We start from the raw sequence: 57,280 nt of genomic DNA, 5'->3' as shown, positions 1-57,280 counted from the left end.
GGTTTAACGGATGCTGAACGGGTTTACCCGGAACGCTGTTCAACCTCCAATCAAGGTTTCTTGAGACCTTTAAAGCGCTGCACCCTCAAAAATGTGTGCAATGGTATACAAAAATTGCCGCACCCTGCGTCTTGGACCTTGAACCGCGCGCTTGGGTGATGCAGATAGCCACCAGCGAATCCCAAAATCCACGTCATTTGAGAGGGAGGCCATTAGATGCCCATCAAAGTCGGACAGGATACCGCCAAGACACGCCGCAGCCTGAGCGTGAATGGCAAATCCATTTCCTATTACTCGATCCCTGCGGCTCAAGAAGCCGGTCTGGGCGATTTCTCGAAACTGCCAGCCGCGCTGAAAGTGGTGCTGGAAAACATGCTGCGGTTCGAGGACGACGGCTTCTCAGTGTCGGTCGACGACATCAAAGCCTTTGCCGAATGGGGCGCAAGCGGTGGCAAGAACCCCCGCGAGATTGCGTACCGCCCTGCCCGCGTGCTGATGCAGGACTTCACTGGTGTTCCGGCGGTGGTCGATCTGGCCGCAATGCGCGACGGGATCAAGGGTCTGGGCGGCGACGCGCAGAAGATCAACCCGCTGAATCCTGTTGATCTGGTCATCGACCACTCGGTCATGATCGACGAGTTCGGCAATCCGCGCGCGTTCCAAATGAACGTTGACCGCGAATACGAGCGTAACATGGAACGCTATCAGTTCCTGAAATGGGGCCAGAACGCCTTCAACAACTTCCGCGTTGTACCGCCGGGAACCGGTATCTGCCACCAGGTGAACCTGGAATATCTGGCCCAGACCGTCTGGACGGACACCGATCAGAACGGCGACGAAGTGGCGTATCCCGACACTCTGGTCGGCACCGACAGCCACACCACGATGGTCAATGGCATGGCCGTTCTTGGCTGGGGCGTTGGCGGTATCGAGGCCGAGGCCGCGATGCTGGGTCAGCCGATCTCAATGCTGATCCCCGAAGTCATCGGCTTTGAACTGACCGGAGAGCTGGTCGAAGGCACCACTGGCACCGACTTGGTTCTGAAAGTCGTTGAAATGCTGCGTGAAAAAGGCGTTGTCGGCAAATTCGTCGAGTTCTACGGCGAAGGTCTGGACCGTCTGCCGCTTGCAGACCGTGCAACCATTGCGAACATGGCGCCGGAATACGGCGCGACCTGCGGCTTCTTCCCGATCGACGGTGAAACCCTGCGCTATCTGCGCAACACCGGTCGCGACGAAGACCGGATTGCGCTGGTTGAAGCCTATGCCAAGGAAAACGGTTTCTGGCGCGACGAAGACTACGCACCGATCTACACCGACACCCTGAGCCTTGACATGGGCACCATCGTTCCCGCGATCTCGGGTCCGAAACGTCCGCAGGACTATGTCGCCCTGACAGGCGCCAAGGCCGCTTTCACCAAAGAAATGGAAGAGACCTTCAAGCGTCCGATGGGTAAGGAAATCGCCGTCAAGGGCGAAGATTACACCATGGAATCGGGCAAGGTCGTGATCGCGTCGATCACATCGTGCACGAACACCTCGAACCCGTATGTGATGATCGGCGCGGGTCTAGTGGCACGCAAGGCGGCCGCTCTGGGCCTGAACCGCAAGCCTTGGGTGAAAACCTCGCTGGCTCCGGGTTCTCAAGTCGTGTCCGCTTATCTTGAGGCCGCTGGCCTTCAGGAAGATCTGGACAAGGTTGGCTTCAACCTCGTTGGCTACGGATGCACCACCTGTATCGGCAACTCTGGCCCGATCCAGAAAGAACTGTCCGAGGCGATTGCCGAAGGTGACCTTGTTGCCACGTCGGTCCTGTCGGGCAACCGTAACTTTGAAGGTCGCATCTCGCCTGACGTGCGCGCCAACTACCTGGCCTCTCCGCCGCTGGTCGTGGTCTATGCGCTGGCCGGCACCATGGATATCGACCTGACATCCGAGCCGATCGGTCAAGACCAAGACGGCAACGATGTCTTCATGAAAGACATCTGGCCGACTCAGCAGGAGGTTGCGGAACTGGTTGAACAGACCGTCACCCGCGAAGCGTTCCAGTCGAAATACGCCGACGTCTTCAAGGGCGACGAAAAGTGGCAGGGTGTTGAGACGACCGACGCCGAGACCTATGACTGGCCTGCGACCTCCACCTATATCCAGAACCCGCCCTACTTCCAGGGCATGGGCACCGAACCCGGCACCATCACCAATATCGAAGGCGCTAAAGTTCTGGCCATTCTGGGCGATATGGTCACGACCGACCACATCTCGCCTGCAGGGTCCTTCGCAACCACCACGCCCGCTGGTAAATACCTGATTGATCGTCAGGTGCAGCCGCGCGAGTTCAACTCGTATGGCTCTCGCCGTGGCAACCACGAGATCATGATGCGCGGCACCTTTGCCAATATCCGCATCAAGAACGAGATTCTGGACGGCGTCGAAGGCGGTTATACCAAAGGCCCAGACGGTGCTGAAACCTCGATCTACGAAGCCTCGATGGCCTATCAGGAACAGGGCACGCCGCTGGTCGTCTTTGGCGGTGAGCAGTACGGTGCCGGGTCCTCGCGTGACTGGGCTGCCAAAGGTACCGCGCTGCTGGGTGTCAAAGCAGTGATCGCAGAAAGCTTTGAGCGTATTCACCGCTCGAACCTGGTTGGCATGGGCGTTATCCCGTTCGAGTTCACCGGCGGCGACACCCGCAAATCGCTGGGCCTGAAGGGTGACGAAACTGTCTCGATCCACGGTTTGGATACTATCCAACCGTTGCAGGAAGTGCCCTGCACGATCGTCTATGGTGACGGGTCCGAGAAAACCATCACCCTGAAGTGCCGTATCGATACCGCGCCCGAGATCGAATACATCGAGAACGGCGGCGTTCTGCACTACGTGCTGCGGAATCTCGCCAAAGCGAGCTAAGTTCTTGCAAGAACGTTTAAGGGGCGCTCACTCGAGCGCCCCTTTTTCTTTGCGCCCTGTTCAGCGCGTCCTCAGATCGGAAGACTTCGAGGCAACGAGTTAATTGCCAGCGGCCTTTTCAAGCGCCGGGCGGATGGTGCTTTCTATCGCGCGCTGTGTAATCGGCCCCGCAAAGCGCAAGATGATCGTGCCCTGCCCGTCAATCACATATGTCTCTGGCACTCCGTAGACACCCCAATCCAGCCCCATGCGGCCCTGCTCATCGCGTCCGATACCGGCGTAGGGATCGCCCAGTTCGGCCAGAAATGCTTCGGCGTTTGCAAGCTTATCTTTGTAATTGATCCCGTAGACCGGAATACCTTCATCCGAAAGCACCTGCAGATTGGGGTGCTCAACACGGCACGGCGCGCACCAACTGGCCCAATAGTTGACCAGTTTGACCTCGCCATCTCTAAGGGTGGCATCGTCGAAATTCGGCTTGCCAGAGAAATCCGTCACGACGACCGGAGGGGCTGGCTGCCCTTCCCGCGCAGAAGGCAGCGCGTCGGGGTCGTCTCGAAACATGCCGATCCCTGCGAGTACGGCAAATCCCGCAAAAATCAACGGCGGAGCGATCATCAACGGTGAAATCTTAGCCATTACGCGACATCCTGCCTTCTACCTTGTCAATCTCAGCCCGAACTTTGCGACCGCGCATAACGCTTAGAACGATCAGCACAGCCAGCAGGCCGATAGACACTACATAAGACCACAATACAGTGTCCGCATATTTTCCAAGATCAGGCATCATCCACCCACCCTTTCCCGTGCCAGCAGCGCCTTGACCCGACGGGCGCGAATTTCAGTTCCGGTTCGGTAAAGAACCAGCGCGATGAACAGGAGTACGAACCCGATGATGCAAACGAGCAGCGGATAGAAGTAGATATTGCTCACCTTTTCTTCTGTGTCTGATCCGGTAATGGCAGCGGCACGCATAACCGAAGCCCCTTGATGCAGCCCTTGGTTCCAGAAATTCACCGCATAACGGCTGAGGATCGCAAAGACTGAGCCAACCAGACAAAGGACCGATGTCAGATCGGCAGCCGTATCGGGGTCTTCAATCGCCTCCCACAGGGCGACGTAGCCCAGATAGAACAGGAACAGGATCAGGAACGAGGTCAAGCGCGGGTCCCAGGCCCACCATGTGCCCCACATTGGCTGTCCCCAGATTGCTCCGGTCGCCAGCGCGATCAATGTCATGACGATTCCGACCGGAGCCGCAGCACGCGCGGCAAGGGCGCTAACGTGGTGACGGCGCACGAGCCAGACCAGCGAAGCCGCCAGCATCATGAGCCAACAGTTGATCGCCATCAGCGCAGCCGGAACATGCAGATAGATAATCTTGACGGTCGAGCCCTGCTTGTAATCATCCGGCGTAAAGAAAAAGCCCCAGATCAAACCGATCACGATGCACGCAATAGAGATGACCCAGAAGAACGGAAGCACCCGTTCGCTGGTTGCGAGGAACTTGCGCGGGTTTGCATATTCCCACAGAGCGTTGGTTTTGGCTGCGAAAGACATGGGCCTTATCTAGTCCGAGTCGGTTTCGTTCTCAATTGACCTCAGTCAATCTTTGAACCGGTCACCGAAGGTTGATACGCAAAACGGCAGCGCTGGCAAAGGGCAACAGCGCGATTGTGGCGGCGGTGATACCGGCCAGCATAAGCAGCGGGGTTTGGGTCTCCATCCCGGTTGCGCCACGGCGGGCGACCTCGGCCCCAAAGATCAGCGTGGGTACATAGAGCGGCAGCACCAGCAGTGAAAGAAGAAGACCACCGCGTTTCAGGCCAACGGTAAGGGCTGCGCCAAATGTTCCGATGACGCTCATGGCCGGGGTTCCGATCAGCAAAGAAACAACGAGCCAGAAATATCCCAGCATCGGCAGGTTCAACAGAACCCCCAAAAACGGAGCGGCCAGAACCAACGGTAGACCGGTCGTCAACCAATGGGCCAAAGCCTTGATCGTCACGACCGCCTCCAGCGGCAGGGGCGCGGTGGCCAGCAGGTCGAGCGAGCCGTCCTCCCAGTCCAGCGCCAGCAAACGGTCCAAAGACAAAAGGCAGGCCAGCAGCGCCCCCAGCCACAGAATACCGGGGGCGATGGTCGACAGCAGCGATGATTGCGGACCGACCGCAAAGGGCACCAGAACCGTGACAATCAAAAAGAACGCAAGGCCAAGACCAAAACCGCCGCCTGCGCGGAAAGCCAGTTTCAGGTCACGCAGCAGCAGGGCTATCACAGAAAGCCTCCGTCGAAGTCGTCAATGGGTGTCGGTTTGGCCTTGTTGGGGGCGACATCCAGAACCTCTCCGTCCAGCCCAAGGTCAATATGGGTGGCAATCAGGGCAGAGCCACCCTGCCCGAGATGCGCCCGGACAGCATCCGCGAACATCTGAACCGCGTCACGATCCAGCGAAACGGTTGGTTCGTCCAGCATCCAGATCGGGCGACCTGTGACCAGCATACGAGCCAGCCCCAGCCTTCGTTTTTGACCTGCGGACAAATTGCCTGCGTGCCGATCAGACAGCTCAACCAGTGCAAAAGCGTCCAAAGCAGGCTGAATGTCATGTGTACCAAATACGGACGCCCAGAATACAAGGTTTTCAACCACCGTCAGAGTTGGCTTCAAACCGTCGGAATGAGAGGCATAGGCTATCTGGTCCTCGGCCCCTTGGATTTGCCCGGCAAGCGGAGGCTGCAGCCCCGCAAGCGTTCTCAACAATGTGGTTTTACCAATCCCGTTCGGACCACGCAGGATCAGCGCCTTACCGGGGTGCAGCACAAAGCTGAGCCCTTCGAGCACAGGTACCCCGCCTCGGGCGATGGCCAGTTCGGTTACAGTCAGTGTCATGTCTTTCGCTTAACGGATTGCACGAAAGGACAAAAGACAGGATTTGCCGCAGAGCTTGAATAGGGTTTGTGTTGACACTGGCAGAAGTGAGGGGCCAGCCCCGCCGCCATTGGCGCTTGAACCAATGGCGCACCAATGCCGGCTCCCAGGGATATTTTTAGCCAGATGAAGATGGATCCCTTAGACAGGAATTAGGGCAAGCGCAATGCGGCGCCCCTCGGACAGCAGTACATTGTAGGTACGGCACGCAGCGGGAGAGCTCATGATCTCAACCCCAATGCCAGCGCTTTCCAGTTCGGTTCTGAGATCGGCGGGAATATGGGCAAGTTCGGCCCCGGTTCCGATGAACAGGACATCTATGTGATCGGCCAGCGTCAGCAATGCGGCTTCGTCCGCATAACCATTCCAAACCGTCGTCCCCTGAGGACTTGTCAGAACCGCCCCTTCGTGGACTTCTCCACCAATTCGGAAGAACCCCGGACCATATCCGTCGACGGGTACTGCGTTGTTATACGTGATCTCATTCAGGCGCATGGATGCGTTCTAGCCCCAAAGTGGCAGCCCCGACAAGGCCGCCAGCGCGATCGCTACATATGCTGCGGTTCGGTACAGTTTTTCACGCTCGGGACGGAATAGCCACCCGCCCAGCCAGTTGCCGACCAGATTCGGCACCGCCAGCGCGAAACCCAGCACCGCCGACGCGACAGTGACCCGCCCCATTGCGGACAAAAAACCCAGAATGAGAAAGTCAAACACCAGCAGGAACAGCAAGATGGTAGCGCGAATGACTTCGACCGGTAGCGGACGCGACATGTAGAACAGAATCACAGCCGGGCCCGGCAATCCCGCGACCCCCCCCAAAAAACCCGCAGCTCCGCCAATACCCGCGACCATTGTTCGCCGGACAGGACCATTGTAGCGCAGCCCGAGGATCAAAATGACCAACATCAGGATCGCCAGCAGGCTAACCGCATAGCGAAAAACCTCGGGCTCGACCTGCGTCAATACCCACAACCCAATCGGCAGCATGATCGCGCAGCCAATGACCAGCCGGAAAAGGTCGCCCCGGTCGACAGCGCCCCACGCGCGGCGCACGTTTGGCAGAGGTCCGAAGATATCCATTATAGTCAGGCCGATGAGCGCCCCGAACGGACCAAGGTAGGGTGTCGCGATTGGTAGAAAGATCAGCGCGGTTCCAAAGCCGGAAAAGCCGCGGACAATGCCGCCCAGGAATGCGGCGAAAACGATGACGGCCAGCCCCGTCGGGGACTGGCCGAAAACATCAGGCATCGACGTTGGCAAATTGGTTGCCTGCCGTGTTCGACGGCTTGGACCAGTCGCGTTTAACGCCCAGCCACAGCAGGATGGTCGAGGCGACAAAGACCGAGGAATAGGTTCCCACGATCACGCCCCAGATCATCGCGAAGACAAAGCCGCGAATGACGTCTCCGCCCAGTACATATAGCGAGATCAGCGCCAGCAGGGTCGTAACCGAGGTCATAACCGTCCGGCTCAGCGTTTCGTTGATCGAGATGTTCAGAACCTCTTTCAGCTCTTTCTTTTTGTACTTCCGCAGGTTCTCGCGCACGCGGTCAAAGACGACCACGGTGTCGTTCAGCGAATAACCCACGATGGTCAGAAGTGCGGCGATGATGGCCAGATCGAACCGAATTTGCAGTTCCGAGAAAATGCCGATGGTCAGGATCACGTCATGAACCAGTGCGGCCACGGCGCCCAATGCGAACTGCCACTCGAAGCGCAGCCAGATGTAGACAAGCACGGCTCCGATAGCGAGGACAACGGCGATCACGGCGGTCTGGATGAGTTCGCCCGAGACTTTGGGGCCGACGGATTCGACGGATACAAAAACGATGTCCGGTGCGGCACCTTTCAGCGCCGCCTCCACTGCCGCGACGGTTGCAGCCGATACAGCCTCGGCATCGGCCTGCGCCTGAATGCGGATCATGGCGACATTTTCGTCTTCACCGAAGGTCGGGTCAAAAATTTCGGTGATCGTGACGTCGCCCAGCTCCAGTGGCGCGATAGCGTCGCGATAGGCACCCACGTCGATTTCCTGCGCCGACTGCGTCCGGATCGTAGTCCCACCTCGGAAGTCGATGCCGAAGTTCAGCCCTTGCAGCATGAAGGACGTGAACGCGATCACCATCATCAGGCCAGAGATGCCCAGCCAGACCTTCCAGCGGCTGAAGAAATCGAACGAGGTGTTTTGCGGGACAAGTTTCAGTCTCATGATCAAACCTCGATCGTTTTCGGGCGGCGGCGTTCAAACCACATCACGATCATCAGGCGCGTCACGAAGATCGCGGTGAAGACCGAGGTGAGGATACCCAGACCCAGAGTGATGGCAAAGCCGCGCACCGGCCCGCTGCCCATGGCAAACAGGATCACGGCGGTGATGAAGGTGGTCACGTTTGCGTCCAGAATGGCAGACAGCGCCTTTTCGTAGCCCAGCTCAATCGCGCGCGCTGGACCACGGGCGGATTTCAGTTCCTCGCGGATACGTTCAAAGATCAGCACATTGGCATCAACCGCCATACCGACCGTTAGAACGATGCCCGCGATACCGGGCAAGGTCAGCGTCGCCCCGATCAGTGACAGCAGGCCAAACAACAGCCCAACGTTCAGGATCAGCGCGATATTGGCAAAAACGCCGAACAGACCATAGCTGAGCGCCATAAAGACCAGCACGGCGACAAATGCCACTATTGTTGCCACTTTTCCGGCGTCTATGCTGTCTTGGCCCAGTTCAGGGCCAATGGTGCGTTCTTCCAGAAACTCCAACCCGGCAGGCAGGGCACCCGCGCGCAGCAGAACGGCCAGGTTGGTGCTTTCCTCAACGGTGAAATTGCCGGTGATAATGCCCGATCCACCCGGAATATGGCTTTGGATCACGGGGGCCGAGATCACCTCATCATCCAGAACGATGGCAAACGGCGCGCCGATGTTTTCCAGCGTGTAGTCGCCGAATTTGCGGGCCCCGGACGTGTTGAATCGGAAGTTCACTGCTGGGCGACCGTTCTGGTCGAACGCAGGCTGCGCATCCACCAGTTCTTCGCCCGTCACGACGGGCGCTGCATCAAGTGTGTAATACACGCCGTCTTCGTCGATGGATGGGACGACTTTCTCACCCACACCAGCGACGGCATCAGGATTGGTGCCGCGACTGACAACCGGGTTAAAGGTCAGTTGCGCGGTTGTGCCGATAATCTCTTTCAACTCACCCGCACTGCCGATGCCCGGAACCTGAATCAGAATCCGGTCCGTACCCTGCCGTTGAATCGTTGGCTCTCGGGTGCCGACCTCGTCAATCCGGCGGCGAATGATCTCAAGCGACTGACGTACTGTGCGGTCGTCCGAGGCAAGCCGTTCGGCCTCGGACAGTTGCACGATGATCGTGTCACCCTCGGCCCGCGCCTCGATATCGGTGGCGCCTACTCCGGTCAGAGTTTGCACCTGACGGGCCAGCCCACGCACGACTTCCAGCGCGCGGGGCATACCTTCGGGCTGGCTGATGCGCACGCGAATCTCATCCGGAGCCGAATCTTGGCGACGGATAGTGCCGATGGTGCCCCGCTCATCACGCAAAGCGTCGCGGATTTCCGGCCACATCGCATCCATGCGGGATTCGTAGACATCGCTGACCTGCACTTCGGCCAGCAGATGCGCGCCCCCGCGCAGATCGAGGCCAAGATTGACCAGAGAAGATGGCAACCAATTCGGCCATTGCCCCGCCTCGGCCTGCATCTCGGGGGTATTTAACCCAAGCTCGATCGCGGCCTTGGCGTCGTTGGATTGCTCGACTCGCGTGTAAAACGCATTCGGCAGGGCCATCAGCAGACCGATCACACAGACCGCCCAGATCAGAACCCGCTTCCAGGTATCAATTTGCAGCATTACCCTGCCTTTTCAAGGAATTGTCGTGCGAAGTTACTTCGCTGGCTCGGTCTTGTTCAGAACCTGCGCAATGGTCGATTTGACCACACGGACCTTGACGCCTTCAGCGATCTCGACCTCGATCTCGTTGTCGCCTTCCTTGACCTTCGACACCTTGCCGATCAGACCACCCTGAGTGACCACCTGATCGCCCCGGCGCACAGCCTCGACCATGGCCTGATGTTCCTTCATCTTCTTCTGCTGCGGACGGATCAGCAGGAAATACATGATCGCGAAGATCAGGATCAGCGGGAGAAACTGGGCGATTGCGCCACCTTCCATGGGATATTCCTTTTGGTTTGGTCTTGCGGAAGCGCTCCGCAAATTTGGCGAGAACCTATTCTTTGAACTGTCTGTTTGCAAGGAATGGTGGCGCAGGTTTTTTCGGGGATTGGCTCAAAATGATCACAGTTTCAGGCCGAAGTTGCGTTTGACTTCTAGGAACACCGCCTTGGATGGATATAGTTGAGCGGCGGGAGGGCAAATGGCGCAATTATTTCATATTGTTGGCATGGTTAGCCGGGTGATGATCGCGGCCTTGTGGCTGGCTCTGCTGGTGCCATCTGCATCGGCACAGGAAACCGAGACCGAGGTTGAAACCACCGAACAGCAACCCGACACCTTCAAGGCACCGGTGATTGTCGATGGCGACACCTTGTTTTTCCTTCGAGGCTCCACCGCCTTGCCCGCGCAAGAGCGTGCAGAATCTGTCCAAGACAACATTATCCAAGCGGCTGAAACATCTGAAAGCCTCAGCATCACGATCACCTATGAGGAAACCGATCTGGGAACGAGTATTCTGGTGGACGGTGTCGCCGTTTCAATAGTCACGGTTGCCGACGCCGAACTCGAGCAGATGGAGCTGGATGTTCTCAGCTTTCTTCACGGTGAAGCGATAGAAGAAGCAATAGTCGCCTACCGGGCCAACCGAACCGAACAGGCACGCGTGTCCGGTGCGATCGAGGCGGTGGCGTGGACGGCTGGCTTTGGCCTGTTTGTCGCGACGATACTTTGGATACACCGCAGGATCAGGCGTCGCACCATCAAATTTGTCAAGCGCCACTTGAAGGATGTTGAGACCGCCACCGCCAAAAGCGTTCAGGCAGAGGCGATCGCGGCCTTGGTGCGGTATGGGCTGAGTTTCATCCTGTTGGTTATCTTCTTTCTGGGGTTCTACTACTACCTGTCTTTCGTCCTGCTGGCCTTTGCAGAAACCCGCTATTTCGCGCAGCTATTGCTAACCTACCTGACCGAACCGGTTCTGCTGATCTTCAAGGGAATCATCAGCTACATCCCCAACCTGATCATGCTTGCTCTGATCACCTGGGTTACGATGTACATCATCAAGGGCATGCGTGTTTTCTTCGACGCGGTCGAGGCGGGTACGTTCGACATGGGCGATTTCGAGCGTCACTGGGTAAACCCAACTTTCAACATCGCCCGTGTCGTCGTCATCCTGATCGCGCTTGTGTTTGCCGTGCCCTACATCCCCGGATCGGACTCAGCCGCGTTTCAGGGACTGACTATTCTGGTTGGTGCAATGCTGTCGCTGGGCGCGAACTCGGTCGTTTCCAACATGCTGGCCGGACTTTTCGTGATCTATCGCCGCTCAACCTCGATCGGGGACCGCATCCAGATCGGCGATCACATCGGTGACGTGGTGCAGATCAAGCTGATGGAAACGCATCTCAAGTCGATCAAAAACGAACTGATCTCGATCCCCAATGCGCAGCTTATGAATTCGGACGTGGTGAACTTCTCGAAGAAAACCGATGGCAGCGGGTTACTTTTGCACACCACAGTCGGCATCGGATACGAGGAACCGCCTGAAAAGGTCGAAGCCATGCTGATCGAAGCCGCGCGCCGCACCAAGGGGATCAAGGCCAAGCCAGAGCCCTTTGTTTTGTGGACCGCTTTGGCCGATTACGCGATCAATTATCAGATCAACGGATACTCGACACGCGGCAGCATTATCCCGAAGATCCGCTCGGACCTGCATCGTAATATCGTGGCCGTGTTCAATGAGAATAACGTGCAGATCATGACGCCCTCTTACATGGCCGACCCGCCCGAGCCGAAAATCCCGTCCGCGGAATGGGATGGCCATCTGGCGCATGAAACGCACGAGGGCGATGTTTAGTCGTATCCGGTGCTACACCCTGCCATTCAGATGGTGCATAAGCGGTTTCAGTGATTCACGCATTCAAGGACCTGAACCATGCACGACATCCGCGCCATTCGCGAAAACCCAGCCGCCTTCGACGCCGCCCTTGCGCGCCGTGGGGACGCGCCGGTGTCGTCAGATCTGTTGAGGCTGGACGAAAGTCGCCGCGCCAAGATTTTGGCAGCCGAGACTGCTCAGGCCGAACAGAACAAAGCGTCCAAAGAGGTGGGTGCCGCCAAGGGGCGCGGCGACGAGGCAGAGTTTGAACGCCTGCGCGCGCTTGTGGCTGAGAAAAAGGCCGAGATCGCCCGGATGCAGACCGAAGCCAAGGACCTTGACGCGCTGCTGACCGACCAGTTGATCCGCATCCCCAACCTGCCCGCCGAGGACGTGCCCGAAGGCGCGGACGAGAACGACAATGTCGAGGTCAACCGCTGGGGCACTCCGCGCGAATTGGACTTTGCGCCGAAAGAGCATTTTGAGATCGAGGCCGTGCAGCACGGCATGGACTTTGAGACCGCCGCAAAGCTCTCTGGCTCGCGCTTTGTCCTGCTGTCCGGCGGTGTTGCGCGCATCCACCGGGCGCTGGCGCAGTTTATGCTGGACACGCATATCAACGAAAATGAGCTGACCGAGGTGAACGGCCCGGTTCTGGTTCTGTCCGAGATGATGCAGGGCACGGGGCAACTGCCGAAATTCGGCGAGGACAGCTATCAGACCCGCGAAGGGTGGTGGTTGATCCCAACGTCCGAGGTCTCGCTGACCAATATCGTCAACGACACGATGATTGAGGAAAGCTACCTGCCCCGCCGTTATACCGCGCATTCGCTGTGCTTCCGCTCCGAGGCCGGTTCCGCAGGCAAGGACACGCGCGGGATGCTGCGCCAGCACCAGTTTGAAAAAGTTGAGATGGTCTCAGTCACGCATCCGGACAATTCCGACGACGAACAGAAGCACATGTTGCGCTGCGCCGAGGGGATTTTGGAGAAGCTGGGCGTGCCCTATCGCACCGTGATCCTGTGTACCGGAGACATGGGCTTTGGCGCGCGCCGCACCTATGACATCGAGGCATGGCTGCCCGGTCAGAATACCTACCGTGAGATCAGCTCGGTCTCGACCTGCGGCGACTTTCAGGCCCGCCGCATGAATGCGCGCTTCCGGCCCGAGGCCGGCGGCAAGCCGGAATATGTCCACACGCTGAACGGCTCGGGCCTGGCGGTGGGACGCTGCCTGATCGCGGTGCTGGAAAACGGACAGAACGCCGACGGCACCGTCACCCTACCCGAGGTGCTGGCCCCCTATCTGGGCGGCAAGCTGACGCTGCAATTGGACGGCACACTGGCATAGGAAAACCGGCGCACCAAAGCCGCCGGTTTCATAAGGATCAAAGGCGAGGAAGGCTTACTTCTTCGCCTTTTTCTTATCCTTCTTCTTCTCGCTCTTTTTGGCGTCCTTCTTCTTGTCGCCCTTTTTCTTATCGTCCTTCTTGGACTTCTTATCCTTCTTCGCCTTGGCCTTTACCTTGTCCTTGGCTTTCGAGAACACGGCCTCCATTTCGGCGCGCTTCTTGGCAGCTTTCTCAGCCTTGGCTTTGGCCTTAGCTTTTTTCTTGGCCTTTGCTTCGGCGGCTGCTTTTTCCTCGGCTGCTTTGCGGGCCGCTTCCTCGGCTCGTTTTTCGGCCGCTGCGGCAGCCACTGTTTTTCGTGCTGCAGGCTTGCGTGCTGCTGGCTTTTTGGCCGCAGGCTTTTTCGCTGGGGCGCGGCGTGAAGTGGGCTTTGCGGCGGGTTTCCCGCCAGTCGCCTCTTTCGCGGCAGCGATCAGAACTGGCGCGCGGGCCGCGCCTATTCGGGGGACTTTGACCAGAGCGTCGGGGGTTGCCTTGGCGAGGGCTTCAGCCGTTTTGAACCCATTGGCAATCAACAATTGGCCAAGCGCGTCGCCTACGCCTTTAACGTCGGTCACTGCGGTCATTCTTTGTCCTTTCTGTTTCTCCCCGCCCACATGTAAATACACAAGATATACATTCTGCAAGGCAGGGTGTTTCGTGGATACCCGCCCGGGCGTCAGTTGCTATGGGCGAGACCGGTAGACCGATCCTTTTTAGGAAACGGAACAAGGCGCTTTGCGTCTTCATCCCACAATTTCAGGTTCAGGGCCGCAACCGCCTCGGGAAATTTGATTCGCCGAGGTGTGTATTCCGGTGGAAGGTTATAGTGGCACGCGCGCAGCCGATAAGATGGGATACGGGCGTTGAAGTGGTGAATATCGTGCAACGTGATGCAGGCAACGGCATTGTCAAACCACCAGCCGAAGTCCAGCGCTGACGATCCTTGCAACGCGGCCAGTTTAGGGTCCAAATCAGGGCGGCGGTCCCAGTATGTGTCCTCGAAATTATGCTGCAGGTAGACGAGAAATACGCCCAGCATCCCGCCCAACAAGGAAAAGACAAGCCAGACCAGAATTCCCGTCGTCCCTGCAATCAGGTAAAGCAGCCCAAGAAACACAACAATCGACAGGTTGTGCAACAGAACCCCTGCGACACCGAACCGGACCGTATTCTTGGGCCAGCGGTACCGGATGAAATAGGTAAACAACGCGCCCACCGGGACAAGGATGAAAGGGTTGCGGTAAAGACGATAGAACAGGCGTGCCTTCCAATCGGCTTCGTTCCATTCGCGTACCGTCATCGTATGAATCTCGCCGGTCTCACGATGCTCAAGGTTACCGATGCCAGAGTGATGAAGGTTGTGGTTTTGCTTCATCACTTCAAACGGCGCGAAAGTGAATGGAGACAACCCATGCCCCGCCCATTCATTCTGTTGACGCGTCTCAAACAGGGAATGGTGCCCACAATCATGTTGCAGCACATATAGCCGCACAGCAGAGAACGCGAAAACGACCCCGGCCGGGATCATGACATACCAGCGATCCACGTAGACAATCGCCAAAGCCAGCGACGAAAAATAAACTGCAAATGTTCCGAAATAGCTGAGTGCGGCCAGTCGATTGTCCTGCACGGCGTATTGTCTTGTGTATTCCCTCAGATCCATCAAGTCGGCTCCCCACGATGGCCCGGTCCAATATGGGTTCAAAACGAAGCGCGGAAAATTCCGCAAACGAAAAAAGCGCACGAAAACAAATGCACGCTTGCGAATGCTAACGCGCAGTCATGGGCCTGTCACGCCCCTGAGCCAAAAATGCTGAAAATTGGCGCGGTTACGCGCGGCCCTTGAGATGTTTGGCCAGCGCACCCGCGTTTTTCTTGCGGCGTCCCTTGTAGGGGTTCTTGTCGCCCTGCCCGCGCAACGTCAGGCGGATGGGCGTGCCGGGCATGTCGAAATCCTCGCGCAGCCCGTTGACCAGATACCGGTTATAGCTTTCTGGCATCTTGTCAGGGTGCGAGCACATGACGACAAATCCCGGCGGGCGGGTCTTGGCCTGAGTCATATAACGCAGCTTAATCCGGCGACCCTGCGGCGCTGGCGGCGGGTGCTGTTCCAGCATCGCGGTCAGCCAACGGTTCAGCGCAGCGGTTGGCACGCGGCGATTCCACACGTCATGAGCGCGCAAGATGGCGGCGCGCAGACGCTCCAAGCCCCGGCCCGTTTTAGCGGACACGGTGATCAGGGGCGCACCCCGTAACTGCGGCAACAGACGCTCGAAGGATTCTTTCAGATCGCGCAGTTTCTCCTGCTTGTCCTCTTCGATGTCCCATTTGTTCACGGCGACGACCACCGCGCGGCCCTCGCGCTCTGCCAGATCCGCAATCCGCAGGTCTTGCTGTTCAAACGGAATAGCCGCGTCCAACAGGACCACCACGACCTCGGCAAATTTCACAGCGCGCAGCCCATCAGAGACCGAGAGCTTTTCCAGCTTTTCCTGCACCTTGGCCTTTTTGCGCATCCCGGCGGTGTCAAAAATACGCATCGGGGTGCTGTTGCCGTCCGGGTCGGCCCAGTCGATCCGAAGGCTGATCGCGTCACGGGTGATCCCGGCCTCGGGGCCGGTCAGCAGGCGATCTTCGCCGATGATCTTGTTGATCAGCGTGGATTTACCAGCATTCGGACGGCCCACAACGGCGACCTGCAACGGTTTGGCAGCGGTGATCAGCGGCGTTTCGCCCTCACCATCCTCATCCAGCTCAATATCCGTTTCCGGTGCGTCATCCTGCGCCTTTTCAGCCGCAGCGTCGGCCAGCGGCATCAACTGAGCATACAGGTCCGTCATCCCCTCGCCGTGCTCACCGGACAGACGAACCGGTTCGCCAAGCCCAAGATTGTAGGCTTCGAGCACACCTGCATCCGCCGCGCTGCCTTCAGCCTTGTTCGCCGCTAGGATAACGTGCTTGGACCGCTTACGCAGGATTTCGGCAAACATCTCATCCGTCGGCGTCAGCCCCACCCGCGCGTCAATCATGAACAGGCAGACATCAGCCATGTCCACTGCGCGTTCGGTCAGGCGGCGCATCCGACCTTGCAGGCTGTCGTCGGTTGCATCCTCAAGCCCCGCCGTGTCGATCACGGTAAAACGCAGATCACCCAAGCGCCCTTCGCCTTCGCGCAGGTCACGCGTCACGCCGGGTTGGTCGTCGACCAAAGCCAGACGTTTACCCACAAGGCGGTTGAACAGGGTGGATTTGCCCACGTTGGGGCGCCCCACGATGGCGAGGGTCAGCGACATGATACTCAACTTTCAAAACTCAGACGCGCCCTTTAGCGCATCTTGTCGTCAACGGAAAGCGTGTAGATCACCTTTGGCGGACACGACATAAAGCGTCTGCCCGGCGACAACCGGTGCCGTGGTCGCACCGCCGGGGACTTCGACCCGGTGCACAAGCGTACCGTCAACCGGACTGAAGAACCGAAGGTATCCATCGTTGGATGCAACTACAAGACGCCCCCCGGCCATGATCGGCCCGTAATGCGCCACGATCGGCCCACGGCGGTTTGGCTTGTCTTTCACAAAGCCCGGCAAATCCTGCGCCCAGACAACGGCACCGGTAGCGGCATCCAGACGAATAAGCTGACTGCGGTCACTGACTTGAAAGAGGCTGTTTCCAGCAGGCCAGACCGTATCGACCGCACCTTCATCCGCGGTCCACTTACGCTCACCCGAACCCGAGTCAAAGGCGACCGTCCGCCCCGAGTGGTTTCCGATGTAAATCGTGTCACCTGACACCATCGGGCCACCCGTCACGTCGACAATCTGAGCTGCCGCGCGCCCGCGGCGTCCGCCGGCCACCGACGCATTCCAGCGGCTGATACCACCCCTGCGGAACGTCGCGGAAATATCACCCGACCCGAAAGCAAAAACGGCAAGATCGGACGCAACCACAGGCGCTGGTGCGCCAAGTACGTTTCCGACGCTTGGGGTGCCCTGAACTTGCCAGGCGATGCGTCCGTCCTTGGCATCAATAGCCCAACCGGTTTCATCCCCGGCCACCAAGTAAAGCAACCCGTCATTGACCAAAGGCGCACCGCTACCTGTTGCGTTCAGACGCTTTTGCCACCGGATGACTCCGCTTTTTGCGTCTAACGCCGTCAGCCGACCAAACCCCGATGAGACATAGAGAACGCCATTTGCATACGCCATGCCACCGCCGGTCGCGTCCGAGTCGCCATCACTGGCTGGAATAAGACCTGTACTCCAGACTTTCTGCCCCTGCGGAGAAACTGCGGATACTGTCGCCCCGGAATCGAGCGTGTAAATCAACCCGCCGGCTACGACGGGTTCCGCGGTTATCCGTTGCTTGCGCGAGTCACCCTTGCCGATCGGGGTCGACCAGACCCGTTGAGGCGTCGCACGCAACTGAGCGTTCGTTGTCCGAAAAGCGGCAGTTCCCGGATTTTGGGGCCAGCTTGCGTTTGCCTTCTGTGCGGGAACGCTGATGGGCTTCGACCCGCGCGTTGCCACAGTTTCAGTATCGGCGGCGGGGCGAATATCTTCGCGCGCTCCGGGCAGGATAACCTCTGGTTCCTCACATGCGGCCAGAACAGTTAGGGAAACGGCCGCAACCGACAATCCTACTCGGGTAAAAAGACTTGTTACCATGGTTATCCGAACTCGCCTGCCATCATTCTTTCCGCCATGGATCAACCCTGCCGGGCTACCAGCGGTTCGGGTTCACCGCCCAGAGCCACAATCAACTGCGCGGCACGCTGCTGAAGATCAACGCCAATCTCTGCATCTTGGCGCATCGCCTGCAACCTTTCGATCGCCGCATCGACATTCCCTTCGGACACGTCGATCAGGGCCAGTTGTTCCTCGGCCAGTAACCGAAGCGGAGCACCAGGAGCCGCCAATGCTTCAAACTGTTGCCGACGGTCCGCAGCAGGCAGAGTGTCGCTTTGCAGCAAAAGCGCCTTGAACGCCGCGATAGCCCGATAGATTTCCGGCAAATCGCCCTGAACGGCTATGGTGTTCAGGCTTTCAACGGCCTCTGACGTCGAACCGGTTTCGGATTGCGATGCCGACAGAAGCATGTCCACGATCGCGTCCCCACCGGCAGAGCTTGCCGGAACATTGGCCAGACCGCTCGCGCGTTCAGCCGAGTCGTTCTGAGCCAGAGCTGCAAGAATCGCATCCCCAAGATCCTCGGCCTGCGAAGTGGCCCTTGCTTTGCGGATCTCGTTGAAGGCGGCACCGCCGACGATCAGAACGACCGCCAGAACGCCGACCCACCCCCAACGACGCAACAGCAGGAACAGGCGGTCACGGCGCACCTCTTCGGTCACCTCATCAATGAAACTGTCGACGTCGCTCATCCCTGCGCTCCGGGCTAAATCATTTACATATGGCGCCATGTCATACCCCGGCGTCCCTGCCAAGCCAAGGGTCCGATTTCGCGCATTTTCAGCGGCCTGAAGGCTTCTTGCTTAAAAAAGTGAACCGAACTATTCAGTTTAGCGTGGAAAAGATACATAATCGGACCCACATTTAAGGACGTGCGCCAGGAAATACTCGGCGAAGAATTCTGGGAGAGATTCTGTATGCGTTTGATTTCAATAGTAAACGCGCTTCTGGTGGTTGTTGCCCTGTTCCTGCTGGTTTTTGAACGCGATACGCTATTCGCGTTTGCAGGTCGTGCCGAGGCCGAAGCAAGCCCCACTTCGGGGGATGAGGCGGGGGCCGAAACAACCACGGATCAACCTGCCATCGGCGTGGTGGCTATCCGCTCAGTCGCGCGCGAGATTGACAGCGCGGTTCTGCTGCGCGGTCAGACGAAGGCCAACCGTCAAGTTGAAGTTCTGGCCGAAACAACGTCTACCGTTATCTCGGAGCCCAAGCGCAAAGGCACATTCGTCGAAGCCGGGGATTTGCTGTGCGAACTGGACCCCGGAACCCGACCGGCCAGCCTGGCAGAAGCCGAGGCAGGCAAACTCGAAGCCGAAAGCCGCATCCCCGAGGCAGAAGCCCGGCTTGAAGAAGCACATGCGCTGGTCGCTGAGGCGCAAATCAACCTGACGGCGGCCCAAAGGTTGTCAGAGACAGGGTTCGGTTCAGAAACCCGCAGGATTTCCAGCCAGGCAGCCATGCGCAGCGCCGAAGCAGGCGTGAAAACCGCCGAGGCCGGGCTGGAGGCGACGCGCGCTGGGATCGAAGCGGCGGCGGCCGAGGTTGCCGCAGCCGAGCGCGAAATCGACCGGCAGACAATCGAAGCTCCGTTCAAGGGGTTGCTGGAAAGCGATACAGCCGAACTCGGCAGCCTGATGCAGCCCGGCTCGCTTTGCGCGACAGTCATCCAGCTCGACCCGATCAAACTGGTGGGATTCGTGCCCGAAGCCGAGGTGAACCGCGTCATCGTCGGGTCAGAGGCGACAGCCCAACTGGTAACCGGCCTGCAGGTCGCAGGGCGCGTCACTTTCCTGAGCAGGTCCGCCGATGAGACGACTCGGACCTTCGAGGTCGAAATCACGGTGCCCAACCCGGAACTTGCCATTCGCGATGGCCAGACAGCGGATATCCGCATTTCCGCCGAAGGAGCCAAGGCACATCTGCTACCGCAATCGGCATTGACCCTCGACAAAAAAGGGCAAGTCGGAGTGCGAACCGTTGGCCTTGGCAAAGTCGTTGATTTCATGCCCATCCGCCTGCTGCGCGACACATCCCAGGGCGTCTGGGTCGGCGGTTTGCCAGAGACTGTGGACATTATCGTCATCGGACAAGAGTTCGTGACCAGCGGCGTGACCGTTGAACCCACATATCGGGAAGCTGCAAAATGACCGGAATTGTCAGTTGGGCCGCTGGCCGGGCCCGAATGGTTCTGGCCTTCATCGCGATCTCGCTCGTCGTTGGCGGGTTCGCATATGTTGGCTTACCCAAAGAGGGCGAGCCTGACATCGAAATTCCCGCCCTGTTCGTCTCGGTGCAGTTCCCCGGCATCTCGGCCGAGGACTCGGAAAACCTGCTGGTCAAGCCGATGGAAACCGAGCTGGCCGATCTGGACGGCCTCAAGGAAATGACATCGACGGCTGCAGAAGGCTATGCCGGGGTTGCGCTAGAGTTCGATTTCGGCTGGGACAAGACCGCGATCATGGCCGATGTACGTGACGCGATGAACAGCGCACAGGCTGATTTCCCTGAGGGCGCGGAACAATACACTCTGACCGAGATCAACTTCTCCGAATTCCCGATCGTGATCGTCAACCTGACCGGAGCCGTGCCGGAACGCACAATGGCCCGTGTTGCCAAAGAATTGCAGGACGAGTTGGAGGCAATGGATTCGGTTTTGGAAGCGGGCATCGCCGGCAACCGGGACGAACTGCTTGAGGTAATCATCGACCCGCTGCGGCTTGAGGCTTACAACGTCACGGCCTCTGAACTGATCAACGTGGTTCAGAACAACAATCAGCTTATCGCGGCGGGTGAAGTCGAAACCGAGCAGGGTACATTCTCGGTCAAGATTCCTTCGTCTTTCAAGACTGCGCAGGACGTCTATGACCTGCCCGTCAAGGTCAACGGCGACCGCGTGGTCACGATGGGAGAGCTTGCCCAGATCAACTACACGTTTGAAGACCGCGAGGGCACAGCGCGCTTTAACGGAGAGCCGACGATCGCTTTGCAGGTGGTCAAGCGCAAGGGCTACAACCTGATCGACACGGTTGAAGATGTCAAAACGACCATCGCCGCAGCACAGGCCAAATGGCCACCAGAGATGCAGGCGGCGATTGAGGTGGGCACGTCGAACGACCAAAGCCGTATAGTCGGCTCGATGGTCAGTCAGCTTGAAGGTTCGGTACTTACGGCCATCGCGCTGGTCATGATCGTTGTTCTGGCCTCATTGGGAACCCGCGCCGCATTGCTGGTGGGTTTCGCGATCCCGACATCCTTCCTGCTGTGCTTTGCTTTCCTCGCCGTCATGGGCGTAAGTATCTCGAATATCGTGATGTTCGGCCTGATCCTTGCCGTTGGTATGCTGGTCGACGGGGCCATCGTCGTTGTTGAATACGCCGACAAGCGCATCAAGGAAGGTGTGGGGCCGATGCACGCCTATGTCGAGGCTGCGCAGCGGATGTTCTGGCCCATTGTTTCTTCCACAGCCACGACGCTTTGCGCCTTTCTTCCCATGCTGTTCTGGCCCGGAGTGCCGGGCGAGTTCATGGGTATGCTGCCGGTCACGTTGATCTTTGTGCTGTCGGCGTCCCTGATCGTGGCGCTTATCTACCTGCCGGTCATGGGCGGTGTTTCGGGACGTCTGAGCCGTATCTTCGACCGGACTTCCAACTGGCTAAGGGCGCGGACACCATGGTGGGCGCGCGCGGCTATGGTGCCGCCTTCGCTATACATGATTTTTCTTGGCGCTATGCAAGTGCTGAACCCGGCCTACCTGCTTCCGGCAGACGCGCCTGGCGGGCTGATCTTTGGTGCGCTGCTGTTTATCCTCGGAGCCTTTGCCGGTTCCGTCACGCTGAGCGCAGCCAAAATCGAACGTGCGCCAGCACAGCATGTGCACACGGCGCGCGAACATTCGCCTTTTGGCCATTTCATCAAGTTCCTCGTCGGCAATCCGATTATGCCCATCGTTTCGATCTTCGCAGTTGGTTTTGCGGTGGCGACGGTCATGTCCGCCTACGGCAACAACAATCGGGGCGTCGAGTTCTTCGTCGAGAACGAACCGGAACAGGCGACTGCCTATGTTCGGGCACGCGGCAACATCTCTCTGGCCGAAAAAGACGCAATGGTGCTGGCGGCAGAAGAAATTATCAGCGCCCACCCTGCCGTGATCAACGTGTTCTCGTTCGCTGGTGAAGGCGGACTGACGCAGAACAACGGGGGCGCTCAGGCACCCGCAGACACTGTTGGCCGCGTGCAGTTTGAGATCATTCCCTGGGAGGATCGGCCGAATGTGTCCGAGCCCATTCTCGGAGGCGTGCTGGATCGCCAAACCATTGCGCCCGACTACGACGGGGACTTTGTTCTGGATCAGATCAATGCCGAGCTCGCGAATATTCCCGGCATCATCGTTGAAATTCTACCCCTCGAACAAGGTCCGGCGTCTGCCAAGCCGGTGCATTTGCGCATCAAAGGTGACGGCTGGGATGAACTGACCACGGCGACTCTGGTCGCCCGCGAAGTGTTCGACGAAACACCCGGCCTGACCAAGATCGAGGACACCCTGCCCCTCCCCGGCATTGACTGGCAAATAGATGTGGATGTCGCCAAGGCAGGCCGCTTTGGGGCCGATGTCGCGACCGTGGGCGCGATGGTCCAACTGGTCACACGTGGACTGCTACTGGGCGAGATGCGCCCGGAAACGGTGGATGAAGAAATCGAAATCCGCGTCCGCCTGCCTGACGAGGACCGTGTCCTGTCCACCCTCGACACGCTAAAGGTTCGCACTCCGGACGGGCTGGTGCCGCTGTCCAACTTTGTGACGCGTGAGCCTGTCGCGAAACTTGCCCAAATCGACCGCGTCAATCAACAGCGCTACTATGACGTTAAGGCTGACGTCGAACCGGGTCTGAGCAAAGTCATTACGGAAGCGTCAGATGGAACGGAAACGCGGCTAGCCATCGTCAAAGAGGTTGCCGAAGGCGCAACACCTACCGGAATGACAATCACCGGGCAGAACGGTGCCGAGTATGAGTTTGTCTCGACAGCCGAAGGCACCAATGCCGAAGGCGTGCGGACACAGGTTGCTTCTGGCGAGGCGCGCATTGCGCCGATCAACCCGAACGAACGTATCGCGGTCCTGACCGAGTGGCTCGACACTGATCCTTTTGGCAACGCCATAAGCTGGGAATGGACAGGGGATCAGGAAGACCAAGAGGAATCCGGCGCGTTTCTCATGAACGCCTTCGCAGGTGCGCTGGGGTTGATGTTCGTCATCCTGCTGGCTCAGTTCAATTCGTTCTACAATTCGGTACTGGTCCTTCTGGCGGTTGTCCTGTCGACCACCGGTGTCCTGATCGGGATGATGGTGATGCAGCAGCCATTTTCGATCATCATGACCGGAACCGGTATCGTCGCCTTGGCGGGTATCGTGGTGAACAACAATATCGTTCTAATTGACACCTATCAGGAATACAGCCGCTATATGCCCCGGATCGAGGCGATTGTGCGCACGGCCGAGGCACGCATCCGACCAGTTCTTTTGACCACCCTGACAACGATGGCGGGTCTGACGCCGATGATGTTCGGCTTGTCGCTGGACTTTATCAACGGCGGCTATTCCATCAACAGCCCGACCGCGTTGTGGTGGAAGCAATTGGCCACGGCCGTTGTCTTTGGACTGGGGATCGCCACTGTTCTGACGTTGATCGTGACGCCGTCTTTCCTCGCACTGCGCGTGTGGGTCACCACCTATGCGATTTGGCTGGGTAAACTGCTTGCACGCGCCACGGCCGGTCGATCCAGCCAGGTTGCTCAGGACATGGCGATCGGCAAGGCCGCGCGTCAGGCTCAGGCCACCGAGGTCGTCTGGACCGAAGATCCGGCACCGGCAGAGCAGGACATCGAACAGAAACCGGACCAACCGCCGGGTTCGCCCTTAAAAGCCGCTGAATAACAAAAAAGGGGTCGGTCAAACCGGCCCCTTTTTTCATTTCAGGCGCGAAATATCACCCGACAACCCTTAGTGCCTTATGCAGCTTTCGTGTCCGATTGCTGACGGTTCCACAACTGCGCATACCGCCCGCTTCGTTGCAGAAGATCGTGATGGGTGCCCTGTTCGATGATCTCACCGCGTTCGAGAACCACAATGCGATCGGCCTCGGCAATGGTGCTCAGGCGGTGCGCGATGGTCAACACAGTCCGCCCCTCTCCGGCCCGTGACAGAGCGTCCTTGATGTCCTGTTCGGTATCCGTATCCAGCGCCGAAGTCGCTTCGTCCAGCAAAAGGATCGGAGGGTTTTTCAGCAGCGTGCGCGCGATTCCGACCCGCTGTTTCTCACCGCCCGACAGTTTAAGGCCACGCTCACCAACCTTGGTGTCATAGCCTTCGGGAAGGGTAACTATGAAATCGTGTATTTGTGCGGCCTTGGCGGCTGCTTCCACGTCCTCTTGCGTTGCATTCTCACGGCCGTAGGCGATGTTATAGCGGATCGTGTCGTTAAACAGGACCGTGTCCTGAGGCACGACACCAATGGCCGCGTGCAAACTTGTCTGAGACACGTCGCGCACGTCCTGCCCGTCTATTTTCAGCGAGCCGCCGGTCACGTCATAGAACCGAAACAAGAGACGCCCGATGGTGGACTTGCCCGAGCCAGTCGCGCCAACAATAGCGACCGTCTGACCCGCCGGAACGGTCAGCGAGATACCCTTCAGAATTTCCCTGTCTGCATCATACCCAAAGCGAACATCTTCTAGCGTTATCTCACCACCTGAAACGGAAAGGTCCGGCGCATTGGGTTTGTCCGTGACCTCGGCCGGTTGCTCCAGCAGATCGAACATCTGGCCCATATCTACCAGAGCTTGCCGGATTTCCCTGTAGACCGTCCCCAGGAAGTTCAGCGGTACAGTGATCTGTATCATGTATGCATTTACCATGACGAAATCACCGACGGTCAGCGTGCTCGACTGCACCCCGATCGCGGCCAGAACCATCACTCCGATCAGTCCGCACGTGATCAGGAAAGACTGTCCAAAATTCAGGAAGGCCAGCGAATACGCAGTCTTAAGCGCCGCCCCCGCATAGGCTTTCATCGAAACGTCATACCGTTCAGCTTCGCGGGATTCTGCGTTGAAATACTTGACAGTTTCAAAGTTCAACAGGCTGTCGATGGCGCGTTGATTGGCTTCGGTATCCTGGTCATTCATCTCACGCCGCAGCTTTACGCGCCATTCGGTCACCGCAAAGGTAAACCAGATATACAGCGCAATGGTGACCACCACGACGACCAGATACCAAACGTCGAACAGCCACATCAGGATAATCGCGACCAGAAGAAGTTCGAGGATCAGCGGACCGATCGAGAACAAAAGAAAGCGCAGCAGGAACTCGACACCCTTTACGCCCCGCTCGATGATCCGGCTAAGCCCCCCTGTTCGGCGCGTCACATGATACCGCATCGACAGACGGTGAATGTGCTGAAACGTCTCAAGTGCAAGCGCTCGCAATGCGCGTTGACCCACAGGCGCAAAGGCTGCATCGCGCAGTTGCTGAAAGCCCACGGTCATCATACGGGCCACGCCATAAGCAACTGTCAGCCCGACCGCGCCAAGCGCCAGCGGTGGCACGCCCTCACCTGCCAGACTGTCAACCGCGCCCTTGTACAAAATCGGTGTATAGACGGCGATCAGCTTGGCCAGCACCAACATTCCCATCGCCAGCACAACGCGGCGTTTCACCCAGGGTTCGTCGCTGGGCCACAGATAGGGTGCCACCTTTCGGATCGTGCGCCAACCGGACCGTCGCTCGTCGTTTTGGGGCATGTCTTCGGAATGCATCGGGGCTGCTCGTCTCATCACGTACCAATACTGCGGTCAGAGAATGGCCTCTGACCCAAGAGGGCCAGAGGTACAGGATTATTCGGGGATGGTGAAGACCTGCCCCGGATAGATCAAATCCGGGTCGCGGATCGCGTCCCGGTTGGCATCAAACAAGCGGACAAAGAGGATGCCGTCGCCATAGCGCTCGCGCGAGATGGCCCAAAGGGTGTCGCCCTCCTGTACGGTAACCGAGCGAATGGTGGGCGCTTCTGACTGAGTTTCGGTTTGCTCGGGCGTCTCAGCCGCGCGCAGGACGTCCAGCGGCTCGCGTTTGAACGGAGTTTCAAGACGGCTGACAACGGTTCCATCCGTGCCGACCTCGTCCAAGCGCAGCGTATAGACGCCGGGGTCCACGCCCTGAAGTTCGCTGCGCCATTTGCCATCATCCGCTGGCGGCAAATCCGCGACGAGGCGATTGTTGAGGTACACACGCACGACCGAACCGCCCGGCACCCGCCCGGTCAACTCAACGTGGCCCTCATCCGAATACCCGATCGTATCCAGCGCAACTTGATCCCCTGCCGCGCCCTGCGTTGCACCTTGAACAAGTTCCACGCCGTCGTCGCCAGACCGGAGGATCGCAACCTGTTGGCCCTGAGCATTTTCGTCAGTGCCCGCTGTTTCAGCCTCGGCCGTCTGTTCCGCCTGTCCTTCGTTGGGCTGCGTGTTTGCATCCGTGGTTTCCGTAGACGTGCCGTTTTCCGCTTGGGATGACTCCGACTGGGCAAGATCCGATTGCAGGCTCTCACTTTCAGACGTCTCGGCGGGCTGAGCTTCCACCTGCGGTTCAGGCAAGGCGGCAATAAGATAATCATCCGAGCGTACTGCGGCGCTCGTCCCATCCGCTTCTAGGGCTAGGCCACGCGCGGCATTGGAAAACGGAATGGTCACAAATTCTGCAAACTGGCCGCTGGCGTCCACGGTAAAGCTGTGTACCTGCTCGCCGTCCAGTAAAACGCGGACCTCGGCACCCGGCTCGGCATTGCCAGAGAGGACTGCGTTTCCGTCTGGTTCTACGAAAATCTGGTCTAGGGAAGGCTGTGCTGCTTCGACGTCTACCTCTGCTGTCTCGGTCGCGTCGGCTGCCTCGGTCGCGTCTGCCGTCTCGGTAGCCTCGCTTGTCTCGGCCTGAGGCTCCGTCTCGGAACCTTGCGGCTGGTCGTCAGTGGGCACCTGCGTGGCTGACTCGGATGGTGAAACTTCAGCACTGCTTGCGGTTTCGCTTTCAGCGCCGCTTTCCGTTGGCTGAACCGCAACATCAGAGCTTGGTGCTTCCTCTTTTGGCTCGGGACCAAAAATGCCGGATGTGTACGCGCCCACTGCCCCGACCAGAACCAGAATTCCGGTGATCACCAGCCAAGTATTCTTGCCCGAGCTTTCGTTTTCCGAATTCGCGTCCATAATTCCCCTTTCACTCCGCCGCGCAAATGGTTTTACAGCAACGCATTCTGCCTGACGGTTGAGCCAATCTATCAATCCCGCTATCAGGGGTCAAAACCCCATATACAACCCCGGAGAAGCCCCCTCATGTCCCAGAAATCCGTCTGTGTGTATTGCGGGTCACGAAATGGCGTAAATTCTGCCTATTCCGATGCCGCCCGCACGTTTGGACAGCTTCTTGCGAACGAAGGCTGGAGGTTGGTCTACGGAGCAGGCGATGTCGGTCTGATGGGAGAGGTCGCCCGCGCCGCGCAATCTGCCGGAGGCGACACGTTCGGCGTCATTCCAGTTCACCTGCTAAAGCGTGAGGTAGGCAAAACCGACCTGACGCATTTCGTGATCACTGAAACGATGCACGAACGCAAAAAGGTGATGATCATGAACGCTGATGCCGTTGTCGTTTTGCCGGGCGGTCCGGGGTCGCTGGACGAACTGTTTGAGGCGCTGACATGGCGGCAACTGGGCCTGCATGACAAGCCGATTTTGGTCATGAATGTGGACGGATACTGGGATGCGCTGCACGAACTGCTGCAGCAGGTCATCGGCCAGGGTTTCGCGGATTCCTCGCTGGCCGATTTCATAACATGGGTTGATAGTCCGAATACGGCGATGTTTGCCTTGCGCCAAATGCTTTCTGCGTCCAGCGCGTAAACGGGCAGCCTAGCTGCCCGCTTTAGCAGACGCCCTTAAACTGCTGGCTTCAAACGGTTTACCAAGACCTGCTCAACCTTGTGCAGCGGGTGATTGGTCAGCGTCTTGTCGACTTCGGCCACGACCTTGTTCAGAACTTCGCTGTGAAGACGTCGGCGCAGCAGCCCCAGAACATGAGGGCTGGCCACCAGGACCAGACGCTTGTAGGCACCTTTAAGCCCCTTGCGATTCAAAAGGTTCGCCACATCCTGCACGAACAAGGACTTAGCGTGGGTTTTCCATTTGGCTTCTTCAACGGCCGATTTCTGGTTTGGTCCGGTGTCAGGGCGACGCCCCGCACGATCAGTGGGACGGGCCGTAGGAGTGTCGTTTTCCTCGACCGAAACAACGACCAGATTGGGGTCATCGGCATCCGTGATATTCTCCATGAACAGTGCCTTTTCCCCGTCGGCAATGACAACCCAAGTTCCCTGTGAAAGTGCGACCATCGTGATCTCCTGTTTTGGTTCCTGTGACCATCCCTCACTCATCAGGCATAGCTAACCACTGACGCGCCCAAAGTTTTTCGGCGCGCTGCCCAACTGGTTTTGACTAGATTGGCGGTTCTCTCCCCCCGCTCACCTTACGTAAGCACTGTTGCCCGCCTTACAATCCCATACGCGGTCAAAAGCGGACCGGGCGGCAGGATTTCACCCACCGGTCAGGCAGACAGGTCGATGACCGTGATTTCAGGGGTCACGCCGAACCGGACAGGCAGGATCGAACACCCGATCCCGCCCGACACAACAAGATCGCGACCGTTTTCACGTACATGACCATAGGCAAAGCGATTGCCGAACCTCGACGGCACCAAAGGCGACCACCCGAACAGTCGCACTTGTCCGCCATGGGTATGGCCTGACAAGGTCAATGCAACCCGATCCGGCATGTCAGGAAAGATGTCGGGCTCGTGCGCCATCATCACAATTGGATCATCGTCGGTGACTTGCGCCAACGTCGCAGGCAAATCGTCCAGGCCGCGATACCGGCCAGGCCCGGTGACAATCGCCAACTGGTCCTCTACCCCGCCCAGCCAACAGCCCGCGGCCTCAAGCTTGAGAGCCTCATTGGACAAGACGCGAATGCCAACTTGCTGCAAAGCGTCGGCGTATAGGTTCGGCCCTCCGCCCCGGCGCTGCGCAGACAGGTCATCCCACCAATCGTGGTTACCCAGCACGGCATAAACACCATGCTTCGCCTGAAGGTTGGCAAGTACCCGCGCCGTATCTGAAATGGCGACGGGCTGAGACACCATTCGATGCCCTGCCGCATAGTCCCCCAGCAGCAGGATCAAGTCGGGGGACAGCGCGTTCGTGCGCCGAACAACCTGCTCTATTCGTTTCAACCCAACGTAGGGTTCTCCGGCATGCAGGTCCGCAAGAACTGCGATCCTCAAAGGCCGAGCCGTCCAGTCGCCGCGCCTGATGCGCCAGCGTTTCACCCGCAGCCGCAGCGCCGGTTCCACGAAAAACCCGTAGGCGGCAACAAAAAGGCCCGCTAGCGTCACCGCCAGCAGGCCCTTGATAAACCCTCGTCGGTTCAACCGATCACATCCGCGATGCGACGTTTTCCCAGTTCACCAGATTATCGAGGAAGTTCGACAGGTAAGCCGGACGCTTGTTGCGGAAATCGATGTAGTAGGAATGCTCCCACACGTCGCAACCCAACAGCGCGGTTTGACCAAAGCACAGCGGGTTCACGCCGTTTTCGGTCTTGGTCACCGCCAGCGAGCCGTCGGCATTCTTGACCAGCCATGCCCAGCCTGAGCCGAACTGACCGGCACCAGCGACACTGAACTGCGACTTGAACTCATCCACCGAACCAAAGCTCTCGACCAGAGCCTTCTCCAGCTCACCGGGCATAGCATTGTCGCCGGGGCCCATCATCTCCCAGAACTGGTTGTGGTTCCACAGCTGGCTGATGTTGTTGAAGATGCCGTTTTGGGCGACAGCGTTCGCGTCATAAGTGCCAACGATGATCTCTTCCAGCGTCTTGCCGTCCCACTCGGTACCAGCGATCAGCTTGTTGCCGTTGTCGACATAGGCTTTGTGGTGCAGGTCGTGGTGATATTCCAGCGTTTCCGCGGACATACCCTTGGCTGCCAGCGCGTCATGTGCATAAGGAAGATCAGGAAGTTCAAAAGCCATCTCGGCCCCCTGTTAAATATAAGTTGCGGTTCCCAAGGTTAAATGCTTTGGCAAGTGCCGCAGGTCAAGGGCAGAGATCACAAAACCCGGAGGTCCGCGATGCTGACACAGGCGCGCAAGATGTTTTACCGCGCCCGCGGCTACTATGCAGGCAACCTGAACGGGGAATCCTTTCGCCTGGACCCATACCATTCCAAGTTCTGGCGCAAGGCTTCCGCAGGCAAATGGGAAACCGAAACCTTTGCAGTGCTGGACAAGTACCTGTCGCCGGAAAAAGATTACCTTGATATCGGCGCATGGATCGGCCCCACTGTCCTCTACGCCGCGCGCCGCGCCCGCCATGTATGGTGTTTTGAACCGGACCCGGTGGCCTATCGCCACCTGGTCTGGAATCTCGAACTGAACGACATCCAAAATGTCTCGGCGTTCTCGATCGCCCTGTCGGACGGATTCGGCGTGACGCGCATGGCATCGGCCCATGGTGAGGCCGGGGACTCCACCTCTTCCCTGTTGCGCGACGGCAACCACGGGACAGACGCCTTGACGGTTGGTTGGAACCAGTTCGCTGAAACTGTCAACCTGTCGCACGTGTCGCTGGTGAAAATGGACATTGAAGGCGCCGAATTTTCGGTTCTTCCTTCATTGACGCCCTGGTTGCAAACCGCGCGACCAGCCCTGCTTCTCTCGACCCACGCGCCGTACCTGGAAGCACAAGACCAAGCATCCGCCATGCAAAAGCTAGCCGAGGCTTTGGCATTTTTTGACCACTGCCAGGATCCGCTTACAGGAGAATCCGGCCACTCCGTTCTCACCCAAGAACGCGCCATTACCCAATTCCCCACATTTCTGTTCAACTCGAACGCCTAAGCGCACACGCAGCCGATCCGAACTTCATCTGGCTCAAAATATCCTGGGGGTGAGGCCGCAGGCCGAGGGGGCAAAGCCGCCCCCTCATCCACTTTTCCTCTGGCAACTTGTTGCCTTAGTAAACACCGACCTCGCTGCCTGGTTGCGCAGCGATTTTCAACAGCTTGAACACATAGTCTGCTGCTGACCGGAAACAGACGACGCGGAAGGTTTCCGCATCGTCCATCCAGAATGCACCGGCCACCTGCGCCAGACGCGAACGGCGGATTTGGCCGGGCTGAAACGCCTCGGTCGACAGCTCAACCGGGGCCAGTTTGCCCAGCACTTCGCGTGCACTTGCGCCCGAGATACTGAACACCGCCCGTGCGTCCGAGACGTTCACCGCCAGCGAATGGGTGTCGCCCAGCGCTTCGGTCATCGCGGCCAGTTTGGTGTTCACCTCGGCATAGGGCACCAGAACCAGCAATTCGTCCGACGACATCCAGCAGACGCCAGTGTCCCCGTTGACGAACGCCTCGCGCTGACCGGGCACTTTCTGCCCGGTGGCATCCTTGACGGCCTTGGCCAGCACCTTGTCGGACAGATCGCCGCGCAGGGTGATCATTCCTTGCAGGCCACATTCCTCGACCTTTGCGATGCCATCATAGCTGGCGTGGTTCAGTGCGCTGATGGGTTCAGACATTCTGCTTCTCCCCGTCCTTGTCGAAGAAGATCGGATCAACGATCTTGGCTTTGTAGGTTTTGCCGTCGGTGCCCGGGAACTCGACTATCTCGCCCATCCGGTCGGGGCCGTGCTTGATCAGCCCCATGGCAATGCCTTTACCCAAATTGGCCGAGTAATAGGTCGAGGTTACACGCCCGATCATGTTGCGCTGACCGTTGGCGTTGACGCCCTCTCCCACCGCATAGGCACCGTCGGGAATGACAGAACCATCCACAGTCTCGAGACCCACCAGTTTCCAGCGGTCCGGGTCTGCCATGTGCGTGCGCGTGTGAGCGCGCTTGCCCAGGTAATCCTCTTTCTTTTTCGACAGCGCCCAATGCAGCCCCAGATCCTGCGGAATCACGGTGCCGTCGGTCTCGTCGCCGATCATGATAAAGCCCTTCTCTGCCCGCAGGATATGCAGACATTCGGTGCCATAGGGCATCACGCCGAACTCTTTGCCTGACTCCATCAGCGCGTCCCAGAACCCCTGACCCTGAGATGCGGGAACCGCGATCTCATAGGACAGTTCACCCGAGAACGAGATGCGGTAAGCGCGGCAATCGAAATCGCCAATCTTGCCGTCACGCCATTCCATGAAGGGCAGCGCCTCTTTCGACAGGTCCATGCCGCCCAGCTTCTCCAGCACTTTGCGGGCGTTCGGGCCGACCACGGCGACCTGCGCGTATTGCTCGGTCACGTTTGCGACGTAGACTTTCCAGTCCCACCATTCGGTCTGCAGCCATTCTTCCATGTGAGCATGGATACGCTCGGCCCCGCCGGTGGTGGTGTGGCACAGCCACGTGTCCTCGTCGATCCGGGCCACAACACCGTCGTCGATCAGAAAGCCGTTTTCCGAGCACATCAGACCATAGCGGCATTTACCGATCTTCAGCGTGGACATCATGTTGGTGTACAGCATGTCCAGGAATTTGCCCGCGTCTGGGCCTTTGACGATCAGCTTACCCAGCGTCGAGGCATCCAGCAGACCGAGGTTTTCGCGGGTGTTCTTCACCTCACGGTTCACCGCGTCATGCACGGATTCACCGGGACGGACATAGGCATAGGTCCGCCGCCAATGGCCCACCGGCTCCCAATCGGCACCGTTTTTGTTGTGCCAGTCGTGCATCGGAGTTTGGCGGATGGGCTGGAACACCTCACCGCGCGCTTCGCCACCGATCGACGCCAGCGAGATGGGCGTATAGGGCGGGCGGAAGGTGGTGGTGCCAACCTTCGGGATTTCCGAATCCAGCGCGTCAGCAAGGATCGCCAAGCCGTTGATATTGCTCAACTTACCTTGATCTGTCGCCATGCCCAGCGTGGTGTACCGCTTGGTATGCTCAACACTTTCATAGCCTTCTCGCGCGGCCAGTTGCACGTCGGATACTTTGACGTCGTTCTGGAAATCCAACCACGATTTCATGCGCAACTGGACATCGGCATTGGCAGGCATCAACCATACGGCAGCCATCGGTGCTTCGGCTGTGGCTTCACCAACCGGTGCTTTCGTCCGCTTTGGCTTACACCCGACCGCTTTGGCCGCTGCCTTGCCCGCCGCATCCGCGTCAGTCAGCACATCACTCAGCGCCAGCGGCCCGTTAGACGACCCTGCCGCCAGAACGAACCCTTCGCCATCGGCCCCAAGCGGAGGCCGCGACGGATCGGGGCGGAAATGCGCGTTGGCGTCATCCCAGATCAGCTTGCCTCCGCAATGCGACCACATGTGAACGACCGGAGACCAGCCGCCCGACATGGCGACCGCATCGCATTCGACTTCTTCGCGCGCACCACCGATGCCGTCCTGATTGCACAGCGCAACTTTCTTGACGCGCTTGCCGCCTTTGACCTTGGCAATCGCTTTGCCGGGGTCAACGCGAATACCCAGTTGGCGGGCTTCCTCGGCCAGAGGTCCGGCGCTCGGGCGGGCGTCTACAACGCGCAAAACGTCGACACCGGCCTGCTTTAGAATAATGGCAGTGCGATAGGCGTCGTCATTGTTGGTGGCGACGATCACACGCTCGCCCGGCGTCACGCCCCAGTTGACCACGTAGTCGCGCATGGCCGAGGCTAGCATAACACCCGGTACGTCGTTGCCCGCAAATGACAGCGGACGCTCGATCGCGCCGGTGGCGGTCACGACCTGTTTCGCGCGGATGCGCCACAGGCGGTGACGCGGACCTTGAGTGCCCGGTTTGTGGTCGGTCAGACGCTCGTAGCCCAAGACGTAGCCGTGGTCATAGACCCCCGCCCCCATGCAGCGCGTGCGCATCGTGACATTGTCCATTGTTTCCAACTCAGAAACCAATTGTTCCACGAACTTATCCACAGGCGCGCCATCAATGGTCCCGCCATCAACCGGCGCGCGACCACCCCAATGGGCGGTCTGCTCGATCAGCATGACCTTGGCACCAGACTGAGCGGCCACTTTCGCCGCTTGCAGACCCGCCACACCGCCACCGATCACCAGAACATCGGTGAAGGCATAGAAGTGTTCGTAAGTGTCTGCATCACGGCTGTCCTTGTCAGGCGCTTTGCCCAGACCGGCGGACTGGCGGATGATCGGCTCGTAGACGTGTTTCCAGAACGGTTTCGGATGGATGAACGTTTTGTAGTAGAACCCGGCCGGCAAGAAACGCGACAGATAAGTGTTCACTGCTCCGATGTCGAATTCGAGGTTCGGCCAATGGTTCTGCGAGATCGAGGTCAGGCCGTTGAACAGCTCGGTCGTGGTGGCGCGCTGGTTCGGCTCGAACCGGTTGCCCTGCCCCAGACCGACCAGAGCGTTCGGCTCTTCCGCGCCGCTGGCGACAACGCCGCGCGGACGGTGGTACTTGAACGACCGGCCCATCATCATCTGATCATTGGCCAGCAGAGCCGAGGCAAGCGTGTCGCCTTCGTACCCCTGCATCGAGGTGCCGTTGAAGGTGAATGTAACCTGTTTCGACCGGTCAATCAGCCGGCCTTGATTTGCGAGACGGGTGCTCATGTTGCGGACCTTTCGCAGGCGGAATTACGGGTGGCTGGGCGGATCATTCGTACTCTCTCCAGGTCCAGCCGGGGCGCTTGGCGGTGATCGCTTCGCGGATTTCTTTGGGCGGCTCGGTGGTTTGGGCCGAATAGGTGCCAAAAACCTCAAGCGTGTCGGTCGCACGCGCGGCGTGGAACCACTTGCCGCAGCCATTCACATGACGCCAGCGTTCAAAGTGAACGCCTTTGGGGTTTTCACGCATGAACAGATAGTCGTGGAAATCGTCATCCGATGAGCCGGGGCCATAGCGCTTCAGATGCGCTTCGCCACCAGCGGCCAGTTCGGTTTCTTCGGCGTCGACGCCGCAATAGGGGCAATTCAGGATCAGCATGTGGTCATCCTTCTTTCGGTCGGTTGGCACGAGACCAACCAAATGTCTTTAATGAGGCACCCTCGGGCTTGGCCCTTAGTGCGCAACCCCGGCGGCGACACTTTCGTCGATGAACCGGCCCTCTTTGAAGCGGTCCAACGTGAAAGCCTCGGTCAGTGGCGAATGACCCGTGGCCATAAGCTGCGCCATACCCCAGCCCGAACCCGGAATGGCCTTGAAACCTCCGGTTCCCCAGCCGCAGTTGATGAAGCAGTTGCCCAGAGGGGTCTTCGACAAGATGGGTGAACGGTCGCCGGTCATGTCCACGATGCCACCCCACTGGCGCAGCATCTTGAGACGCGAGATCATCGGGAAGGTCTCGACCAGAGCGCGGACGGTTTCCTCGATATGGTGGAACGAGCCGCGCTGAGTGAAGTTGTTATAGGCGTCTGTACCACCGCCGATCACCATTTCGCCCTTGTCGGACTGAGACATGTAGCCATGGACGGTGTTGGCCATGACAACGACATCCATGCAGGGCTTGATCGGCTCGGACACCAGCGCCTGCAACGCAATAGCTTCAAGCGGCAAACGGAAGCCTGCCATTTCCGCCAACTGCCCCGAATGACCCGCGACCACAATTCCCAGCTTGTCACAGTCGATCGCGCCTTTGGTCGTATCGATGCCAACGACGCGGCCATTATCAGAGCGGACGCCTTTGACTTCGCATTGCTGGATGATGTCCATGCCCATGGCCGAACACGCGCGGGCATAGCCCCAGGCCACGGCGTCGTGGCGGGCAGTGCCTCCGCGCTCCTGCCACAATGCACCCAGAACCGGATAGCGCGGACCGTCGATGTTTATGATCGGCACCAGTTGCTTGACGCGCTCGGGACCGATCCATTCTGTCTGCACACCCTGCAGGGCATTGGCGTGCGCCGTGCGCTGATAACCGCGAATTTCGTGCTGGGTCTGAGCCAACATCATCACACCGCGTGGGCTGAACATGATGTTGTAGTTCAGATCCTGGCTGAGGTCCTCATAAAGCCCGCGCGACTTTTCGTAGATCGCCGCCGACGGGTCCTGCAGATAGTTCGACCGGATGATGGTCGTGTTCCGGCCGGTGTTACCACCGCCCAGCCAGCCCTTTTCGATCACGGCCACATTCTGAATGCCGTAGTTCTTGCCCAGATAGTAAGCCGTGGCCAAACCATGGCCCCCGGCACCGACAATAATGACGTCGTATTTCTTCTTGGGCTCGGGCGAACGCCATGCGCGCTCCCATCCGGTATGATAGCGCAACGCTTCGCGCGCCACAGCAAAGGCTGAATAGTGTTTCATAGGCGAATCCATCCGGTTCGGTGATTGGACGAAGATATGCCGCGTAACGATTACATTCCCCTGCCACGCAACGCCGTAATATCGCACTATTGCGACATAGCCCCCATTATTGCGACATGAAGCACCCTCGCGGCCATTTGTCCCTTTTTTCTGGCGGTCCGCAGGTCTAAGTCAGGGCAGTCATCTTGGAGATACCATGACTTTTTGGGCCCTCATCATACTGACCGCGCTGCTGGTCACAGTGTTTCTAGGCTATTCCATGACGCGGGGGCAAAAGACACGTGAACCTGCGGCGGCTTACGACCTGCGTGTTTACCGCGAACAACTGGCTGGCGTTGACCGTGATTTATCCCGTGGCGTGATAGCCGAAGCCGATGCCGAGCGTGTGCGCACTGAAATCTCGCGCCGTATTCTGGCAGCAGACGCGCAGATGCAGGCCAATGCAACTCAAGATGGCCCGCCACGCTGGGCCACGATCACGGCTGTCGTTGCGGTGGCCGGGGTGCTGATCGGCGGCGGTGCTTGGATGTACCACCAGATGGGCGCGGCCGGTCTGCCGGATCAGCCCTTGTCGCTGCGGATTGCGATGGCCGAAACCCTGCGCGCCGAACGCCCCAGCCAGACCGAAGTCGAGGCGGAACTGACGCCTGCACAAAAACCGCAACTGGACGAGAGTTACGCCACCTTGCTGCAGCAACTGCGCGACACCGTCGCAGAGCGGCCTGATGACCTGCAAGGGCATACTTTGCTGGCACAGCACGAGGCCAACGCAGGCAATTTTTCGGCCGCTTACAAGGCGCAACAGCGCGTTGTTGAACTGTCAGGAAAAAATGCTTCGGCGAATGCCTACTCCTACCTTGCCGAAATGATGATTTTGGCGGCAAACGGCTATGTCTCGCCCGAGGCTGAAGACGCGTTGAGGCAAGCTCTGACACGCGACCCCCGGCACGGTCCGGCGCAGTACTACCTTGGGCAGATGATGGTTCAGTTGGGACGACCCGACATTGGCTATAGGATATGGGTGGATACATTGCGCGAGGCACCGGCAGGGGCGCCCTGGGCTGACGCCATCCGTGCGCAACTTGATGATCTGGCATTCCGGGCGGGTGTGTTCAACGCGCCAGAAATTCGCCCTGCCACGACAAGTTCCGGCCCCAGTCAGGAAGACATCGACGCCGCAGCCGATCTAACCCCTGAAGATCGACAAGAGATGATCCTTGGAATGATCAATCAGCTATCGGACCGACTGGCCACCGAGGGGGGCTCGCCCGCAGAATGGGCACAATTGATCACGGCCCTTGGCGTGGTTGGAGACAGCGAACGCGCGGCGGGTATCTACGAGGAATCGAAATCTGTCTTCGCGGGGAACGCCTCTGCCCTACAAACGCTTGAAGCGGCAGCGCGTCAGGCCGGAGTTGCGCAATGATTCACGACGCGTTTGAAGATTTTGCTGCATCCCTTCCGCCAATGACCGCGCTGATGGGGCTTGATCTCGGGGAAAAGACCATAGGCGTCGCGGTGTCTGACCGAATGCGCGGTGTTGCCAGCCCTCTGGAAACCGTGCGGCGCAAGAAGTTCACCCTGGATTCAGCTCGGCTTTTGGAACTCATCGCAGACCGCGAGATCGGGGGGCTTCTGCTGGGTCTGCCCAAGAACATGGACGGCACGGAAGGACCGCGCTGCCAATCCACCCGTGCATTTGCACGAAACATGGCACGCCTGACGGATATTCCCATCGGGTTCTGGGATGAGCGGCTCAGCACTGTTGCGGCAGAAAAAGCACTGTTAGAGGCGGATACGACACGAAAACGTCGCGGACAGGTTATCGACCACGTGGCGGCAGGTTATATTTTGCAAGGTGCGCTGGACAGGCTGCGCTTTCTTTAGGATCGGAATACGCCAATGACGAATATGGTTTGGAAACGGAACGAGGTCGAAAGCCCTTGCGTCCAAATCTGCGTCGTACACCCGACCGAGCGTATCTGCACCGGATGTTATCGCACCATCGACGAAATCTCGCGCTGGTCCAGAATGGACAGCTCTGAGCGCGCCGAGATCATGGACGCTCTGCCAGCGCGCAAACCTCAGCTTGCAAAGCGCCGTGGTGGGCGCACGGCTCGTCTGAGCAAGTCCTGATCTCGCCGGATTTACCCTGCTGAGCCTACGCCGCTGCGGGTTGGCCTGAACTTCGAGGTGTCGGTTCAAAGACAAGTGATGCGTGCGCGGCAGCCCACGGCGGTGCGCTTCAGCACCGGTGTTTTTCCCGACGCCTCGATCAAGCAAAGCCCAGACACGGCTATTTTTACTTTACGCCCACCTAAAGGTGAAATTCGATCACCCGACAGCCAGCCAGGACTTGGCGTTCTCGTATTCCTCTGACGGGAAAAACTGCGTTCTCGCCCCTAAGACGTGACTGGCGACCCTCTGTGCAAGATGCTGCCAAGCCTTGTCGCCGACAATGGCGGCCCTGTCCAACATTCCAACATGTCCACTTGCCAGCCGAAAATGAGCAGCCAGCGCCGTCAGCCCTTGCCATCCATCGAATTCCCGAAGGTCGATCAGCAGGCGAAAACCTTCTTTGGTGGCCAGCAACCCATCCAAATTGACCTCGGCCTTCTTGTATTCGTCAGGGTCCAGCTTGCCCAGCAAGCTGATCTGGACACATGGGCCGCCCAAATCGGTCACATGTATAGACCCCAGCGATTCACGCATCCAGCGGCGGGCAGCTTCAATTTCGGAAAGTTCAAAGACCTGCACGGGACAGGGCATGATCGGAGCCGCAAACCGAGCGCTGGTCTGGACCCAGCCCTGATCGGCCACGACTGCGATCCTGTCAAACCCACGCCAATGGCTTAATCCCAGCTTTGTGTCAGACCAAGCGGCCCCGATATCGTAACCCGTGAATTCCGGTTGCACGACTGCCATCAGGCGGACCGTGTCATGTTCGGCCAGTGCCGCCTCGATAGCTGGAATAAGTGTGTCGTTGTAATCGCTGCTGGTGACTTCGCCCGACAATTCAACTTCGATCAAGGCACCGTCTGAATTCGTATGGATCGTCATCATCGAAAAACCTCCTAACCTGAACAATGTCGGGAGGTTACGGAGATTCTATCCACTCGGCTACTCCCCCGGTGAATTCAGGGCGAAAATAGGCAATCATCCGTCCATCCGGTCCAGCCGAGGCGCTGTCTGGCCATGGTGCCACGCCGTGCAGACAGTGACGATGCAACAGATAAGCCTCACCCGGCTTGGCAGGCAGCTCGATGCGGCGGCACGTCTCGAACACGTCGCGGCGGGCGGCCTGATAGATATCGGTGATATCAACTTTGTGCATCGTTTCTTTTGGCGTGTCTTGCAGCGCTTTGGAGAACGCAGTGCCCAGAATTTTATGACTGCCCTCCCACAAGACCATTGGCGAGGCGTTATCGCTGACCTCGGTCAGGGGAATGCCAAGAATCCACGCATGCGGCTCATCCACACGGCGTCGGCGATCCGGTCCTGTTGGACGCAAACCGTCCACATGGGCCGCATCGCGGTTCAACCTGTACCGACCGGCCGCCTCACTTTCACCCCGCCGTGGACGCGGGTAGCCGGGATAAATGACCGAGACCTGTCCTTTGTGCAGTGGCAGGTCGCCGTAATGTTCACGGATGAAACTCATGACTGCCCCGGACAGATCCCCGGACTGACCGACCCTGCCCCGTTCGTCATTGTCCAACGCATCCACACCGATGAACCAGGTCCCTTCGCAATCCAGCCACTCGGCATGGGCCGGGTCCGAAATCGAAGCGCGCGCGGCGGGAAAGGCATGCTTCACCCAATCCGCAAGTGCCGGATCAAAGGGGAATTTCACCCAACCCGATTGCCAAAAATCGCTCACAACCCCAGCGCTTTGCGCAACATATTCAGGGCGACAAGCGTCAGGAACACGGCGAATACTCGTTTCAGAGGTTTCGGGTCCATCGCGTGCGCCAGTTTCACCCCCCAAGGGGCCGTGATCATCGTCATGGCGACTACGATCGCAAAAGCCACAAGATTGACGGCACCGATCGTCAACGGGGGCCGGTGCTCGGGCGCGATATCAAGAAACAAGAACCCAAGAACAGACGGAACCGCAATGATCACACCAAACCCGGCTGCGGTTGCCACGGCACGGTGAATAGGCGTGTTGAACAGGCTCATCAGCGGAACGCCGAAACTGCCCCCGCCGATCCCCATCAACACAGACAGAAACCCAACGCTGGGCGACAGAATGGCACGGCGGATACCCTTGGGCATGGCATCGCCCAACCGCCACTCGGACTTGCCAAGGCCCAGATAGGCCCCGATGACCATCCCCAGAACACCGAACAAAGCCTGAAGCGCTTCGGTCCGTAGCGCTGACGCCACCATCACGCCAATGACAGCACCCACGGCGATCCCCGGCCCCCAGCCACGCAGGATATCCCAGTCCACAGCACCTTTCTTGTTATGCGCCAGAACCGACCGGATCGAGGTCACGATGATCGTCGCCAGCGAGGTCGCCAGACACAACTGCATCAGTTGCGGCCCACCATACCCGAGCGTTTGGAACGCATAGAAAAAGGCTGGAACCAGAACGATGCCGCCCCCTACGCCAAGCAATCCGGCCAGCACACCGGCCAGCGCCCCGATCACAAGCAAAAGGCCCAACATCTGGGCCAGCAACATCGTCTCGGGCATCCGTCCCCCATACCGGCTTATTAGCCGTATCCTAGTTCACCACCGCCTCGGCCAGAGGCGCAACACGCTCGAGCGCTTGTAACATAACCTCGGGGCCAGCCCCGTCATGCACCGCTCCTTCGGACAAGGTCCGCCGCCAGGCCCGCGCACCGGGGCGGCCCGCAAACAGACCCAGCATATGGCGCGTGATTTGGTGCAAACGGCCACCCTCGGCAAGGTGCCGTTCAACATAGGGCACCATTTTTTGAACGACATCAACCGGATCAGCCGCTTGCCCGGACCCAAAGATAAGATGATCAGCCCCAGCCAGAATGTCGGTGGGCTGGTGATACGCCGCCCGCCCGACCATGACCCCGTCCAACCCAGCATCCAGATGGGCCTTCGCCTGCTCCAGCGAGGTGATACCGCCATTGATCGAGATGTGAAGCGCGCCAAATTCCGCCTTCATGCGGTGGACAAGGTCATAGTCCAGCGGTGGAATATCCCGGTTTTCCTTGGGGCTAAGCCCTTGCAACCACGCCTTGCGCGCATGGATCGTCACGCGATTGCACCCTGCATCACGTATGGCGTTCAGAAACTGAGGCAGAACCTCTTCAGGGTTTTGCTCGTCCACACCGATCCGGCATTTGACGGTGACTTCGACGTCGACCGCTTCTTGCATCGCGGCCACACAGTCCGCAACACGAGCTGGGTCTTTCATCAGCACGGCACCGAACGTGCCCGATTGCACCCGATCCGAAGGGCAGCCGCAATTCAGGTTGATTTCATCATACCCGGCCTCAGCGCCCAAACGTGCAGCCTGTGCCAGTTCCTGCGGATCAGACCCACCAAGTTGCAGCGCAACAGGATGCTCTTGCGGGTTATAATCCAGCAAATGCAACGCCCCACCGCGCACCAATGCCGGGGCGGTTACCATCTCGGTATACAGCAGGGTCTGCGCGCTAAGCATCCGATGCAGGTAACGGCAATGCCGATCGGTCCAGTCCATCATCGGCGCAACGGACAGGCGTGCAGCACGCCAAATTTCAGCGCGCGATGGCTTATTGATCTCAGGTGCGTCCGACATCTTTCCCGACTTTCTCCACGAACTTTAAGGAGACGATCCGTTTCCAAGGGTGCGGTCTACCACTCTTTTGGGATCAAGCGCCACATGGAATGACAACAGCCTGGAAAATGCAAAGATCGCGAGCTGTCGGCGGGTCCACCGTTTGAGACATCGAAACAGTCAAATACCGTAGCGGCTGAGGATCATGTCAACGCTGCTGTTGATGGTGGCTTCCATCTCGTCCTTGTTCAGAACGTCACCAGAGAAAATGATTGGCCAAAACGCCTTGGCTTTGATGAGGCCGATGAACTCCTGCCCGGCGGCCTGAGGATCTTCGATCCGCAATTGCCCATCGTCTGCGGCGTCTTTCAACATGGCAGCAAAGATCGCGGTCTTGTCCAGTTTGCCCTGCGCCGCAGCCGCCAGATCCGGGTTGCGCAAGGTTTCGCTGATCACCATCCGAGACATGGCCATAACTTCGGGCAACATCAGGATGCGCCCTTCGGCCCATGCCAGTTCAGTTAATTGCTCTCGGATATCGCGGCCCTTCTGATAGCGGATATCCTGCACCTCGGCGAACCTGCCCGACAGCTCTATCACTATGGAACGAAACAGGTTTTCTTTGCTTTCAAAATACTTGTACAACGTGCGCTTAGAGACTTCGGCGCGCAGGGAAATACGATCCATACTGGCCGCTGCGAATCCCTTGTCCTGGAACTCGGCAACTGCTGCTTCGATGATCTGAGCATGTTTGGCCGCATTCGGCGCACTGATGTCGTTCATATTTCATAGCTATAGTCCCATTGACAGATCGAGGTCAAACTCTAGGTAAACTCATGGGTTTACAGATTTGGAATTGTCACCTACGGTAAACCCGCCAGTTTACCGATTCAGGTAACCAGCCCAACATGGAGTATCCCCCTCATGTCACTGACTTTGAAATTGAACGGCCAGACCCACACGGTTGACGCCGAACCCGGCACGCCCCTGCTGTGGGTGATCCGGGATGAATTGAAGCTGACCGGAACCAAATTTGGCTGCGGCGTTGCATCCTGTGGCGCTTGCACCGTGCATTTGAATGGCGAGCCCGTACGCTCGTGCCAGACTTATATCGAAGACGTCGAGGACGCCGAGATCACCACGATTGAGGCCGTGGGCGACGACAAGATCGGCGCGGCCGTCCAGCAGGCTTGGGTCGAGCTGGACGTCGTTCAGTGCGGCTATTGCCAGTCGGGTCAGGTGATGTCGGCTGTCGGGTTGCTATCCGAGAACCCCAAGCCCTCGGTCGAGGAAATCGACGACTATATGTCCGGCAACGCCTGCCGCTGTGCCACCTATCAACGCATCCGCGCCGGCATCCAGCGCGCGTCCGATATTCTGGAGGCTTGATCCATGACCATCAACACCTCTCGCCGTGGATTTTTGAAGGGTGCCGCTGCCGCCGGTGCTGTGCTGCTGATTGGCGCACGCCCTGATGGAGCGCTTGCTGCGGCCTCAACCGAGACTTCTCAGTTCAACCCGTTCGTGAAGATTGACGCAGATGGCACCGTGACAGCCATCGTCAAGCACTTTGAAAAGGGTCAGGGTCCGGCTACCGGCCTTCCGACGTTGATCGCCGAGGAAATCGGTCTGACCATGGACCAGATCGAATACGAGTTCGCGCCTTCTGATCCAAACGTCTATAACAACCTGCTGTTCGGTCCGTTCCAGGGTACAGGCGGATCGACCGCGATGGCGAATTCGTGGCTGCAATACCGCCAGGCCGGTGCCGCCGCGCGCGAGATGCTGATCAACGCCGCTGCACAAAGCTGGGGCGTGGACGCATCGGGCATTACAATCGAGGACGGTATCGTCAAAGCAGGCGACAAGTCCGCCCCGATTGCGGACTTCGTGGCCGCTGCTTCGCAACTCGAAGCACCAGCCGAGCCGCGTTTGAAAGACCCGTCCGAATTCCGTCTGATCGGCAATGAATTGGTGCGCCGCAAGGACTCGGCCATCAAGGGTAACGGTCAGGCGATGTTTGCGATGGATGTGCATCTGCCCAACCAGATGGTCGCCATGATCAAGCGCCCCGAATCCAAGGGGGGCATCGCCAAAGGCTTTGACGACAGCGCGTCGAAAGAGGTCAAAGGCTATATCAGTGCCGCCGTTCTGCCCAATCAGGCAGGCGTTGCGGTGTATGCCGAAAACACCTGGGCCGCGATTCAGGCGCGTGACGCGCTTGAGGTCGACTGGGACATGTCCGGCGCGGAGACCCGCGACTCGGATCAGATCAGGTCCGAGATCATGGCCGCACTGGACGCCGAGCCAACGTATAACGTGAACAAAGCGGATGTTGCCGCGGTTTCGGCCGCCATCGACGGGGCGGATAAGGTGGTCGAAAAGACCTTCTACTTCCCGCTGCTGGCTCACGCGCCGATGGAGCCTTTGAACTGCACCATCGAACAGACTGCCGAGGGCGATATCGTTCTGCATGACGGCGCGCAGATGCCGACCGGCCCGCATATGGCCTATCAGCAAATCTTCCAACTTCCGCCCGAGAAGATCCACATCAAGACCATGCTGGCCGGAGGCTCGTTCGGTCGCCGCGCCACACCTGATGCGGATTATCAGGTCGAGGCCGCGCTTGCCTTTGTGGTCACCGATCGCTCGCGCCCGGTGAAACTGGTTTGGACGCGCGAGGACGACATCCGCAGTGGATATTACCGCCCCGCCTTTGGCCACAAAGTTCGGGTAGGTTTGGATGCCGGGGGCAATATCGCCGGCTGGCAACATCGTATCGCTGGGCAACCTGTCACCAAAGGCACCCCTTTTGAGGCGGTCACGGTGCATGACGGTGTGGATCACACCTCGGTCGAAGGTGTTCTGGGTACGCCCTACGCCATCCCCGGCATGGCCGTTGGCCTGACCGATACACCCAAGGCGACCACGGTTCTATGGTGGCGCTCGGTCGGGCATACCCACACGGCCTATGCGATGGAGACCATGATGGACTTGGCAGCCGAGGCCGCCGGTCGTGACCCGGTCGAGTTCCGTCTGGCCCATCTGTCCGACAGCGCGAACCCTGATCAGCAGCGCAAGGCCGCCGTTTTGAAGTTGGCGGCTGAGAAAGCGGGCTGGGGCAATGTCCCGGAAGGTCGTTCGCAAGGGATCGCGGTGCATAAATCCTTTGGCTCTTACGCGGCTGAGGTCGTCGAAATCTCGGGCGACGCGGAAAGTGGTATCAAGATCGAAAAGGTCACTTGCGCCGTGGATTGCGGTATTGCCGTCAATCCCGACGTCGTGCGCGCCCAGATGGAGGGTGGCATCGGTTATGGCATTGGCCACGTGATGCGCGATCAGATCACGCTGACCAGTGGTGCGGTGGATCAGTTCAACTTCCCCGACTACGAACCGCTGCGCATCGGCGACATCGCCGCCATTGACGTGCACATCATGCCATCTGCCGAAGCGCCAACAGGTGTGGGGGAACCCGGAACACCACCGTCGGCCCCCGCTTTGGCGAATGCCATCCATGCGATGACCGGCACCCTGGTGGCCGCGCACCCGATGGCTGAGAACGGCGTCAACTTCGTTTGAGGCCAAGCCCCGCGCCTTCTCCTCTCGGCGCGGGGTAATTTGATCAAATTTCGTGACAAGAGGCCTCGCGTCGACTAAACCTCGGGGAACCAGAGTGATGGAGACCCCGATGGACCTGAGCGCCCTGCACAGTTTTCGCGTTGCAGCCTGTGACCTTAACGGTCAGTTGCGGGGTAAACGCGTGCCACCCTCTTATGCCGACAAGCTGGACAAAGGATCGGTTCGGATGCCGTTTTCGGCGCTGAACGTGGACCTGTGGGGCGCGGATATTGACGGCAGCCCGCTGGTCTTTGAATCCGGTGATGCCGATGGAGTGCTGCTACCGACCGAGCGCGGCCCCGTCCCGATGCCGTGGCTGGATGTGGACACCGCACTGGTGCCCATGTGTCTTTATGATGACCACGGCACCCCCTTTGCCGGAGACCCGCGTCACGCGCTGGCCGCTGTGCTGGACCGCTATGCCCAGCGCGGCTGGTCCGTGATCGCCGCGACGGAACTGGAGTTCACTCTGCTGGATTCGTCTGGCGCGCAACCGCAGCCGCCGCTGAACCCCATTACCGGACGCAGGCTGGTGGACGAAGCGGTGCTTTCCATGGCCGAGATGGACGCGTTTGATGCCTTTTTCACCGACCTCTACGATGGTTGCGCTGCAATGGGTATCCCCGCCCAGACCGCCATTTCCGAAAGCGGCATTGGCCAGTTCGAGATCAACCTGAACCATCAGGGCGCCATGCGCTGCGCCGATGATACGTGGCTTTTCAAAGCCTTGACGCGCGGTTTGGCCCGCAAACACGGCTTTACCGCCACGTTCATGGCCAAACCCTATGCCGAAGACGCAGGCAATGGGATGCATGTGCATTTCTCAGTTGTGGACGGTCAGGGGCGGAACATCTTTGACAATAGCGGTCCCGAGGGGACGGACACGCTGCGCCACGCTATCGCCGGGTGTCTGGCGGCAATGCCCGGTAGCACCCTGATCTTTGCGCCGCACGGCAATTCCTTCACCCGGCTTGTGCCCGGTGCCCACGCGCCCACGGGCGCAAGCTGGGCCTATGAAAACCGCACCGCCGCTCTGCGCATTCCCGGCGGTGCCCCCGCAGCGCGCCGGATCGAGCATCGGGTGGCCGGTGGAGACATCAACCCCTATATGATGCTGGCCGCCGTACTGGGCGCGGCAATGAACGGGATCGAAGACGCGACCGAGCCGCCTGCCCCGATCACCGGCAATGCCTATGACATCGACGGCCTGCCACAACTGGCCGCTGATTGGGCATCCGCCATTTCCGCGTTCGAGACCGACCCCTGCGTCGCGCGTGTCTTTCCAGCCGCGCTGATACAGAACATGGCCATGACAAAGCGGCAAGAGATCCTCCGATTTGCCGAACGCCAGCCGGATACGCATTGGCTAAGCTACGTCGAGGCCGTCTGACCCCCCTTGCCCACTCTGATGTGGTGGGCTAGAATAAATTTGATCAAATTTGGTGACCTATGAAAATCGGTATCCTTGTAACCGGCCACCCACCGGACGAGTTGCACGACGAATTCGGCGAATATGACGGAATGTTCCGCGACCTGCTGGGCGGCAACGGGTTTGAATTCGAGACGTTCAATGTCGTCGACAACCAGTTCCCCGACAGCACCGGTGCCGCAGATGGCTGGGTCATCACCGGCTCGCGCCATGGTGCGTATGAGGATCATGCTTGGATACCGCCGCTTGAAGACTTGATCCGGTCGATCCGGGACAAGGGCCAGCCGCTGATCGGGGTTTGTTTCGGGCACCAGATCATTGCTCAGGCGTTGGGCGGCAAGGTTGAAAAGTTCAAAGGCGGCTGGGCCGTGGGCCGCACGGATTACGATCTGGATGGCCAGACGGTGACGCTGAACGCGTGGCATCAAGATCAGGTGGTTTCCCTGCCTGACGGCGCACGCGTGACCGGCACCAACGACTTCTGCCAGAACGCCATGGTCGCTTATGGGGATACAATCTGGACCGTGCAGGCTCATCCAGAATACGGAGATGGGTTTATCAAGGGCTTGATGGACACACGTGGCAAAGGTCTTGTACCGGATGAATTGATGCAGGCGGCCACGAACCGCCTGCCCGCCAATGACGACAACCCGAAGATCGGTCGGCTTATGGCAGAGTTTTTGAAGAAAGAGAGGGCCTGATGGCCGACTGGAAAGATCAACTGCCTCAGGCAGCACAGACCTATATCGAAGGTCAGCGTTTGGACGAAGTCGAATGCATCATCTCGGACCTGCCCGGAATTGCGCGGGGCAAGGCGGTGCCTGCCTCGAAATTCGCAAAGCAATCCTATTTCCACCTGCCGGACAGCATTTTCTATCAGACGATCACTGGAGACTGGGGCGAAGCTGCTGGTGACGATGGGTTTATCGAACGCGACATGATCCTAAAGCCCGACATGTCTACTGCATCGGCGGCCCCATGGACCGGCGACTGGACGTTGCAGGTTATTCACGACGCATATGATCGCGACGAAAATCCGATCCCCTTCAGCCCGCGCAACGTGCTCAAGCGCGTCGTGCAGCTGTATCACGACAAGGGCTGGAACCCGATTGTCGCGCCCGAGATGGAGTTCTTTCTGGTCGCCCCCAACGTGGACCCCGCTCAGGGCATCAAGCCCATGATGGGTCGGTCGGGTCGCCCGGCAGCGGCACGTCAGGCGTATTCGATGACGGCAGTGGACGAATTCGGCCCGGTGATCGACGACATTTACGATTTTGCCGAGCATCAGGGATTTGAAATCGACGGCATCACACAGGAAGGCGGCGCTGGCCAGCTGGAAATCAACCTCCGTCACGGCGATCCGGTCAAGCTGGCTGACGAAGTGTTTTATTTCAAACGCCTGATCCGCGAGGCCGCACTTCGTCACAATTGCTTTGCCACCTTCATGGCCAAACCGATTGTCGATGAGCCCGGATCGGCCATGCATATTCACCACTCGATCACCGACATTGAGACTGGCCAGAACATCTTCTCGGGTCCTCAGGGGGGTGAGACGGATGCGTTTTATAACTTCATTGCTGGGTTGCAAAACCACCTGCCCTCGGGGTTGGCGGTGATGGCGCCCTATGTGAATTCCTACCGCCGCTACGTGAAGGATCACGCCGCTCCGATCAATCTGGAATGGGCGCGCGACAACCGCACCACGGGCATTCGCGTGCCGCTATCCGGGCCAGAGGCGCGCCGGGTCGAAAACCGTATCGCCGGTATGGACTGCAACCCCTATCTGGGCATCGCGCTGTCACTGGCCTGCGGTTATCTGGGCCTCACCCAGCAAGAACGCCCGCGCCGTCAATTCTATGGCGACGCCTATGAAGGCGATGGCGACATCCCGCAAGTCATGGGCAACGCGCTTGATCTGTTCGACGAAGCGACCGAGTTACACGACGTTCTCGGCCCCGAATTCGCCCGTGTTTATGGCATCGTCAAACGCGCCGAATATGAGGAGTTCCTGCAGGTCATCTCGCCGTGGGAACGGGAACATCTGCTGCTGAATGTTTGAGGCATGGCGATGAACCTGCTGTATTCCAACGACCGCAAGGCCGAATATCCAGACAGTTGGTACGCGGCCACGGCCAACCCGATCGACCGCTTTCCGGTGCTGTCGGGCGACGAGAAAGCCGATGTCTGCGTGGTCGGTGCTGGCTATACCGGTTTGTCCGCCGCGCTGCATCTGGCCGAAGCCGGGTTCAGCGTGGTGCTGCTTGAGGCGCATCGCGCAGGCTTTGGCGCGTCAGGTCGCAACGGCGGTCAGTTGGGCAGCGCACAGCGGATGGATCAGGAAGACCTCGAACGGTTGGTGGGTGATGATGACGCCGCCAAGCTGTGGGATCTGGCCGAAGACGCAAAGGCTCTGGTCAAATCACTGATCGCAAAGCACCAGATCGATTGCGATTTGAAACCGGGCATTGCCGCTCTGGGCCTGTCTAGCGGTGAACAGAAAGAACTGCACGATCACGCGGCGCACTTGTCCGATCGCTATGGCTATGACCAGTTGGAGCTGTTGGACGAAGGCGCGGGCCACGGGTTGTGCCCCTCGCCCACCTATCGCGGTGGCTACTTGGATTTGGGTGCGGCGCATCTGCATCCGCTGAACTATGCGCTGGGGCTGGCGCAGGCGGCGGCCAAGGCAGGCGTGCGCATCTACGAAAGCACCGAGGTGACAGGGGTCGAGGAAACCTCGCCCGCCATCGTCCACACAGCACAGGGCAAAGTCACCGCCGATCACGTCATTCTGGCCTGTAACGGATACCTCGGCAACCTGAACAGCAAGGTCGCCGCGCGGGTCATGCCAATCAACAATTTCATCGCCGCGACCGAGCCTTTGGGCAGCGATGCCGCCCGCGTTCTGACCCGCGACGTAGCGGTGGCCGACACCAAGTTCGTGGTGAACTATTTCCGCCTTAGCGCCGACAACCGGCTGCTGTTCGGCGGCGGTGAAAGCTATGGCTACCGTTTCCCAACCGACATCGCCGCCAAGGTCCGCAAACCGATGACAGAGATTTTCCCGCACCTTCGTGACGTGAAGATTGACTATGCCTGGGGCGGCACGCTGGCGATCACCATGCGGCGGATGCCCTACCTGACGCGGGTTGCACCTAATATCCTGTCCGCTTCGGGCTATTCCGGTCACGGGGTCGGCACCGCGACCCATGCGGGACAACTGATGGCGCTGGCTATTCAGGGACAGGCCGAAGGGTTCGACACCATGGCCCGTGTCCCCGCCCTGCCTTTTCCCGGAGGCACCGCCCTGCGCAGCCCCCTGCTGGTGCTGGCAATGACGTGGTTTGCGCTGCGGGACCGGCTCGGCCTTTGATTTACGACAGATTGGTGAAATTTCGCCGTTAGGGTGAATGAAGGCTTGGATTGCGCCCTCATCAGCTTTATATTTCCCAAAGATAGAATTCGGGAAAACCAAATATGACGCTTCCTCCAAACGTCCATGACGCCGAACCCATCCCCGCAGCCGCCCGTGACGCCATCGACGCCTTGATGCAGTCGGGCGACCTGTTTCGCTATACCGCACCGCAAGACGCGCCGGTTGCGTTGCTTGAGGCCGAATTTGCCGAGTTGCTTGGAACCAAGTACGCGCTGGCGGTTTCGTCCTGCTCGGCCGCGTTGTTCCTGTCGCTCAAAGCCTTGGGTCTGCCGCGCGACGCACGTGTCCTGATCCCCGGCTTTACCTTTGCCGCCGTCCCGTCCTCGGTCGTTCACGCAGATTGCATTCCGGTGCTGTGCGAAGTTGCTGAGAATTACCGTATCGACATGGCGGACTTTGCCACCAAACTTGACGATGTTCAGGCCGTGATCATCAGCCATATGCGCGGACACACGTCTGACATGGACGCGATCATGGCGCTGTGCGATGCGCGCGACATCCCCGTAATCGAGGATGCCGCCCATTCTCTGGGCACCACCTGGCACGGGCGCAATATTGGCACGATCGGCAAGGTCGGTTGTTTCTCGTTCCAGTCCTACAAGATGATCAACGCTGGCGAAGGTGGCATCCTGATCACTGATGACGCCGATCTGGTGGCGCAGGCCGTGATCATGTCGGGCGCTTATGAGCACAACTGGAAAAAGCACAAAGGCCCGCACGGAGACAACTCGCCCGAGCTGGAGCAAGCCTTTGCCCGCTGGCAGAACAAGTTGCCGCTGTATAATCTGCGGATGAGCAACCTCAGCGCGGCCGTAATCCGCCCGCAAATACCGGAATTGGCGCGTCGGGTGCGCGACGGTCTGTCCAATCACGACTATGTCGCGGATCGCCTGAACACGTCGCCGAATATCGACGTGCCCGCCCCGCTATCGCCCGAGCGCCGCGCCCCGGACTCGATCCAGTTCAACTTGGTCGGCCTCAGCGATGATGACATCCGCGCTTTTGCGGCCGCGTCCGAGGCGCGCGGGGTAAAAGTGCAGGTTTTCGGTCTGAGTGAAGACAATGCCCGCGCCTTTTGGAACTGGCAATTCCTGCCTGAGCAGGTCGAATTGCCGCAAACCCGCGCGATGCTGATGAAAGCTTGCGACGTTCGCCTGCCCGTTCGCCTAACCCGCGAAGAGCTGGACGTAATCGCCGATATCCTATTGGCATCCGTCGGTGAGGTCACCGCGCCGGCGATGGCTTTCGGCACCTGATCAATACCCCATCACATAAAAAGGCCCGCCAAAGGCGGGCTTTTTTCGTTCTGAGTGGCTGGATCAGTTCAGCTTGGACAGTTTCTGCTGCAACTCGGCAAGCTGCTTTTTGATGTCGTCCAGATCCTCTTTCGGCTCTGCCTTACCCTCGCCTTCCTTGTCCGGGCCAGACCAACCGCCGGACAAGCCACCGGTCATCGCCTTGAGAAACGCCTGTTGCTGCGCCTGCATCGCCTCGAACCCCGGCATCTGAGACATGGGGTTCATGGCGCTCATGTTTTCCATCATTTTTGACTGGCTTTCGCGCAGCATCTCGAACGAGCTTTGCAAGAACTGAGGCATCATCCCACCGCCCGGCAGCATGTAGCTGCGCACAAGATCATTTAGCACATTCACCGGCAGCACATTCTCGCCCCGGCTTTCATGTTCGGCAATGATTTGAAGCAGGTACTGCCGTGTCAGATCGTCCCCGGTTTTCAGGTCGATGATCTGAACTTCGCGCCCATCACGAATAAACGCTGCGATATCCTCGAGCGTGACGTAATCGCTGGTCTCGGTGTTATACAGCCGACGACTGGCATAACGTTTGATCAGCAACGGTTTTTCTTGGTCTGCCACCGTTTTCCCTCCCCAAGGATGATGCGTTGCAGCAGAGGTTATGCGACCGCAGCACAAAAAGAAAGGGCAGGTCTTTCGACCTGCCCTGCGCGATTGCACCGGTTGGGAGGAATGGGTGCGCCTCGCGGCATTCTCTTTACTTCGCAGCAGTTGCTTTCTTGGCAGCAGCTGTCACGTCGTTGGTGGCTTTTTTGACAGCAGCAGTTGCGTCTTCTGCAGCTTCTTTGCCAGCAGCCATCAGCAGCTCGACGGTTTCAGTCTGAACTTTCTTGGCGATTTCAGCGAAGGCCGCCAGATTTTCAGCAGCAACTTCAGCCGACGCGCTTGCGAAATCGGTCGCAGCTTTGGCGTAGTCAGCAGGTTCTGCTTTTGCTTTCGACATCTCGGTCAGTTTGGCCAGAGTGTCTTTGGTCCACTTGTTCGAGATCTCAGCCGACTTTTCAGCGGCTTCCAGTGCAACACCCGACAGCTTTTCGTTCAGGCTTGCGGTCGACTTGAAGGCACCTTCCAGAGCGGTGGTGTCAACAGGGAACGCGCCCATCATGTCTTTCAGGGTCGCGGTAAAGTCTTGAGTCTTTGCCATTTTCCTAATCCTTTTGCCGAACCGGGCCCACCCCGGCTTTCATCAGCTTGAGGACAATATGGTTGCTGCACCGCAGCATTGCAAGTTTTTTCTTGCTGCAGCGCAGAAAATCTCAAGAAGTCACGGAAAATCAATTCGTTGACTTGACCAACACATACGTGCCCGGCGCAGGCGCCAGAGGTGGATGTTCCGAATCGCCTGGCTCTCGGGCTGGTACTTGTTTGCCAGAGCGTTTTTTCAGCCACGCCTCCCACAGGGGCCACCAGGATCCTTGGTGATAGTCGGCCTCTTTCAACCAAGTTTCTGCGTCTGCTTTCATATCCGGGTTCGTGTAGTGACCATATTTCTTTTTGCTGGGCGGGTTCACGATCCCAGCGATATGGCCAGATTCCGAGACCACAAATGTCTTGGACCGAGACCCCATCTGCTGCACTCCGCGATAGCAGTCTTTCCAGGCGGCGATGTGGTCGGTCTCGCATGTGATGGCCATCACGGGGACATCAACGTCGCGCACATGAAGCGTGTGTCCCAGCAGCTCGAAGCCTTGGTTGACGAAGTCATTGCTTTGGCACAAACCCCGAAGGTATTCGACCGCCATGCGGCCGGGCAGGTTTGCACCATCCCCGTTCCAGAACAGCAAATCAAAGGCGGGCGGTGTCTCGCCCATCATGTAGCTACGGATCGCAGGCCCATAGATCAGGTCATTCGACCTGAGGAACGACATCGTCCGTCCGATCACCCAAGCCTTGAGCACGCCGTCCTTTGCGACTTGTTCCTCGATCCCGTCCACAAAATCGTTCTGAAGGAACGGTGTGAATTCTCCTTGATCGCCAAAATCGGTCAGAGCAGTGAAAAGTGTTGCAGACTTGACCGACTTGTCGCCGCGCTGTTTCAGCAGCGACAGGGTCAGACTGAGCGTGGTGCCGGCGATACAATACCCGACCGCATTGACCTGTTTGACCTTGCAGATCGACTTGACCTGCTCGATCGCCGTCAGGAATCCTTCTTCGACGTAATCGGCCATGCCAATGTCTGCGTGCGATGCATCCGCATTTACCCAACTGACGACAAACAAGGTGTAGCCCTGTTCAGTCACCCATTTGATCAGGCTGTTCTGGGCCTTGAGATCGAGGATATAGAACTTGTTGATCCAAGGCGGGAACAGGATAATCGGCGTTTCGTGAACTGTCTCGGTCACCGGCTTGTACTGAATCAATTCCATTAACCGGTTTCGATACACCACCTCACCCGGCGTCGTGGCAATATTGCCGCCGACTTCAAAGGCGGTTTCATCAGCCAGCTTTACAACCATCTCGCCGTCATTGGCTTCGAGATCCGCCACCAGGTTCTCAAGCCCCTGGATGAGCGACTGCCCCTCCGTCTCAACAGCTTTTTCCAGCGCATCGGGGTTGGTCGCGAGGAAATTTGTCGGAGACATCATGTCCACGATCTGTTGCGAGAAGAACCGCAGGCGGCGCTTGTCCGTGCCGTCCAAGTCCTCAACCGATGCGACAGCCTGCGCGATGGCGTCCGCGTTCGTTTGGTACTGTTGACGGATAAAGCGGAAATAGGGGTTGCTTTCCCACATGGGGTTGGAAAAACGCTTGTCTCTTGGGCGGGTTTCGTCATCTTCGACCTCGCCCTTGGTAAGCGCTTGCTGCGCCTCGGCAAAGTTCATAACGGATTTGCCCCAGTATTCGATCTGGTGCTCAAGCAGCTTGGCGGGATTCTGCCACGCTTCGGTCAGATACGCCGTTGCTGCTTTTGCAAAAAGATCTTGATTCGGGCCGTCCAGCGCGGGGTTGTGCGCCTTTTTTCCAGCCATAACTTCGACCAGCCGCTTTGAGAGCGCTTCGACTTTATTCATATTTTCTTTAAGTCGTTCAAGGTGTTCTTCGGTCAGCTCTCGTGTCTGGTCTTCACTTGTTGTCATTTTAACAATTCCCCCCTAACCTCGCTGCTATGCAGAATAACGTCGCAAATGCGTTGGGGCAAAGCGACGAATGGTCCGAACTTTCGGCTGACACTCAGGAGGCCCATTTTATGCGCTACATGCTGACCTACGACTTGATGGAAACCATGCGCAACACCAACCAGTGGATGGGCGCGACGGCCAGTGCGATGGCGTCCTACCCGTTGTTTTCGATGGTTCCCAACCCGGCGTTCAGCATGATGGCAGCCTGGGGCGAAGTGACCGAGCGCACCTTTCAGCGCATGATCGCCAAACCCGACTGGGGCATCCGCACCTATACATGCGAAGATGGCAAAGACCACATTGTCGATATCGTCCCGGTGATGGAGCGGTCTTTCGGCGACCTGATCCATGTGCGCGTGAACGGGCGCGAAGAACAACCGCGCAAAGTGCTGCTGGTCGCCCCGATGTCGGGACACTACGCGACCTTGTTGCGGTCCACAGTCAAAAGTCTGCTGGTCAACTGCGAGGTGTACGTTACCGACTGGCATAATGCGCGTGATATTCCCGTGTCCGAAGGCAAGTTCGATGTAGAAGACTATACTCTCTATCTTGTCGATTTCATGAAAGAATTGGGTCCGGACACACATGTTGTTGCAGTTTGCCAACCTGCGCCTCTAACTTTGGCAGCCACCGCTTACCTGGCTGAAATTGAGCCCAAGGCACAACCCAGCACGCTGACGCTGATCGGCGGCCCCGTGGACCCGGACGCGACCCCGACCGACGTGACCGATTTTGGCCGCCGCGTCACGATGGGCCAGTTGGAAGAAACCATGATCCAGCGCGTCGGTTTCAAATACAAGGGCGTGGGCCGCATGGTGTATCCGGGCCTGCTGCAACTGGCGTCCTTCATGTCAATGAATGCAGATCGCCACTCCAAGGCTTTTTCCGACCAAATACAACGTGTTATGCGGGGTGAAGCATCGGATCACGACGCGCACAACCGGTTCTATGATGAATATCTGGCCGTTATGGACATGACCGCCGAGTTTTACCTGTCGACCGTTGAACGTATCTTCAAGAACCGCGAAATCGCACGCAATGAGTTCATTGTCGCAGGCCACAAGGTGGACATCGGCAAGATCACCGATGTCGCGGTAAAGACAGTTGAAGGCGCCAATGACGACATCTCGGCCCCGGGTCAGTGCATTGCGGCACTGAACCTGTGCACCGGCCTGCCGGAGTCCAAAAAGGCCAGCCACGTCGAACCCGGAGCCGGGCATTACGGCATCTTCGCCGGTCGTAGCTGGCGCGACAATATTCGTCCGCTGGTTATCGATTTCATGAACGCGAATACACGTAAACCACGTCGGCGCGCCGCCAACAAAAACAAGGTCGCCTGATGCAATGAACGGGGCTAAGGCGAAGGAATTTGCCTTCTTCTGCAGTTGCAGAGCGATCCAAGGCCGAATCACAGCGGCCGGTGCCAAATCAGCGACTCACGCGGTCTGTTTCTGCCACGATTGCCGAGCCGCACACTTGTATTTCGGTCAACCCGACCCAGCCCCCGGCCCCATCGAAGTGCTGCTCATGCCGCCCGATGATATCAGGATCGACAAAGGGGCCGAGCATCTGGCGCTCATGCAGTTAAGCCCCAAGGGTATGCTGCGCTGCTACGCGAAATGTTGCAATGCGCCTCTGGCAACAATATCGCCCAAACCAAAGCTACCTTTCGCGGCGTTCTTCGTTGATCGGATCGCCGACACACGCGGGCTGGCACCTATCACAATCCGAGGGTTTGTCCCTCGGCCGGGCGGCAAACAAACGCACGAAAAGGTCTGGCCTGCTGCCATCAGCTTGATTTTTCAGGTTTCTAAGTCACGCCTGACAGGAAGCTGGAGGAACACTCCGTTCTTCGACCCCGAAAGTGGTGCACCCGTATCAACGCCAGTGGTTCTCACCAAAACGGAACGGGCCGCACTTTATAGATAAGGCAACCGGGCCGGAATATTCAGCCAGGATTCGAGCGCTTCGTTCACAGCCGCAGGTGCTTCTAGTGTCGGCAGGTGGCCAGCTTCGTCTATAACTTTAAGCTCGGCGTTGGGGATCATTTCAGCCATGAAGGTATGTTTTCGCACAGGCGTTAGCTGATCATGCGCCCCGCACAAAACCAAAGTTGGCACAGCTATGTGCCTCAAAGCTCCTTGCTGATCTGGGCGACGCTGCAAAACCCGCATCTGGTGTTCAAATAAATCCGGTCCCAAGTCCATCGCCATAGCCAAGACTTCATTCAGAACAGGAACGCGCCCCGGT

52 protein-coding genes (1 of these 52 only partly in view) are annotated in these 57,280 nt (G+C 58.6%); 19 read left to right on the top strand and 33 right to left on the bottom strand.

From position 1 onward, the window contains the following. Positions 1-216: 216 nt before the first annotated feature. Complete coding sequence (gene acnA / locus ACR0KS_RS07235; RefSeq protein ID WP_170382641.1) at positions 217-2,907, top strand: aconitate hydratase AcnA; 2,691 nt, start codon at positions 217-219, stop codon at positions 2,905-2,907. Positions 2,908-3,006: 99 nt separating this feature from the next. Here acnA and ACR0KS_RS07230 read toward each other — a convergent pair whose 3' ends face one another. From ACR0KS_RS07230 to yajC, 10 genes are all read right to left on the bottom strand, one after another. Further along, complete coding sequence (locus ACR0KS_RS07230; protein ID WP_170565053.1) at positions 3,007-3,546, bottom strand: DsbE family thiol:disulfide interchange protein; 540 nt, start codon at positions 3,544-3,546, stop codon at positions 3,007-3,009. Then, on the bottom strand, positions 3,539-3,697 hold the full coding sequence (gene ccmD, locus ACR0KS_RS07225) for a heme exporter protein CcmD (RefSeq protein ID WP_170565056.1): 159 nt from the start codon (positions 3,695-3,697) through the stop codon (positions 3,539-3,541). Before ccmD ends, ACR0KS_RS07230 begins: the two co-directional genes overlap by 8 nt. Further along, positions 3,694-4,467, bottom strand: a complete 774-nt coding sequence (locus tag ACR0KS_RS07220; RefSeq protein WP_170565059.1) for a heme ABC transporter permease — start codon at positions 4,465-4,467, stop codon at positions 3,694-3,696. The genes ccmD and ACR0KS_RS07220 overlap by 4 nt, the downstream gene beginning before the upstream one ends. 61 nt (positions 4,468-4,528) lie before the next feature. Continuing rightward, positions 4,529-5,185 carry a heme exporter protein CcmB gene (ccmB, locus tag ACR0KS_RS07215; RefSeq protein ID WP_170565061.1) on the bottom strand — a complete coding sequence of 219 codons (657 nt, stop codon included), beginning with the start codon at positions 5,183-5,185 and terminating at the stop codon, positions 4,529-4,531. Continuing rightward, positions 5,182-5,796, bottom strand: a complete 615-nt coding sequence (gene ccmA / locus ACR0KS_RS07210; RefSeq protein WP_170565064.1) for a heme ABC exporter ATP-binding protein CcmA — start codon at positions 5,794-5,796, stop codon at positions 5,182-5,184. The genes ccmB and ccmA overlap by 4 nt, the downstream gene beginning before the upstream one ends. A 180-nt stretch (positions 5,797-5,976) precedes the next feature. Beyond that, positions 5,977-6,330, bottom strand: a complete 354-nt coding sequence (locus ACR0KS_RS07205) for an Mth938-like domain-containing protein (RefSeq protein WP_170565067.1) — start codon at positions 6,328-6,330, stop codon at positions 5,977-5,979. A 9-nt stretch (positions 6,331-6,339) separates the two neighbouring features. Continuing rightward, positions 6,340-7,086 (bottom strand): sulfite exporter TauE/SafE family protein, encoded by a 747-nt coding sequence (locus ACR0KS_RS07200; RefSeq protein ID WP_170565070.1) that lies wholly within the window; start codon positions 7,084-7,086, stop codon positions 6,340-6,342. Beyond that, positions 7,079-8,047: a protein translocase subunit SecF gene (secF, locus tag ACR0KS_RS07195; RefSeq protein ID WP_170565073.1), complete on the bottom strand. Its 969-nt coding sequence runs from the start codon at positions 8,045-8,047 to the stop codon at positions 7,079-7,081. The genes ACR0KS_RS07200 and secF overlap by 8 nt, the downstream gene beginning before the upstream one ends. A 2-nt stretch (positions 8,048-8,049) precedes the next feature. Next, positions 8,050-9,711 (bottom strand): protein translocase subunit SecD, encoded by a 1,662-nt coding sequence (secD, locus tag ACR0KS_RS07190; protein ID WP_170565076.1) that lies wholly within the window; start codon positions 9,709-9,711, stop codon positions 8,050-8,052. A 33-nt stretch (positions 9,712-9,744) separates the two neighbouring features. Continuing rightward, a complete protein-coding gene (gene yajC, locus ACR0KS_RS07185; RefSeq protein WP_155151194.1) occupies positions 9,745-10,032 on the bottom strand; it encodes a preprotein translocase subunit YajC in 288 nt (95 codons plus the stop codon). A gap of 202 nt (positions 10,033-10,234) precedes the next feature. Between yajC and ACR0KS_RS07180 the strand changes: the two genes are divergently transcribed. Together ACR0KS_RS07180 and serS are read left to right on the top strand one after the other, a co-directional pair. After that, complete coding sequence (locus tag ACR0KS_RS07180) at positions 10,235-11,890, top strand: mechanosensitive ion channel domain-containing protein (protein ID WP_170565079.1); 1,656 nt, start codon at positions 10,235-10,237, stop codon at positions 11,888-11,890. A gap of 78 nt (positions 11,891-11,968) precedes the next feature. Beyond that, positions 11,969-13,261 (top strand): serine--tRNA ligase, encoded by a 1,293-nt coding sequence (gene serS, locus ACR0KS_RS07175; RefSeq protein WP_170565082.1) that lies wholly within the window; start codon positions 11,969-11,971, stop codon positions 13,259-13,261. A 54-nt stretch (positions 13,262-13,315) separates the two neighbouring features. Here serS and ACR0KS_RS07170 read toward each other — a convergent pair whose 3' ends face one another. From ACR0KS_RS07170 to ACR0KS_RS07150, 5 genes are all read right to left on the bottom strand, one after another. Next, positions 13,316-13,885, bottom strand: coding sequence for a helix-hairpin-helix domain-containing protein (locus tag ACR0KS_RS07170; RefSeq protein WP_170481133.1), 570 nt, complete (start codon positions 13,883-13,885; stop codon positions 13,316-13,318). A gap of 92 nt (positions 13,886-13,977) precedes the next feature. Continuing rightward, positions 13,978-14,964, bottom strand: a complete 987-nt coding sequence (locus ACR0KS_RS07165; RefSeq protein ID WP_170382615.1) for a fatty acid desaturase — start codon at positions 14,962-14,964, stop codon at positions 13,978-13,980. Positions 14,965-15,130: 166 nt separating this feature from the next. Continuing rightward, on the bottom strand, positions 15,131-16,594 hold the full coding sequence (gene der, locus ACR0KS_RS07160) for a ribosome biogenesis GTPase Der (protein WP_170382613.1): 1,464 nt from the start codon (positions 16,592-16,594) through the stop codon (positions 15,131-15,133). 48 nt (positions 16,595-16,642) lie between these two features. After that, positions 16,643-17,965 (bottom strand): PQQ-binding-like beta-propeller repeat protein, encoded by a 1,323-nt coding sequence (locus tag ACR0KS_RS07155; protein WP_170565085.1) that lies wholly within the window; start codon positions 17,963-17,965, stop codon positions 16,643-16,645. 41 nt (positions 17,966-18,006) lie between these two features. After that, positions 18,007-18,678: a hypothetical protein gene (locus ACR0KS_RS07150; RefSeq protein ID WP_170565088.1), complete on the bottom strand. Its 672-nt coding sequence runs from the start codon at positions 18,676-18,678 to the stop codon at positions 18,007-18,009. Between the two features lie 225 nt (positions 18,679-18,903). On the opposite strand from ACR0KS_RS07150, the gene ACR0KS_RS07145 reads away from it, so the two are divergent. Both ACR0KS_RS07145 and ACR0KS_RS07140 read left to right on the top strand, forming a co-directional pair. Then, complete coding sequence (locus ACR0KS_RS07145; protein ID WP_170382606.1) at positions 18,904-20,136, top strand: efflux RND transporter periplasmic adaptor subunit; 1,233 nt, start codon at positions 18,904-18,906, stop codon at positions 20,134-20,136. Beyond that, positions 20,133-23,921, top strand: coding sequence for an efflux RND transporter permease subunit (locus ACR0KS_RS07140; protein WP_170565091.1), 3,789 nt, complete (start codon positions 20,133-20,135; stop codon positions 23,919-23,921). Before ACR0KS_RS07145 ends, ACR0KS_RS07140 begins: the two co-directional genes overlap by 4 nt. Before the next feature lie 74 nt (positions 23,922-23,995). On the opposite strand, the gene ACR0KS_RS07135 is transcribed toward ACR0KS_RS07140, so the two are convergent. Further along, positions 23,996-25,801, bottom strand: coding sequence for an ABCB family ABC transporter ATP-binding protein/permease (locus tag ACR0KS_RS07135; RefSeq protein ID WP_480693178.1), 1,806 nt, complete (start codon positions 25,799-25,801; stop codon positions 23,996-23,998). Positions 25,802-25,879: 78 nt separating this feature from the next. After that, entirely contained in the window at positions 25,880-27,244 is a 1,365-nt protein-coding gene (locus ACR0KS_RS07130; RefSeq protein WP_170565097.1) for a LysM peptidoglycan-binding domain-containing protein, read from the bottom strand. A gap of 126 nt (positions 27,245-27,370) precedes the next feature. Here ACR0KS_RS07130 and ACR0KS_RS07125 point away from each other — a divergent pair, with 126 nt between their 5' ends. Further along, complete coding sequence (locus ACR0KS_RS07125) at positions 27,371-27,934, top strand: TIGR00730 family Rossman fold protein (RefSeq protein ID WP_170565100.1); 564 nt, start codon at positions 27,371-27,373, stop codon at positions 27,932-27,934. A gap of 35 nt (positions 27,935-27,969) precedes the next feature. Here ACR0KS_RS07125 and ACR0KS_RS07120 read toward each other — a convergent pair whose 3' ends face one another. From ACR0KS_RS07120 to ACR0KS_RS07110, 3 genes are all read right to left on the bottom strand, one after another. Next, the gene (locus ACR0KS_RS07120; RefSeq protein WP_170382596.1) at positions 27,970-28,422 is read right to left on the bottom strand and encodes a host attachment family protein; all 453 of its coding nucleotides are present in this window, start codon (positions 28,420-28,422) and stop codon (positions 27,970-27,972) included. Positions 28,423-28,634: 212 nt separating this feature from the next. After that, positions 28,635-29,516, bottom strand: a complete 882-nt coding sequence (locus ACR0KS_RS07115) for a metallophosphoesterase (RefSeq protein ID WP_170565103.1) — start codon at positions 29,514-29,516, stop codon at positions 28,635-28,637. Between the two features lie 4 nt (positions 29,517-29,520). Further along, entirely contained in the window at positions 29,521-30,120 is a 600-nt protein-coding gene (locus ACR0KS_RS07110; RefSeq protein ID WP_170565108.1) for a superoxide dismutase, read from the bottom strand. Positions 30,121-30,219: 99 nt separating this feature from the next. Here ACR0KS_RS07110 and ACR0KS_RS07105 point away from each other — a divergent pair, with 99 nt between their 5' ends. Next, the gene (locus ACR0KS_RS07105) at positions 30,220-30,987 is read left to right on the top strand and encodes an FkbM family methyltransferase (RefSeq protein WP_170565117.1); all 768 of its coding nucleotides are present in this window, start codon (positions 30,220-30,222) and stop codon (positions 30,985-30,987) included. Positions 30,988-31,102: 115 nt separating this feature from the next. Here ACR0KS_RS07105 and ACR0KS_RS07100 read toward each other — a convergent pair whose 3' ends face one another. The 4 genes from ACR0KS_RS07100 to ACR0KS_RS07085 all read right to left on the bottom strand — a co-directional run bounded on the left by ACR0KS_RS07100 (position 31,103) and on the right by ACR0KS_RS07085 (position 36,369). Next, a complete protein-coding gene (locus ACR0KS_RS07100) occupies positions 31,103-31,669 on the bottom strand; it encodes a sarcosine oxidase subunit gamma family protein (protein WP_170565120.1) in 567 nt (188 codons plus the stop codon). After that, positions 31,662-34,676 carry a sarcosine oxidase subunit alpha family protein gene (locus ACR0KS_RS07095; RefSeq protein ID WP_170565123.1) on the bottom strand — a complete coding sequence of 1,005 codons (3,015 nt, stop codon included), beginning with the start codon at positions 34,674-34,676 and terminating at the stop codon, positions 31,662-31,664. The genes ACR0KS_RS07100 and ACR0KS_RS07095 overlap by 8 nt, the downstream gene beginning before the upstream one ends. A gap of 43 nt (positions 34,677-34,719) precedes the next feature. Further along, positions 34,720-35,049, bottom strand: a complete 330-nt coding sequence (locus ACR0KS_RS07090; protein ID WP_170565126.1) for a sarcosine oxidase subunit delta — start codon at positions 35,047-35,049, stop codon at positions 34,720-34,722. Between the two features lie 75 nt (positions 35,050-35,124). Further along, the gene (locus tag ACR0KS_RS07085) at positions 35,125-36,369 is read right to left on the bottom strand and encodes a sarcosine oxidase subunit beta family protein (RefSeq protein ID WP_170565129.1); all 1,245 of its coding nucleotides are present in this window, start codon (positions 36,367-36,369) and stop codon (positions 35,125-35,127) included. Positions 36,370-36,565: 196 nt separating this feature from the next. Here ACR0KS_RS07085 and ccmI point away from each other — a divergent pair, with 196 nt between their 5' ends. The 3 genes from ccmI to ACR0KS_RS07070 are packed head-to-tail and all read left to right on the top strand — an operon-like array spanning position 36,566 to position 38,505. Beyond that, the gene (gene ccmI, locus ACR0KS_RS07080) at positions 36,566-37,795 is read left to right on the top strand and encodes a c-type cytochrome biogenesis protein CcmI (RefSeq protein ID WP_170565132.1); all 1,230 of its coding nucleotides are present in this window, start codon (positions 36,566-36,568) and stop codon (positions 37,793-37,795) included. Further along, positions 37,792-38,256 (top strand): Holliday junction resolvase RuvX, encoded by a 465-nt coding sequence (gene ruvX, locus ACR0KS_RS07075; RefSeq protein WP_170382577.1) that lies wholly within the window; start codon positions 37,792-37,794, stop codon positions 38,254-38,256. The genes ccmI and ruvX overlap by 4 nt, the downstream gene beginning before the upstream one ends. Positions 38,257-38,271: 15 nt before the next feature. Continuing rightward, positions 38,272-38,505 carry a DUF1289 domain-containing protein gene (locus ACR0KS_RS07070; RefSeq protein WP_170565135.1) on the top strand — a complete coding sequence of 78 codons (234 nt, stop codon included), beginning with the start codon at positions 38,272-38,274 and terminating at the stop codon, positions 38,503-38,505. 198 nt (positions 38,506-38,703) lie between these two features. On the opposite strand, the gene ACR0KS_RS07065 is transcribed toward ACR0KS_RS07070, so the two are convergent. From ACR0KS_RS07065 to ACR0KS_RS07045, 5 genes are all read right to left on the bottom strand, one after another. Continuing rightward, positions 38,704-39,432, bottom strand: a complete 729-nt coding sequence (locus ACR0KS_RS07065; RefSeq protein ID WP_170382573.1) for a SpoIIAA family protein — start codon at positions 39,430-39,432, stop codon at positions 38,704-38,706. A gap of 34 nt (positions 39,433-39,466) precedes the next feature. Beyond that, positions 39,467-40,249, bottom strand: coding sequence for a hypothetical protein (locus tag ACR0KS_RS07060; protein ID WP_170565138.1), 783 nt, complete (start codon positions 40,247-40,249; stop codon positions 39,467-39,469). Next, positions 40,246-41,070, bottom strand: coding sequence for a sulfite exporter TauE/SafE family protein (locus tag ACR0KS_RS07055; RefSeq protein WP_170565141.1), 825 nt, complete (start codon positions 41,068-41,070; stop codon positions 40,246-40,248). Before ACR0KS_RS07055 ends, ACR0KS_RS07060 begins: the two co-directional genes overlap by 4 nt. Before the next feature lie 31 nt (positions 41,071-41,101). After that, complete coding sequence (gene dusA, locus ACR0KS_RS07050; protein ID WP_170565144.1) at positions 41,102-42,136, bottom strand: tRNA dihydrouridine(20/20a) synthase DusA; 1,035 nt, start codon at positions 42,134-42,136, stop codon at positions 41,102-41,104. 159 nt (positions 42,137-42,295) lie between these two features. Then, positions 42,296-42,898, bottom strand: coding sequence for a TetR/AcrR family transcriptional regulator (locus tag ACR0KS_RS07045; RefSeq protein WP_170565147.1), 603 nt, complete (start codon positions 42,896-42,898; stop codon positions 42,296-42,298). A 141-nt stretch (positions 42,899-43,039) separates the two neighbouring features. Between ACR0KS_RS07045 and ACR0KS_RS07040 the strand changes: the two genes are divergently transcribed. The 7 genes from ACR0KS_RS07040 (at position 43,040) to ACR0KS_RS07010 (ending at position 51,854) form a co-directional block, all read left to right on the top strand. After that, positions 43,040-43,504, top strand: a complete 465-nt coding sequence (locus ACR0KS_RS07040) for a (2Fe-2S)-binding protein (RefSeq protein ID WP_170382563.1) — start codon at positions 43,040-43,042, stop codon at positions 43,502-43,504. A 3-nt stretch (positions 43,505-43,507) separates the two neighbouring features. Next, positions 43,508-45,694 carry a xanthine dehydrogenase family protein molybdopterin-binding subunit gene (locus tag ACR0KS_RS07035; protein ID WP_170565149.1) on the top strand — a complete coding sequence of 729 codons (2,187 nt, stop codon included), beginning with the start codon at positions 43,508-43,510 and terminating at the stop codon, positions 45,692-45,694. Positions 45,695-45,803: 109 nt separating this feature from the next. Beyond that, positions 45,804-47,123, top strand: a complete 1,320-nt coding sequence (locus ACR0KS_RS07030; RefSeq protein WP_170565152.1) for a glutamine synthetase family protein — start codon at positions 45,804-45,806, stop codon at positions 47,121-47,123. 59 nt (positions 47,124-47,182) lie between these two features. Beyond that, a complete protein-coding gene (locus tag ACR0KS_RS07025; protein ID WP_170565156.1) occupies positions 47,183-47,863 on the top strand; it encodes a type 1 glutamine amidotransferase in 681 nt (226 codons plus the stop codon). Beyond that, entirely contained in the window at positions 47,863-49,221 is a 1,359-nt protein-coding gene (locus tag ACR0KS_RS07020) for a glutamine synthetase family protein (protein ID WP_170565160.1), read from the top strand. The genes ACR0KS_RS07025 and ACR0KS_RS07020 overlap by 1 nt, the downstream gene beginning before the upstream one ends. A 9-nt stretch (positions 49,222-49,230) precedes the next feature. Beyond that, on the top strand, positions 49,231-50,535 hold the full coding sequence (locus ACR0KS_RS07015; RefSeq protein ID WP_480693157.1) for an NAD(P)/FAD-dependent oxidoreductase: 1,305 nt from the start codon (positions 49,231-49,233) through the stop codon (positions 50,533-50,535). A gap of 104 nt (positions 50,536-50,639) precedes the next feature. Beyond that, positions 50,640-51,854, top strand: a complete 1,215-nt coding sequence (locus ACR0KS_RS07010) for an aminotransferase class I/II-fold pyridoxal phosphate-dependent enzyme (RefSeq protein WP_170565164.1) — start codon at positions 50,640-50,642, stop codon at positions 51,852-51,854. A 63-nt stretch (positions 51,855-51,917) separates the two neighbouring features. Here the strand turns inward: ACR0KS_RS07010 and phaR are convergent, their stop codons facing one another. The 3 genes from phaR to ACR0KS_RS06995 all read right to left on the bottom strand — a co-directional run bounded on the left by phaR (position 51,918) and on the right by ACR0KS_RS06995 (position 54,988). Continuing rightward, positions 51,918-52,472: a polyhydroxyalkanoate synthesis repressor PhaR gene (gene phaR, locus ACR0KS_RS07005; protein ID WP_170382549.1), complete on the bottom strand. Its 555-nt coding sequence runs from the start codon at positions 52,470-52,472 to the stop codon at positions 51,918-51,920. 136 nt (positions 52,473-52,608) lie between these two features. Then, positions 52,609-53,055: a phasin family protein gene (locus ACR0KS_RS07000; RefSeq protein ID WP_170382547.1), complete on the bottom strand. Its 447-nt coding sequence runs from the start codon at positions 53,053-53,055 to the stop codon at positions 52,609-52,611. A gap of 130 nt (positions 53,056-53,185) precedes the next feature. After that, on the bottom strand, positions 53,186-54,988 hold the full coding sequence (locus ACR0KS_RS06995) for a class I poly(R)-hydroxyalkanoic acid synthase (protein WP_170565166.1): 1,803 nt from the start codon (positions 54,986-54,988) through the stop codon (positions 53,186-53,188). Positions 54,989-55,098: 110 nt separating this feature from the next. Between ACR0KS_RS06995 and phaZ the strand changes: the two genes are divergently transcribed. Both phaZ and ACR0KS_RS06985 read left to right on the top strand, forming a co-directional pair. Then, positions 55,099-56,370 carry a polyhydroxyalkanoate depolymerase gene (gene phaZ / locus ACR0KS_RS06990; RefSeq protein WP_170565946.1) on the top strand — a complete coding sequence of 424 codons (1,272 nt, stop codon included), beginning with the start codon at positions 55,099-55,101 and terminating at the stop codon, positions 56,368-56,370. 4 nt (positions 56,371-56,374) lie between these two features. Continuing rightward, entirely contained in the window at positions 56,375-56,959 is a 585-nt protein-coding gene (locus ACR0KS_RS06985) for a DUF6151 family protein (protein WP_170565167.1), read from the top strand. On the opposite strand, the gene ACR0KS_RS06980 is transcribed toward ACR0KS_RS06985, so the two are convergent. Further along, on the bottom strand, positions 56,950-57,280 hold the final stretch of the coding sequence (locus ACR0KS_RS06980; RefSeq protein ID WP_170565169.1) for an alpha/beta fold hydrolase. Its footprint extends 386 nt past the window's final position; only the last 331 of its 717 coding nucleotides appear in the window; the start codon falls outside the window, past its right edge; it ends in the stop codon at positions 56,950-56,952. The two genes, ACR0KS_RS06985 and ACR0KS_RS06980, sit on opposite strands and share 10 nt — an antisense overlap.

The organism is Ruegeria sp. BC7 (assembly GCF_056539165.1).
This window is presented reverse-complemented; position numbering and strand designations above follow the sequence as displayed.

Excerpts from the sequence above, each read along its gene's own strand:
- ACR0KS_RS07105 (WP_170565117.1), top strand. The coding sequence starts at position 30,220 with ATGCTGACACAGGCGCGCAAGATGTTTTACCGCGCCCGCGGCTACTAT.
- dusA (WP_170565144.1), bottom strand. The coding sequence starts at position 42,136 with ATGTCGGACGCACCTGAGATCAATAAGCCATCGCGCGCTGAAATTTGG.
- ACR0KS_RS07055 (WP_170565141.1), bottom strand. The coding sequence starts at position 41,070 with ATGCCCGAGACGATGTTGCTGGCCCAGATGTTGGGCCTTTTGCTTGTG.
- ACR0KS_RS07130 (WP_170565097.1), bottom strand. The coding sequence starts at position 27,244 with ATGGACGCGAATTCGGAAAACGAAAGCTCGGGCAAGAATACTTGGCTG.
- ACR0KS_RS07065 (WP_170382573.1), bottom strand. The coding sequence starts at position 39,432 with ATGATGACGATCCATACGAATTCAGACGGTGCCTTGATCGAAGTTGAA.
- ruvX (WP_170382577.1), top strand. The coding sequence starts at position 37,792 with ATGATTCACGACGCGTTTGAAGATTTTGCTGCATCCCTTCCGCCAATG.
- secD (WP_170565076.1), bottom strand. The coding sequence starts at position 9,711 with ATGCTGCAAATTGATACCTGGAAGCGGGTTCTGATCTGGGCGGTCTGT.
- ACR0KS_RS07230 (WP_170565053.1), bottom strand. The coding sequence starts at position 3,546 with ATGGCTAAGATTTCACCGTTGATGATCGCTCCGCCGTTGATTTTTGCG.
- ACR0KS_RS07040 (WP_170382563.1), top strand. The coding sequence starts at position 43,040 with ATGTCACTGACTTTGAAATTGAACGGCCAGACCCACACGGTTGACGCC.
- ACR0KS_RS07045 (WP_170565147.1), bottom strand. The coding sequence starts at position 42,898 with ATGAACGACATCAGTGCGCCGAATGCGGCCAAACATGCTCAGATCATC.
- ACR0KS_RS07200 (WP_170565070.1), bottom strand. The coding sequence starts at position 7,086 with ATGCCTGATGTTTTCGGCCAGTCCCCGACGGGGCTGGCCGTCATCGTT.
- ACR0KS_RS06995 (WP_170565166.1), bottom strand. The coding sequence starts at position 54,988 with ATGACAACAAGTGAAGACCAGACACGAGAGCTGACCGAAGAACACCTT.
- ACR0KS_RS07025 (WP_170565156.1), top strand. The coding sequence starts at position 47,183 with ATGAAAATCGGTATCCTTGTAACCGGCCACCCACCGGACGAGTTGCAC.
- ACR0KS_RS07020 (WP_170565160.1), top strand. The coding sequence starts at position 47,863 with ATGGCCGACTGGAAAGATCAACTGCCTCAGGCAGCACAGACCTATATC.
- ACR0KS_RS07150 (WP_170565088.1), bottom strand. The coding sequence starts at position 18,678 with ATGAGCGACGTCGACAGTTTCATTGATGAGGTGACCGAAGAGGTGCGC.
- ACR0KS_RS07090 (WP_170565126.1), bottom strand. The coding sequence starts at position 35,049 with ATGCTGATCCTGAATTGCCCCTATTGCGGCGTCGACGCCGAAGAAACC.
- ACR0KS_RS07145 (WP_170382606.1), top strand. The coding sequence starts at position 18,904 with ATGCGTTTGATTTCAATAGTAAACGCGCTTCTGGTGGTTGTTGCCCTG.
- ACR0KS_RS07010 (WP_170565164.1), top strand. The coding sequence starts at position 50,640 with ATGACGCTTCCTCCAAACGTCCATGACGCCGAACCCATCCCCGCAGCC.
- secF (WP_170565073.1), bottom strand. The coding sequence starts at position 8,047 with ATGAGACTGAAACTTGTCCCGCAAAACACCTCGTTCGATTTCTTCAGC.
- ACR0KS_RS07000 (WP_170382547.1), bottom strand. The coding sequence starts at position 53,055 with ATGGCAAAGACTCAAGACTTTACCGCGACCCTGAAAGACATGATGGGC.
- ccmA (WP_170565064.1), bottom strand. The coding sequence starts at position 5,796 with ATGACACTGACTGTAACCGAACTGGCCATCGCCCGAGGCGGGGTACCT.
- ACR0KS_RS07140 (WP_170565091.1), top strand. The coding sequence starts at position 20,133 with ATGACCGGAATTGTCAGTTGGGCCGCTGGCCGGGCCCGAATGGTTCTG.
- ACR0KS_RS07015 (WP_480693157.1), top strand. The coding sequence starts at position 49,231 with ATGAACCTGCTGTATTCCAACGACCGCAAGGCCGAATATCCAGACAGT.
- ACR0KS_RS07085 (WP_170565129.1), bottom strand. The coding sequence starts at position 36,369 with ATGAAACACTATTCAGCCTTTGCTGTGGCGCGCGAAGCGTTGCGCTAT.
- ACR0KS_RS07070 (WP_170565135.1), top strand. The coding sequence starts at position 38,272 with ATGACGAATATGGTTTGGAAACGGAACGAGGTCGAAAGCCCTTGCGTC.
- ACR0KS_RS07135 (WP_480693178.1), bottom strand. The coding sequence starts at position 25,801 with ATGCATTCCGAAGACATGCCCCAAAACGACGAGCGACGGTCCGGTTGG.
- ACR0KS_RS07110 (WP_170565108.1), bottom strand. The coding sequence starts at position 30,120 with ATGGCTTTTGAACTTCCTGATCTTCCTTATGCACATGACGCGCTGGCA.
- ACR0KS_RS07030 (WP_170565152.1), top strand. The coding sequence starts at position 45,804 with ATGGACCTGAGCGCCCTGCACAGTTTTCGCGTTGCAGCCTGTGACCTT.
- serS (WP_170565082.1), top strand. The coding sequence starts at position 11,969 with ATGCACGACATCCGCGCCATTCGCGAAAACCCAGCCGCCTTCGACGCC.
- ACR0KS_RS07035 (WP_170565149.1), top strand. The coding sequence starts at position 43,508 with ATGACCATCAACACCTCTCGCCGTGGATTTTTGAAGGGTGCCGCTGCC.
- ccmI (WP_170565132.1), top strand. The coding sequence starts at position 36,566 with ATGACTTTTTGGGCCCTCATCATACTGACCGCGCTGCTGGTCACAGTG.
- ccmD (WP_170565056.1), bottom strand. The coding sequence starts at position 3,697 with ATGATGCCTGATCTTGGAAAATATGCGGACACTGTATTGTGGTCTTAT.
- ACR0KS_RS07120 (WP_170382596.1), bottom strand. The coding sequence starts at position 28,422 with ATGGTCGCACTTTCACAGGGAACTTGGGTTGTCATTGCCGACGGGGAA.
- ACR0KS_RS07100 (WP_170565120.1), bottom strand. The coding sequence starts at position 31,669 with ATGTCTGAACCCATCAGCGCACTGAACCACGCCAGCTATGATGGCATC.
- phaZ (WP_170565946.1), top strand. The coding sequence starts at position 55,099 with ATGCGCTACATGCTGACCTACGACTTGATGGAAACCATGCGCAACACC.
- ACR0KS_RS07125 (WP_170565100.1), top strand. The coding sequence starts at position 27,371 with ATGTCCCAGAAATCCGTCTGTGTGTATTGCGGGTCACGAAATGGCGTA.
- acnA (WP_170382641.1), top strand. The coding sequence starts at position 217 with ATGCCCATCAAAGTCGGACAGGATACCGCCAAGACACGCCGCAGCCTG.
- yajC (WP_155151194.1), bottom strand. The coding sequence starts at position 10,032 with ATGGAAGGTGGCGCAATCGCCCAGTTTCTCCCGCTGATCCTGATCTTC.
- ACR0KS_RS07220 (WP_170565059.1), bottom strand. The coding sequence starts at position 4,467 with ATGTCTTTCGCAGCCAAAACCAACGCTCTGTGGGAATATGCAAACCCG.
- ACR0KS_RS07155 (WP_170565085.1), bottom strand. The coding sequence starts at position 17,965 with ATGGTAACAAGTCTTTTTACCCGAGTAGGATTGTCGGTTGCGGCCGTT.
- ACR0KS_RS07170 (WP_170481133.1), bottom strand. The coding sequence starts at position 13,885 with ATGACCGCAGTGACCGACGTTAAAGGCGTAGGCGACGCGCTTGGCCAA.
- ACR0KS_RS07095 (WP_170565123.1), bottom strand. The coding sequence starts at position 34,676 with ATGAGCACCCGTCTCGCAAATCAAGGCCGGCTGATTGACCGGTCGAAA.
- ACR0KS_RS07205 (WP_170565067.1), bottom strand. The coding sequence starts at position 6,330 with ATGCGCCTGAATGAGATCACGTATAACAACGCAGTACCCGTCGACGGA.
- ACR0KS_RS07180 (WP_170565079.1), top strand. The coding sequence starts at position 10,235 with ATGGCGCAATTATTTCATATTGTTGGCATGGTTAGCCGGGTGATGATC.
- der (WP_170382613.1), bottom strand. The coding sequence starts at position 16,594 with ATGTCGCTGACCCTCGCCATCGTGGGGCGCCCCAACGTGGGCAAATCC.
- ACR0KS_RS07165 (WP_170382615.1), bottom strand. The coding sequence starts at position 14,964 with ATGGATCTGAGGGAATACACAAGACAATACGCCGTGCAGGACAATCGA.
- ACR0KS_RS06985 (WP_170565167.1), top strand. The coding sequence starts at position 56,375 with ATGAACGGGGCTAAGGCGAAGGAATTTGCCTTCTTCTGCAGTTGCAGA.